At 70.3% G+C, this 56825-nt stretch carries 53 protein-coding genes and 2 pseudogenes (1 of these 55 running past the window's edge); 31 read left to right on the top strand and 24 right to left on the bottom strand.

Going from position 1 to position 56825, the window contains the following annotated elements; all coding sequences use genetic code 11:
• On the bottom strand, nt 1-1515 hold the 5' portion of the coding sequence (locus FH610_RS35540; protein ID WP_139579625.1) for a PP2C family protein-serine/threonine phosphatase. The gene continues 30 nt to the left of window position 1, outside the view; the window shows 1515 of its 1545 coding nt (coding positions 1-1515); its start codon is at nt 1513-1515; its stop codon lies off the left edge, out of view.
• Nucleotides 1516-1773: 258 nt separating this feature from the next.
• On the opposite strand from FH610_RS35540, the gene FH610_RS35535 reads away from it, so the two are divergent.
• From FH610_RS35535 to FH610_RS35525, 3 genes are all read left to right on the top strand, one after another.
• On the top strand, nt 1774-3537 hold the full coding sequence (locus FH610_RS35535) for an ABC transporter ATP-binding protein (protein WP_139579624.1): 1764 nt from the start codon (nt 1774-1776) through the stop codon (nt 3535-3537).
• Nucleotides 3538-3697: 160 nt separating this feature from the next.
• Nucleotides 3698-4507, top strand: a complete 810-nt coding sequence (locus tag FH610_RS35530; protein ID WP_139579623.1) for a glycerophosphodiester phosphodiesterase — start codon at nt 3698-3700, stop codon at nt 4505-4507.
• 76 nt (nt 4508-4583) lie between these two features.
• Nucleotides 4584-5843, top strand: coding sequence for an MFS transporter (locus tag FH610_RS35525; RefSeq protein ID WP_139579622.1), 1260 nt, complete (start codon nt 4584-4586; stop codon nt 5841-5843).
• A gap of 65 nt (nt 5844-5908) precedes the next feature.
• Here the strand turns inward: FH610_RS35525 and FH610_RS35520 are convergent, their stop codons facing one another.
• The gene (locus tag FH610_RS35520; RefSeq protein ID WP_205826308.1) at nt 5909-6577 is read right to left on the bottom strand and encodes a class I SAM-dependent methyltransferase; all 669 of its coding nucleotides are present in this window, start codon (nt 6575-6577) and stop codon (nt 5909-5911) included.
• A gap of 303 nt (nt 6578-6880) precedes the next feature.
• Between FH610_RS35520 and FH610_RS35510 the strand changes: the two genes are divergently transcribed.
• Entirely contained in the window at nt 6881-7459 is a 579-nt protein-coding gene (locus tag FH610_RS35510; RefSeq protein WP_240809393.1) for an RNA polymerase sigma factor, read from the top strand.
• A gap of 2 nt (nt 7460-7461) precedes the next feature.
• Nucleotides 7462-8517 (top strand): LCP family protein, encoded by a 1056-nt coding sequence (locus FH610_RS35505; RefSeq protein WP_139579620.1) that lies wholly within the window; start codon nt 7462-7464, stop codon nt 8515-8517.
• 1 nt (nt 8518) lies between these two features.
• On the opposite strand, the pseudogene thrS reads toward FH610_RS35505, so the two are convergent.
• A pseudogene (thrS, locus tag FH610_RS35500) lies at nt 8519-9769 on the bottom strand (threonine--tRNA ligase); the annotation flags it as partial.
• A 249-nt stretch (nt 9770-10018) separates the two neighbouring features.
• Here thrS and FH610_RS35495 point away from each other — a divergent pair.
• Genes FH610_RS35495 through FH610_RS35480 form a run of 4 tightly spaced genes read left to right on the top strand, consistent with a single transcriptional unit; the run spans nt 10019 to nt 13016 of the window.
• Complete coding sequence (locus tag FH610_RS35495) at nt 10019-10753, top strand: CPBP family intramembrane glutamic endopeptidase (protein ID WP_139579618.1); 735 nt, start codon at nt 10019-10021, stop codon at nt 10751-10753.
• Between the two features lie 31 nt (nt 10754-10784).
• Nucleotides 10785-11123, top strand: a complete 339-nt coding sequence (locus FH610_RS35490; RefSeq protein ID WP_139579680.1) for a PadR family transcriptional regulator — start codon at nt 10785-10787, stop codon at nt 11121-11123.
• Nucleotides 11120-11824: a DUF2812 domain-containing protein gene (locus tag FH610_RS35485; RefSeq protein ID WP_205826307.1), complete on the top strand. Its 705-nt coding sequence runs from the start codon at nt 11120-11122 to the stop codon at nt 11822-11824. The genes FH610_RS35490 and FH610_RS35485 overlap by 4 nt, the downstream gene beginning before the upstream one ends.
• 25 nt (nt 11825-11849) lie before the next feature.
• On the top strand, nt 11850-13016 hold the full coding sequence (locus FH610_RS35480) for a methyltransferase (RefSeq protein ID WP_205826306.1): 1167 nt from the start codon (nt 11850-11852) through the stop codon (nt 13014-13016).
• 1 nt (nt 13017) lies between these two features.
• Here FH610_RS35480 and FH610_RS35475 read toward each other — a convergent pair whose 3' ends face one another.
• Genes FH610_RS35475 through FH610_RS35450 form a run of 6 tightly spaced genes read right to left on the bottom strand, consistent with a single transcriptional unit; the run spans nt 13018 to nt 19521 of the window.
• The gene (locus FH610_RS35475) at nt 13018-13887 is read right to left on the bottom strand and encodes a DUF72 domain-containing protein (protein ID WP_139579617.1); all 870 of its coding nucleotides are present in this window, start codon (nt 13885-13887) and stop codon (nt 13018-13020) included.
• Nucleotides 13888-13923: 36 nt separating this feature from the next.
• Nucleotides 13924-14883, bottom strand: coding sequence for a DUF4380 domain-containing protein (locus tag FH610_RS35470; protein WP_139579616.1), 960 nt, complete (start codon nt 14881-14883; stop codon nt 13924-13926).
• Nucleotides 14880-15947, bottom strand: coding sequence for a zinc-dependent alcohol dehydrogenase family protein (locus FH610_RS35465; protein WP_205826305.1), 1068 nt, complete (start codon nt 15945-15947; stop codon nt 14880-14882). The genes FH610_RS35470 and FH610_RS35465 overlap by 4 nt, the downstream gene beginning before the upstream one ends.
• Nucleotides 15944-16957 (bottom strand): ABC transporter permease, encoded by a 1014-nt coding sequence (locus FH610_RS35460; RefSeq protein WP_139579615.1) that lies wholly within the window; start codon nt 16955-16957, stop codon nt 15944-15946. The genes FH610_RS35465 and FH610_RS35460 overlap by 4 nt, the downstream gene beginning before the upstream one ends.
• A gap of 8 nt (nt 16958-16965) precedes the next feature.
• Nucleotides 16966-18459 (bottom strand): sugar ABC transporter ATP-binding protein, encoded by a 1494-nt coding sequence (locus FH610_RS35455; RefSeq protein WP_139579614.1) that lies wholly within the window; start codon nt 18457-18459, stop codon nt 16966-16968.
• 48 nt (nt 18460-18507) lie between these two features.
• Complete coding sequence (locus tag FH610_RS35450; RefSeq protein WP_205826304.1) at nt 18508-19521, bottom strand: substrate-binding domain-containing protein; 1014 nt, start codon at nt 19519-19521, stop codon at nt 18508-18510.
• A gap of 139 nt (nt 19522-19660) precedes the next feature.
• Here FH610_RS35450 and FH610_RS35445 point away from each other — a divergent pair, with 139 nt between their 5' ends.
• Genes FH610_RS35445 through FH610_RS35425 form a run of 5 tightly spaced genes read left to right on the top strand, consistent with a single transcriptional unit; the run spans nt 19661 to nt 23869 of the window.
• A complete protein-coding gene (locus tag FH610_RS35445; protein WP_139579613.1) occupies nt 19661-20425 on the top strand; it encodes an SDR family NAD(P)-dependent oxidoreductase in 765 nt (254 codons plus the stop codon).
• Nucleotides 20426-20443: 18 nt separating this feature from the next.
• Complete coding sequence (locus FH610_RS35440; protein WP_139579612.1) at nt 20444-21148, top strand: FadR/GntR family transcriptional regulator; 705 nt, start codon at nt 20444-20446, stop codon at nt 21146-21148.
• Entirely contained in the window at nt 21145-22290 is a 1146-nt protein-coding gene (gene dgoD, locus FH610_RS35435; protein ID WP_139579611.1) for a galactonate dehydratase, read from the top strand. The genes FH610_RS35440 and dgoD overlap by 4 nt, the downstream gene beginning before the upstream one ends.
• 5 nt (nt 22291-22295) lie before the next feature.
• Nucleotides 22296-22928 (top strand): bifunctional 4-hydroxy-2-oxoglutarate aldolase/2-dehydro-3-deoxy-phosphogluconate aldolase, encoded by a 633-nt coding sequence (locus FH610_RS35430; protein ID WP_205826303.1) that lies wholly within the window; start codon nt 22296-22298, stop codon nt 22926-22928.
• On the top strand, nt 22925-23869 hold the full coding sequence (locus FH610_RS35425) for a sugar kinase (protein ID WP_139579609.1): 945 nt from the start codon (nt 22925-22927) through the stop codon (nt 23867-23869). Before FH610_RS35430 ends, FH610_RS35425 begins: the two co-directional genes overlap by 4 nt.
• A 40-nt stretch (nt 23870-23909) precedes the next feature.
• Here FH610_RS35425 and FH610_RS44855 read toward each other — a convergent pair whose 3' ends face one another.
• The 3 genes from FH610_RS44855 to FH610_RS35410 all read right to left on the bottom strand — a co-directional run bounded on the left by FH610_RS44855 (nt 23910) and on the right by FH610_RS35410 (nt 30917).
• Nucleotides 23910-25589: a glycoside hydrolase family 99 protein gene (locus FH610_RS44855; RefSeq protein ID WP_139579608.1), complete on the bottom strand. Its 1680-nt coding sequence runs from the start codon at nt 25587-25589 to the stop codon at nt 23910-23912.
• A gap of 272 nt (nt 25590-25861) precedes the next feature.
• Nucleotides 25862-26527, bottom strand: coding sequence for a hypothetical protein (locus FH610_RS35415; RefSeq protein WP_139579607.1), 666 nt, complete (start codon nt 26525-26527; stop codon nt 25862-25864).
• A 52-nt stretch (nt 26528-26579) separates the two neighbouring features.
• A complete protein-coding gene (locus tag FH610_RS35410; RefSeq protein WP_139579606.1) occupies nt 26580-30917 on the bottom strand; it encodes an nSTAND1 domain-containing NTPase in 4338 nt (1445 codons plus the stop codon).
• 229 nt (nt 30918-31146) lie between these two features.
• Between FH610_RS35410 and FH610_RS35405 the strand changes: the two genes are divergently transcribed.
• The 4 genes from FH610_RS35405 (at nt 31147) to FH610_RS35390 (ending at nt 33667) form a co-directional block, all read left to right on the top strand.
• The gene (locus FH610_RS35405) at nt 31147-31725 is read left to right on the top strand and encodes a peptidase inhibitor family I36 protein (protein WP_041952943.1); all 579 of its coding nucleotides are present in this window, start codon (nt 31147-31149) and stop codon (nt 31723-31725) included.
• A gap of 165 nt (nt 31726-31890) precedes the next feature.
• Entirely contained in the window at nt 31891-32463 is a 573-nt protein-coding gene (locus FH610_RS35400) for a dihydrofolate reductase family protein (RefSeq protein WP_139579605.1), read from the top strand.
• 11 nt (nt 32464-32474) lie between these two features.
• Nucleotides 32475-33014 carry an NUDIX domain-containing protein gene (locus tag FH610_RS35395; protein WP_240809392.1) on the top strand — a complete coding sequence of 180 codons (540 nt, stop codon included), beginning with the start codon at nt 32475-32477 and terminating at the stop codon, nt 33012-33014.
• 104 nt (nt 33015-33118) lie between these two features.
• A complete protein-coding gene (locus FH610_RS35390) occupies nt 33119-33667 on the top strand; it encodes a dihydrofolate reductase family protein (protein WP_041952945.1) in 549 nt (182 codons plus the stop codon).
• Between the two features lie 9 nt (nt 33668-33676).
• On the opposite strand, the gene FH610_RS35385 is transcribed toward FH610_RS35390, so the two are convergent.
• Together FH610_RS35385 and FH610_RS35380 are read right to left on the bottom strand one after the other, a co-directional pair.
• Nucleotides 33677-34102: a nucleoside deaminase gene (locus tag FH610_RS35385; protein WP_139579604.1), complete on the bottom strand. Its 426-nt coding sequence runs from the start codon at nt 34100-34102 to the stop codon at nt 33677-33679.
• A complete protein-coding gene (locus tag FH610_RS35380) occupies nt 34099-34947 on the bottom strand; it encodes a TIGR03619 family F420-dependent LLM class oxidoreductase (protein WP_139579603.1) in 849 nt (282 codons plus the stop codon). The genes FH610_RS35385 and FH610_RS35380 overlap by 4 nt, the downstream gene beginning before the upstream one ends.
• Nucleotides 34948-35040: 93 nt before the next feature.
• Here FH610_RS35380 and FH610_RS35375 point away from each other — a divergent pair, with 93 nt between their 5' ends.
• The gene (locus FH610_RS35375) at nt 35041-35502 is read left to right on the top strand and encodes an Lrp/AsnC family transcriptional regulator (RefSeq protein ID WP_139579602.1); all 462 of its coding nucleotides are present in this window, start codon (nt 35041-35043) and stop codon (nt 35500-35502) included.
• A gap of 29 nt (nt 35503-35531) precedes the next feature.
• On the opposite strand, the gene FH610_RS35370 is transcribed toward FH610_RS35375, so the two are convergent.
• Both FH610_RS35370 and FH610_RS35365 read right to left on the bottom strand, forming a co-directional pair.
• Entirely contained in the window at nt 35532-35711 is a 180-nt protein-coding gene (locus FH610_RS35370; RefSeq protein WP_139579601.1) for a hypothetical protein, read from the bottom strand.
• A 52-nt stretch (nt 35712-35763) separates the two neighbouring features.
• The gene (locus tag FH610_RS35365; RefSeq protein WP_205826302.1) at nt 35764-36288 is read right to left on the bottom strand and encodes a MarR family winged helix-turn-helix transcriptional regulator; all 525 of its coding nucleotides are present in this window, start codon (nt 36286-36288) and stop codon (nt 35764-35766) included.
• 90 nt (nt 36289-36378) lie between these two features.
• On the opposite strand from FH610_RS35365, the gene FH610_RS35360 reads away from it, so the two are divergent.
• Both FH610_RS35360 and FH610_RS35355 read left to right on the top strand, forming a co-directional pair.
• On the top strand, nt 36379-38649 hold the full coding sequence (locus FH610_RS35360) for an LLM class flavin-dependent oxidoreductase (protein ID WP_139579600.1): 2271 nt from the start codon (nt 36379-36381) through the stop codon (nt 38647-38649).
• Nucleotides 38650-38762: 113 nt separating this feature from the next.
• Complete coding sequence (locus FH610_RS35355) at nt 38763-39881, top strand: hypothetical protein (protein WP_205826301.1); 1119 nt, start codon at nt 38763-38765, stop codon at nt 39879-39881.
• A gap of 37 nt (nt 39882-39918) precedes the next feature.
• On the opposite strand, the gene FH610_RS35350 is transcribed toward FH610_RS35355, so the two are convergent.
• On the bottom strand, nt 39919-40872 hold the full coding sequence (locus FH610_RS35350) for a helix-turn-helix transcriptional regulator (RefSeq protein WP_139579598.1): 954 nt from the start codon (nt 40870-40872) through the stop codon (nt 39919-39921).
• A gap of 98 nt (nt 40873-40970) precedes the next feature.
• Here FH610_RS35350 and FH610_RS35345 point away from each other — a divergent pair, with 98 nt between their 5' ends.
• Together FH610_RS35345 and FH610_RS35340 are read left to right on the top strand one after the other, a co-directional pair.
• Nucleotides 40971-41528: a DinB family protein gene (locus tag FH610_RS35345; RefSeq protein WP_139579597.1), complete on the top strand. Its 558-nt coding sequence runs from the start codon at nt 40971-40973 to the stop codon at nt 41526-41528.
• 101 nt (nt 41529-41629) lie between these two features.
• Nucleotides 41630-42514 (top strand): helix-turn-helix domain-containing protein, encoded by an 885-nt coding sequence (locus tag FH610_RS35340; protein WP_240809391.1) that lies wholly within the window; start codon nt 41630-41632, stop codon nt 42512-42514.
• A gap of 93 nt (nt 42515-42607) precedes the next feature.
• On the opposite strand, the gene FH610_RS35335 is transcribed toward FH610_RS35340, so the two are convergent.
• The 3 genes from FH610_RS35335 to FH610_RS44010 form a co-directional block, all read right to left on the bottom strand.
• Nucleotides 42608-43411, bottom strand: a complete 804-nt coding sequence (locus FH610_RS35335) for an aminotransferase class IV family protein (RefSeq protein ID WP_139579595.1) — start codon at nt 43409-43411, stop codon at nt 42608-42610.
• Between the two features lie 144 nt (nt 43412-43555).
• The gene (locus FH610_RS35330) at nt 43556-44785 is read right to left on the bottom strand and encodes a cytochrome P450 family protein (RefSeq protein ID WP_139579594.1); all 1230 of its coding nucleotides are present in this window, start codon (nt 44783-44785) and stop codon (nt 43556-43558) included.
• Between the two features lie 59 nt (nt 44786-44844).
• The gene (locus FH610_RS44010; protein WP_205826300.1) at nt 44845-44994 is read right to left on the bottom strand and encodes a hypothetical protein; all 150 of its coding nucleotides are present in this window, start codon (nt 44992-44994) and stop codon (nt 44845-44847) included.
• A 404-nt stretch (nt 44995-45398) separates the two neighbouring features.
• Here FH610_RS44010 and FH610_RS45760 point away from each other — a divergent pair.
• From FH610_RS45760 to FH610_RS35310, 4 genes and pseudogenes are all read left to right on the top strand, one after another.
• Nucleotides 45399-45452 (top strand): annotated as a pseudogene (locus FH610_RS45760) (VOC family protein); the annotation flags it as partial.
• A gap of 282 nt (nt 45453-45734) precedes the next feature.
• The gene (locus FH610_RS35320) at nt 45735-46265 is read left to right on the top strand and encodes an RICIN domain-containing protein (protein ID WP_161628154.1); all 531 of its coding nucleotides are present in this window, start codon (nt 45735-45737) and stop codon (nt 46263-46265) included.
• A gap of 428 nt (nt 46266-46693) precedes the next feature.
• On the top strand, nt 46694-47701 hold the full coding sequence (locus tag FH610_RS35315) for a phosphotransferase (protein WP_205826299.1): 1008 nt from the start codon (nt 46694-46696) through the stop codon (nt 47699-47701).
• 215 nt (nt 47702-47916) lie between these two features.
• Nucleotides 47917-48348 (top strand): hypothetical protein, encoded by a 432-nt coding sequence (locus tag FH610_RS35310; RefSeq protein WP_139579592.1) that lies wholly within the window; start codon nt 47917-47919, stop codon nt 48346-48348.
• Nucleotides 48349-48570: 222 nt separating this feature from the next.
• Here the strand turns inward: FH610_RS35310 and FH610_RS35305 are convergent, their stop codons facing one another.
• The 3 genes from FH610_RS35305 to FH610_RS35295 form a co-directional block, all read right to left on the bottom strand.
• Entirely contained in the window at nt 48571-49413 is an 843-nt protein-coding gene (locus FH610_RS35305) for a carbohydrate ABC transporter permease (protein ID WP_139579591.1), read from the bottom strand.
• Between the two features lie 10 nt (nt 49414-49423).
• A complete protein-coding gene (locus tag FH610_RS35300; RefSeq protein ID WP_139579590.1) occupies nt 49424-50380 on the bottom strand; it encodes a carbohydrate ABC transporter permease in 957 nt (318 codons plus the stop codon).
• Between the two features lie 71 nt (nt 50381-50451).
• A complete protein-coding gene (locus FH610_RS35295) occupies nt 50452-51729 on the bottom strand; it encodes an ABC transporter substrate-binding protein (protein WP_139579589.1) in 1278 nt (425 codons plus the stop codon).
• A gap of 573 nt (nt 51730-52302) precedes the next feature.
• On the opposite strand from FH610_RS35295, the gene FH610_RS35290 reads away from it, so the two are divergent.
• Nucleotides 52303-52731 (top strand): hypothetical protein, encoded by a 429-nt coding sequence (locus FH610_RS35290; RefSeq protein ID WP_139579588.1) that lies wholly within the window; start codon nt 52303-52305, stop codon nt 52729-52731.
• A gap of 509 nt (nt 52732-53240) precedes the next feature.
• Here FH610_RS35290 and FH610_RS35285 read toward each other — a convergent pair.
• On the bottom strand, nt 53241-54497 hold the full coding sequence (locus FH610_RS35285; RefSeq protein ID WP_161628153.1) for an MFS transporter: 1257 nt from the start codon (nt 54495-54497) through the stop codon (nt 53241-53243).
• Nucleotides 54498-54539: 42 nt separating this feature from the next.
• Here FH610_RS35285 and FH610_RS35280 point away from each other — a divergent pair, with 42 nt between their 5' ends.
• From FH610_RS35280 to FH610_RS35265, 3 genes are all read left to right on the top strand, one after another.
• Nucleotides 54540-55220: a FadR/GntR family transcriptional regulator gene (locus tag FH610_RS35280; RefSeq protein WP_139579586.1), complete on the top strand. Its 681-nt coding sequence runs from the start codon at nt 54540-54542 to the stop codon at nt 55218-55220.
• Nucleotides 55221-55291: 71 nt separating this feature from the next.
• A complete protein-coding gene (locus FH610_RS35275) occupies nt 55292-55636 on the top strand; it encodes a tyrosine-type recombinase/integrase (protein ID WP_240809390.1) in 345 nt (114 codons plus the stop codon).
• Nucleotides 55637-56410: 774 nt separating this feature from the next.
• The gene (locus FH610_RS35265) at nt 56411-56743 is read left to right on the top strand and encodes a type II toxin-antitoxin system PemK/MazF family toxin (protein ID WP_139579583.1); all 333 of its coding nucleotides are present in this window, start codon (nt 56411-56413) and stop codon (nt 56741-56743) included.
• The last annotated feature ends 82 nt before the right edge of the window (nt 56744-56825 follow it).

Raw genomic sequence — 56825 nt, 5'->3', positions numbered from 1 at the left:
GCGCGCGACCAGAATGCAGGTGTCGTCGCCGGTGTTGCTCGGGGCCAGTGCCTCCATCACCGCCGCCACGCGGTCCTGCGGTGGCACCTTCGGCACTGTCTCGGCGATCGCGTCGCTGAGGATGTCAAGGCCCTCGAACAGATCCCGGCCCGGGCGTTCGATGAGACCGTCGGTGAACATGAGGAGCAGATCGTCCGGCTCAAGCCGGATCTCGGCGCAGCTGTAGGTCACGTCCTCGAAGACGCCGAGCAGCACGCCGGGGTGCAGCAGCCGGTGGACCTTGGTGCCGCGGACCAGCAGCATCGGCGGGTGGCCCGCGTGAGTCCACCGCAGCGTGCGGTCCTTGGTCCGGTAGCGTGCCACGACCGACGTCGCCAGCACGTCGGGCCGCATCCGCCGCAGCAGCCGGTTGAGCGCCACGAGGATCTGCGCCGGGTCGTGGTCGGCGAAGGCCAGCCCGGTGATCGCATGCCGCAGCTTCGCCATCGCGGAGGCGGCGGCCAGGCCGTGCCCCGCGACGTCGCCCACGGCCAGCAGCGTCTCCCCGTGGTCGAGGTGGATGGCCTGGTACCAGTCGCCGCCCAGCGGCGCCGTCTCGGCCGGGAAGTAGCGCACGCCGAGCTGCAGCCCGGGCACCGAGTCCTGCATCGGCAGGATGATGCTCTGCAGCCGCGCGGTGAGCTGCGACTCCTCCTCCAGCCGCTGGGTGACCTCGGCGAGCTCGTCCGCGGTCCTGCGCCAGTCGGTCACGTCCTGCACGACGCCGTGGATCTCGACGGGCCGCCCGTCCGCGTCCCGGCTGACCTCGGCCGTCACCCTGATGTGCCGGTATTCGTCACCGACGCGGATGCGGATGTCGAACTCGTGCGGCCCGCCGCTGCCGCTCAGCGTCGTGAGCGCCTGCTCGACGACCGGGACGTCGTCGGGATGGGCGATCTCGCGGTAGTACTCCAGCGCGAACGGTCCCTCTGCCGGGTCGCGCCCATGGATGACGTAGAGCTGGTCGGACCACTCGGCCTCGCCGGTGATCAGGCTCCAGTGTCCCCATCCGAGGTGGCCCAGGCGCTCGGTGTGGAGCAGCCGGGCCGACAGGCGCTCCTCCCTGTCGTGGCGCACCCAGGAGACGAGGAGGCCGCCCTGCAGCCGGGCGAGGCGGACACCGTAGGTCGCCAGCTGAGGCACGCCGCCCCCGTCTTCCCGGTGCACGTAGGGATCGACGTCCTCGGGTTCCCCGGTCTCCATGACGCGGAGGTAGGCGTCCCACAGAGGGGAGCCGGCGAGGCCCGAATACGCCTTGAGCGTGCGCAGGCCGACGAGCTCCTTGCCGGTCCTGTCATGGATGTCCCTGGCCTCGGGACTGGCCGCGCACACCTCGAAGTCGCGGATCGCACCGGCCTGGTCGCGGATGGGCACCAGCCAGACGCCCTGGATCGCGATCGCATCGAGCATGGCCTGCACCAGCCCGGCCGCCGCTTCGGGGGACGATTCGCCCGCGTCGAGAGAGGGGCCGCTCACAGGAGTAAGCCGCAGGATGCGATCACCTCCACTCATTGAATCCGCCGGCCACCTTCCGCAAGGCATCCACAAGAGCGGACTTTCGGGAGGATCGCTCTTGCCTTCCCGATGAGGTTACCCTCAGCCCTTCAAGATAGGCACGGGATGCTCTCGCTCTCCCCACGCCTTCCCTCTGTCCCTGGGCACGCTCCCATGTCAGCTCTTATGATCTTTTAAGAACTTTTTACCCTTCTCGGTCTCGGTAGGGGGATTGTCGGGATGGTGCTTCCGCACAACGCTCTGGACCACCGATACCGGGGCGAGCACCCGCTCCGCACGCTGGCCTACCTCTTCCGGGAGCACCGGCCCCGCCTCGTCCTCGCCGTCGTGGCCTTCACGGTCAAGCACAGCCCGACCTGGCTCCTCCCGCTGGTCACCGCGAACGTCATCGACGCGCTCGTCCGGCACGCGCCCGTCGCCGACCTGCTGACGTCGACGGCCGTGCTGCTCGTCCTGCTCCTGCTGAACCTCCCCGGCCACCTGCTGTACGTACGGTGCCTGCACGGCGCGATCCGCCAGGTGGGCACCGGGCTGCGGTCGGCGCTGTGCCGCAGGATGCAGCACCTGTCGATCGGCTACCACTCCCGCGTGAGCGCCGGGGTGCTGCAGACCAAGGTCGTCAGGGACGTCGAGAGCGTCGAGCAGATGGTGCAGCAGACGGCCGACAGCGGCCTGGCGGCGGTGACCATGCTCATGGGCGGTCTCGCGGTGATCGCCTTCCGGGTGCCGGCCGCGCTGCCGGTCTTCCTGCTCGTCGTCCCGGCCGCCGCGGTCCTGGTCATGCGGATGCGCAACCGGCTGCGGGCCGACAACGAGAGCTTCCGGCAGGAGGTCGAGCGGCTGTCGGCGCGCGTGACCGAGATGACGCACCTGATCCCCATCACCCGCGCCCACGGCCTGGAACAGGACGCGCTGCACCGCATGGACGGCACGCTCACCCGTGTCCTGCGCACCGGCCTGCGACTCGACCTGCTCAACGGCCGGTTCGGCGCGATGGCCTGGATCACGCTGAACGTGCTCGCCGCGGGCTTCCTGGCCGGCTCCGCGCTGATCTCCTACTACCAGGTGATGCCGATCACGGCCGGCGACGTGGTGATGCTCAGCACGTTCTTCACCACGCTCACCACCTCGGTCACCACGCTGATGAGCCTGACGCCCGTGATCAGCACGGGCCTGGAGTCCGTACGCTCGATCGGCGAGGTGCTCGAGGCGCCCGACCTGGAGAACAACGACGGCAAGGCCGAGGTGACGGCGGTCCGCGGCGAGTTCGAGTTCCAGTCGGTGTCGCTCGCCTACGATGCGGACCGGCCCGCGGTGGACGACTTCAGCCTCACCGTGTCCCCCGGAGAGACCATCGCCCTGGTCGGGGCCTCGGGAGCGGGCAAGTCGACCGTGCTCAACCTCGTGATCGGCTTCCTGCGCCCCACCTCGGGCCGCATCCTGCTGGACGGCAGGGACATGGAGGAGCTCGACCTGCGGACCTACCGGCGGTTCCTGTCCGTGGTGCCCCAGGAGTCGATCCTGTTCGAGGGGAGCATCCGCGACAACGTCACCTACGGCGTGCGGGACGTGCCGGAGGAGACCCTGCGGGCCGCCCTGCGCGACGCGAACGCCCTGGAGTTCATCGACCGGCTGCCGCACGGACTCGACACGATCGTGGGCGAGCGCGGCGCGCGGCTGTCCGGCGGCCAGAGGCAGCGGCTCGCCATCGCCCGCGCGCTCGTCCGCGACCCGCGGGTGCTGATCCTCGACGAGGCGACCTCGGCGCTCGACACCGCGTCGGAGGCGCTGATCCGGCAGGCGCTCGCCCGCCTGGTCGCGGGCCGCACGGTCTTCGTCGTCGCCCACCGCCTGTCCACCATCCGTACGGCCGACCGCATCGCCGTGATGCGGGACGGCCGGATCGCCGAGGTGGGCACCCACGACGAGCTGAGCCGCAGGCCGGGCGTCTACTCCGGGCTCCAGGCCGCCCAGCTCGCCTGAAACGATCCCCCTTGTCGTCAAGAAAGGGTCCGCCGGCGCGGCACAGGCCGCACGCTCCCCGGACGGCCGCGCACAATGCGCTGGTCGATCTGTGCCGGTCGATCTGTGCCGGTCGATCTGGGCTGGCCGATCTGTGCCGGCCGGTTGGGGAGGACGGGCGATGACCAGGGCATCGGCGGGAATCGCGCTGCCCCTCGTGGTCGCGCTGCTCGCCACGCCCGCACCCGCGCCCGCGGCGGAGCTGCCGCCGTGTCCGCTGGTGATCGGCCACGGCGGCTACCCGAAGAGCGCCGGGGCCAAGGCCAAGGACATGATCCGCCAGCCCAACGTGCTGCGGGCGGTCGACGACCAGGCTTCGTGGGGCGCCGACGGCGTCGAGGCCGACGTCCAGCTCACGCGGCAGGGCACGAAGGCCGTCATGTGGCACAACAGGACGACCAACGGGCTCACCGGTCCACGGCAGGAGATCCGCGAGATCGGGTGGGCGGACGGGCCCGGCGACGTGCGCGACCGCCGCGTCGCCCGCGGGCCGTACGCGGGTGAGCGCGTGCCGACGCTGCGGGAGTGGCTCGACCACGTCCGCGCCCGGGGGCTGATCGCGCTGCTGGAGATCAAGACTTCCGCCGAGCCCGTCCTGGCCGACCCGGAGTACGGCGCCGCCGCGTGGCGGGAAATCATCGATCCCATCGTCGAGCGGCAGGACGAGCAACCGATCCTCGTCTACTCCCACGACGAGTGGATCGAGGCGGGGCTCGCCGACCGGCTGCCGGAACATCTGCGAGGTTCGGCGGCGAAGTGGGCCGACGGCGTCAAATGGGACGAGCCACCGCCCCCTTGGCAGCTCAACGTGCCGCGGTGGCAGGCCGTGTTCGACCGGGCACCCACCAGCGTGATGACCAGCCACACCGCGGACTACCGCGCCTGGCTCGACGGCAGGTGCCACCGCTATTCCGCCGGCCCCGGTAAATGAGGTGACGGGCGCGGGTGAGGGCGGCACGATGGATGTCACCCCTTCCCCGTGTTCCGCGTTCTCCGGAGTCGTTCTCATGCCTGGCCTCCGCCGTGATCTCGGCCTGCTCAGGGATCGGCGGTTCGCCCTGCTGCTGGCGGCCCGGACGATCTCCGTACTCGGCACCGCCTTCGCGCCGGTGGCCCTCGCCTTCGGCGTGCTCGGCCTCCCGGGCGCGACCGCCACGACGCTGTCCGCCGTGCTCACCGCCGAGGCGCTGCCGATGGTGCTGTTCATGCTCGTGGGTGGAGTGATCGCCGACCGGCTGCCGCGTCACCGGGTCATGATGGCGGGGGAGTCGCTCAACGCGGCGGCGTACTTCTGCCTGGCCGCGATGATGCTCACCGGCTGGACACCGCTGCCCGCCCTCGTGACCGCGAGCGCGGTGAGCGGCGTCGCCGCCGCGGTCCTGTTCCCCGCCCTCACCGGAATCATCCCGGACGTGGTGCCCGCCGACCGGCTGCAGACCGCGAACGCGCTGCTGGGGCTGGGACAGAACATCTCCCGCGTCGCCGGCCTCGTGCTGAGCGGCGCGGCCGTGGTCCTGCTGGGAGGCGGGTGGGCCCTGACGGCCAGCGGGGCGATGTTCGCCGTGGCCGCCGTGCTGATCGCGCTGCTGCGCCTCACGCCCGGCGAGCGCGCGGCCGGCGGCGGGCACTCGGTGCTGGCCGAACTGCGGGACGGCTGGCGCGAGTTCGTCTCACGGCAGTGGCTGTGGGTGGTCGTCGCCCAGTTCTCGGTCCTGGTCATGGCGTTGCAGGCCGCCCACGGCGTGCTCGGACCGCTGGTCGCCAAGCAGTCGCTGGGCGGGGCGCCCGCCTGGTCGGCCGTCCTCGCGGGCGAGGCCGTCGGCATGATCGTGGGGGTCGTCGTCACGCTGCGCCTGCGCCCCCGGCGGCCCATCCTGGTCGCGACGCTCCTCACGCTGCCCACCGCCGCACCGTACGTGCTGCTCGGCCTGAGCGCGCCGCTGTGGACGGTCGTGGGCGGGGCGTTCGTGATGGGAGTGTGCTTCGACATCTTCGGCGTGCTGTGGCAGACCACCATGCAGCGGGAGATCCCGGCCGAGTCGCTGTCACGGGTGAGCTCCTACGACGCGCTCGGGTCCCTGATGTTCGGGCCGCTCGGCCTGCTGCTGGCCGGGCCGGTGGCCATCGCGGTGGGGCCGCGGCCCGCGCTGGTCGTCTGCGGGGCGATCATCATCCTGGTCACGCTGGCCGCGCTGCTGGCCCCCGGCGTACGCCGGCTGCGGGTCGTCGACGAGGAGCCCGCAGGCATGCCCGCCGCGTCGCTGTGACGGCCACGTGCGTCTGATCAGAGCCCGGGGTGGGCCGGAACGCCGCACCCCGGGCTCGCGGACACCTACCGGGCCGACTTGGTCAGCCGGACCTCGACGCTGATCCCCTCCGTGCGGATCTCGCAGGTCCCGAACGCGCTCTCGGCGGCGAGGCGGGCGAACAGGGCCCGGGAGTAGGCGCGGTGGCGCAGCGCCAGCAGCGGCATCTTGGTCAACAGGGAGTTCAGCGGCGTGAGCCCCATCCCCCTGACCTCCTCGTCGATGGCGACCCGGGACGCCTCCCGGCTCATGTCGTTGATCACCGCCGTGCCGCCGGTACGCAGCACCCGGTGCATCTCGTTCAGCACGCGGACGGGCCGCCCGAAGTTCTTGAACGCGGCCTGACAGACGATCAGGTCGAACGAGCCGTCGGGATAGGGGAGGCCGGCGGCGTCGCCCTGCCGCACGTCGACGCGCACCCCCGCCCGGGCGGCGTTCTCCGCGGTGATCTCCACGAACGTACGGCTGAGGTCGATCGCGGTCACCGCACAGCCGAGCCGGGCCATCTCGACGGCCAGGTAACCGGGCCCGGGGGCCACCTCCAGGACGGCCGCCCCGTCCGGCAGGCCCGCGGTGACCTGCGCCGCGTACCGCCGTACGGCGGCGATCTGGGGCGCCGAGGCGCGCTGTCGCGCGTACCACCGGGCCATCGCGCCCTCCATGCCGGGCGCCTGCCTCTGCGAGATCTTCTTCACGGTCTCCTCCGGTTCCGGATCATGCGTGTCCGGGCCGGCTCCTCCTTGCCGCGGTCGCGGATCAGCGCGGCCATCTCGCAGGGGTGCATCGGCCGCTCGATGACGGTCGCGAGCACGGCCTGGCCCAGAAGGTCGCCACCTTCCGCCGTCCGGCCATCGTGTTCACCCCATCCTGATACTCGTAAGCGACTATACGTGCGCGAGTATCGTCCGTCCATACCGTGAACCCGGAGCGCGACAAGTGGCGAGACATGGCTGTCAGATCCCCGAAGGTTAGGCCGGCTCGATGCCATGGTGTCGTTGATGATCCCCCTTGCCACCCCACGCCTCGACTCGGACCTGATCGCCGAGTCCAGGGCGCGGCCCGAGGCGTTCGCGGCGCTGTTCGACCGCTACGCGGCGATGCTCTACCGCTACGTGTCCCGCCGCCTCGGTCCCGAGGTCGCCGAGGACCTGGTGGGCGAGACGTTCCTGGTCGCCTTCCGCCGCCGGGACCGTTACGACCTGACCCGCCCCGACGCCCGTCCCTGGCTGTTCGGCATCGTCAGCAAGCTCGTCTCCCGGCACCATCGAGACGAGGCCGCCCGCTATCGGGCGCTCACCCGCAGCCCGTTGGACGACGTCGCGGAGTCCCCCGCCGAACGGGTCGAGGACGGCGTGCGCGCGACGGCCGTCCGCCCGCTGCTGGCCGCCGCGCTCGCGCGCCTGTCGAAGGGCGACCGCGACGTCCTGTTGCTCATCGCCTGGGCCGGCCTGCCGTACGACGAGGTGGCGCAGGCCCTCGGCATCCCCGTGGGCACCGTCCGCTCACGCCTGAACCGGGCCCGTCGCAAGGTGCGCGAGGCGCTCGGCCACACCAATCCACTGCGGGACGAGGAGTAGCCATGGACGACCTCACGATGCTCCGCGATCTCGGCCGCGGCCTCGAGCACGAGCCTCCGGCCGGTCTCGCCCGCCAGCGACGCCGCCTGCTCGACGAGGCGGCGGGCGGGCGCCGCCGGCGCCTGACGCCATGGGCCGGCGGCTGGCGGGCGGGCTGGATCGCCCTGGCGGCGGTCGCGGTGGTCACCGCCGCGCTGGTCGTGGTGCCGACCGTGCTGCTGCGCGGGACCACCGGCGCGCACACCGTGGCGCCGCCCACGGGGGACCGTCCGCCCAAGAAGGGCGGGGCCCTGACCGTGCTGCTCCTCGGCTCCGACCGGCGCCCGACGTCCGCGCACGTCGGCGACCTGGGCGAGCGCAGCGACCTCATGGTCCTCCTGCGGCTGTCCGCCGACCGCAAGCGGGCGACGGCCGTCAGCCTGCCCCGCGACTCCATGGTCCGGATCCCGCAGTGCCGGTCAGCCGACGGCCGCACCGTCGCCGCGCATCAGGACATGATCAACCAGGCGTACGCGATCGGCGGCCTGACCTGCGCCTGGAAGACGGTGGAGACCACCACGGGCGTGCGCGTCGACCACGCCGTCGCCATCCGCTACGACGGATTGGAGAAGCTGGTCGACGCGCTCGGCGGCGTCGAGGTCACCCTCCCCCACGCGGTGAACGACCCGAAGTCGAAACTGAAGCTGCCGGCAGGCCGCTCGGTGGTGGACGGGAGGACCGCGGTGGCGTACACGCGCCTGCGATACGTGGGCGACGGCTCCGACACCGCGCGCATCAAGCGGAACACGGCCCTGATGCAGGCGATGCTGAAGAAGGTCTCGCGTCTCGACGACCCCGCCGCTATGGCCTCCTTCGTCCGCGTGGCCGCGACGTCCGTCACCACCGACGCGGGGCTCGACCTCGACACCATGCTCGGTCTGGCACGGGACGTGCAGCGGGCCGGCACCCGGGTCACGGCCCTGACCGTGCCCTGGCGGCCCTCGGTCAAGGATCCGAACCGGATCGAATGGCAGCAGCCGGACGCCGCCCGCCTGTTCGAACGACTCGCCGCGATGTGAGTCACGACACGGGCTCCCACAGGGCGGCGGCGCGGGCCTCGACGAGACCGCCGATGCGGGCCAGCGCCTCGGCGGCGGGCATCGCGTCCAGGGCGCGGCCGTCGCGCAGGCGCAGCGCGACCTCGTCGCCCCCGGCCTCCTTCGCGCCGATAACCGCCTGGTAGGGCGCCAGCCGGGCGGCCCGGACGCGGGCGCCCAGGCTGCCGTGCTCGGGCCCGGAGACCTCCGCCCGCAGGCCCAGCTCGGCGCAGCGCCGTACGAGCGCATCGGCCGGGGGCAGCGCGGCCTCGGTCACCGGCAGGACCACCACCTGGGTGGGGGCGAGCCAGGCGGGAAAGGCGCCGCCGTACACCTCGATGAGGTGCGCCACGGCCCGCTCCACGCTGCCGATGATGCTGCGGTGGACCATGACCGGCCGGTGCCTGGCGCCGTCCGGGCCGACGTAGTGCAGGTCGAACTGTTCGGGCTGGTGGAAGTCGACCTGCACGGTGGACAGGGTGGCCTCACGCCCGGCGCCGTCGGCGATCTGCACGTCGATCTTCGGGCCGTAGAACGCCGCCTCGCCCTCGACGGCCTCGTACGCCAGGCCGGAGCGGTCGAGGACGTCGGTCAGCATGGCGGTCGCCCGCCGCCACATCTCGGGGGCGGCGACGTACTTCCCGCCGGCCCCCGGCAGGGACAGCCGGTAGCGGACCGGGCGGATGCCGAGCACGGCGTACGCACGCCGGATCATCTCCAGGGCCGCGGACGCCTCGGCGGCGACCTGGTCGAGGGTGCAGAAGATGTGCGCGTCGTTGAGCTGGATCGCCCGCACGCGGGTGAGCCCGCCGAGCACGCCCGACAGCTCGGAGCGGTACATGCCGCCCAGTTCGGCGACGCGCAGCGGCAGCTCACGATAGCTGTGCGAGCGCGAGCGGTAGATCAACGCGTGGTGGGGGCACAGGCTCGGCCGCAGCACGACCTGCTCTCCCCCGAGGTCCATCGGCGGGAACATGTCGTCGCTGTAGTGCGACCAGTGCCCCGAGATCTCGTAGAGCTCCCGTTTGCCCAGCACGGGGGAGTACACGTGCCGGTAGCCCGCCCGCCGTTCGGCGTCGCGGATGTACTCCTCAAGGGTGTGCCGGATGACGGCGCCGTCGGGCAGCCAGTAGGGCAGTCCAGAGCCGATCAGCGGGTCGGTGTCGAACAGGCCGAGCTCCCGGCCCAGCTTGCGGTGGTCATGCATCGCGGTCTCCTCGCGTTTCGTCTGCGGCGAGGCGAGCGACCGGACGACGAAGCCCCGGGGCCACTCGCCCCGGGGCTTCGATGAAGGTACGTGTCAGCGCGCCGGGACGGTCTCCGGCGTCGTCGTCAGGCAGGCGCGCATCATGCCGCGAACGCTAGCACAGCCGCTGATCGTCTTCGAGCCGGTTTCGTAGGCAGTGTTAGCTACTAGATTGCGATCCTAACTAGCTCGCTTTATCGTCTAAGTCGTCAACACAGGTAAGAAGGGCGGCAATCCATGAGCATCTCTGCGAGCTTCTCGACCCCGGGTCTGCTCCTGACGGTCGCGCTGACGGCCTATCTGGCCTTCGCCGCTCCCTGGCTGGGCAGGCGTCAGTACGACCGGCTGGCACGACGCCGCGCCCACGACCCCCGGGCGCTGGTGCACGCGTACCGGCTGTGGATGGCGGAGGAGTGGATCTGGCTCGCCGTGACGGCGCTGATCCTGGTGCTGTCGCCGGGGCTCGACCCGGCGGATCTGGGCTTCGCGATGCCGGGCCACCTCGGCCGGGTCGCCCCGGCGGTCGTCGGTATGACCAGCGCCATCGTGATCGGCACGTTGCTGCTCCGCCGCCTCTCCCGCTCGGGCCGTGCCGCACCGGGTCAGGCGGCCTACGCAGAACTGATGCCGCGCACCGCCGGCGAGCGGCGGCACGGCCTCGCCATGGCGATCACCGCGGGCGTCTGCGAGGAGATCGTCTACCGTGGCCTGCTCATCGCGTTCGGCGTCGGTGTCCTGGGCCTGAGCACCACCGCGGCCGCCGCCCTCGCCCTGGTGGTCTTCGTGGCGGGCCACTTCTACCAGGGTTGGAAGGGCATGGTCGTGGTGGCCCTCCTCGGCTTCTGGCTCACCAACGTGTACCTGTCCACCGGCAGCCTGCTGCTGCCGATCCTGGTGCACGTCCTGATCGACGTCCGGGGCCTCGTGTGCATGCCCGCGCCCGACCGCAAGGTGGTCGGTCAAGCGGGCTAGGTAGTACTCCTACCGTGCGAGGATGAAGCACATGGCGACCGACCGCCGCGCGAGCTGGCTCAAGGGCGTCCTCGACCTGCTGGTGCTGGCCAGCCTGACGGAGGGCGAGAACTACGGCTACGAGATCGCCAAGTTGCTCGCCGGCTCGGGGCTCGGCCAGATTCGGGGCGGCACGCTCTATCCCGTGCTCAACCGGCTGGAGGAGGCGGGTCTGGTGTCGGCCGAGTTCCGGGTGACCGAGCGGGGCCCCGGCCGGCGCTACTACCGGCTGACCGAGCAGGGCCGGCAGACGCTGGCCGAGCAGGGCCGCCTGTGGCTGGCGTTCGACGAGTCCGTACGCACGGTGCTGGCCTCGGGAGGATTGCAGTGAGCACCTACCTCGACGAGCTGGAGGCCCTGTTGCGCGCGGGCGGCGTGCCCGCGGCGCAGATCGAGGCCACCGTCGCCGACCTCGCCGCGTACGTCGCCGAGACCGGCGCCGACCCGGAGGAGGAGTTCGGTCCTGTCGGCGACTTCGCCGGGCAGCTGCTGGCGGCGCGGGCGCCCGAGGCCGACGCGGCGGACGCCACCGAGTGGCGGTGGACCGCCGACATCTTCACCGACCGCCGGATGCTGGCCCGGCTCGGCGACCAGGGCTGGGAGATCGACCGCGTCGACCACCTCGGCAGGTTCGTCAGCCACCGCGATCCGGAACGGCCGCAACGGTGGGAGTACCGCAGGGAACCGTCGATCGGCGGTACCGCGCTGGCCGCGCGGCTGGCGCCCGAGGGCTGGGAGCCCTGCGGCACCTGGATGTACTGGCGCTACTTCAAGCGGCCCAGGGCCGCCAGCGTGGGACCGGCCGCGCAGCTCGACTCCCCGCCCGCGGCCCCCGGCCGCAACGTCTTCTTCAGCCGGCGGTTCTACCTCGTGCTGGCCGTGACCCTGCTCGCCCTGGTCGTGCCCGGGATCCTGTGGGGGCCGTCGGACGGCGACGGGCCGGGCTTCCTCGCCGGCATGGCGGTCGGAGGCTGCGTCGCGATCGCCGCCCTGGCGGCGATGTGGCTGTGGACGGCCCGCCGCCGGCACTAATGCCGGGGCACTAGCCTGAGCGGCGATGGACCGTATGACGACGGCGCGGGGGGATTTCGACCTCGCCCGCTTCCCCGAGGACCCCCGCGACCCGCTCCGCGCGTGGGACGCGGCCGACGAATACCTGCTGCGGCACCTCGACGAGCGCGAGGGCGGGCCGGTGGACCTGTCGGGGAGCCTGGTCGTGCTGGGCGACCGGTGGGGCGCCCTCGTCACCGCGCTCGCCGCGCACCACCCGATCAACCGGCCGGTCCAGATCAGCGACTCCTTCCTCGGTCAGCAGGCCACCCGCGCCAACCTCGAGCGCAACGGCCTCGACGCGGACGCCGTACGGCTGCGCACGACCAGGGACGCGCCGCCGGACCGGATCGACGTGCTGCTGGTGCGGGTGCCCAAGAGCCTCGCCCTCCTGGAGGACCAGTTGCACCGCCTCGCCCCCCACGTGCACGAGGGCACGGTGGTCGTCGGTGCGGGGATGGTCACCGAGATCCACACCTCGACGCTGAAGCTGTTCGAGCGTGTCCTCGGGCCGACCCGGACCTCGCTGGCGGTCAGGAAGGCGCGGCTGATCTTCTGCTCGCCCGGCCCCGCGCCGGCGCGAGGAGCCGATCCCTGGCCGCGGAGCTACGCGTTGCCCGCCGGCGTCGGGGTGGTCTCCGGCCTGACCGTCGTCGACCACGCCGGCGTCTTCTCCGCCGAGCGCCTCGACGCCGGCACTCGCCTCCTGCTGCGCAGCCTGCCCGCGCGTACGGGGCCGGAGCACGTGGTCGACCTCGGCTGCGGCAACGGGGTGGTCGGGCTCGCCGCGGCGCTGTCCAACGGCGAGGCCGAGGTGACGTTCATCGACGAGTCCTACCAGGCGCTGGCCTCGGCGGAGGCCACCTTCCGGGCGAACACCGGGGCGGACGCCGCCGCCCGGTTCGTGGCGGCCGACGGCCTTTCCGGCTTCCCGCCGGGCACGGCCGACCTGGTGCTGAACAACCCGCCGTTCCACACCCACCGGGGCAGGACCGACGCGACCGCCTGGCGCATGTTCAACGGCTCGCGTGCCGCGCTGCGGCGGGGCGGCGAGTTGTGGGTGGTGGGCAACCGCCACCTCGGCTACCACGTGAAACTGCGCCGGCTCTTCGGCGACTGCGAGGTCGTCGCGAGCGACCCGAAGTTCGTCGTGCTGCGGGCCGTGAAGCGCTGACTCAGAACAGGGTCAGCGGCTCGTCCGGCATCGGCCCGTTCGATGACATGGGCTCGGGCAGCGGCTCCACGCCGGGCACCTCGGCGCGTACGTCGTCGTGGAACCGGCGGGCGAGTGTCAGCGCGTCGGCGTTGTCCGGGGTGTGGACGAACACCGTCGGCGAGCGGCCCTCACGCAGCCACCCGGCGACCGCGTCCACCCAGTGCCGCCAGCCCTCGGCCGTACGCTCCGGGTCGTCACGGCCGATGTAGCGGACGATCGGGCGGTCGGTGAGGGCGGCGGTGCGCAGCGGCACGCGCGGCTTCTTCGACCAGGCGTCCCGTTCGGCGTCGCTGGTCGGCGGGCTGCGGAACAGCACGGTCGTGTCGAACGGCACCCACTCGGCGCCGGCCCCGGTCAGCACCCGCTCCAGGAGCCGCGCGGCCCGGGGGTCGTCGAAGAACGCGCGGTGACGGACCTCGACGGCGTAGCGGTGGTCGCGGGGAAGACGTCCGAGGAAGGCCGCGAGCGCGCCGACGTCCGCCGGGCCGAACGAGCCCGGAAGCTGGATCCACAGCGCGTGGGCGCGCGGGCCGAGCGGCTCGATCGCGTCGAGGAAGGCCCGCAGGTCGTCGTCGGCCCCGGTCAGTCGGCGCTCGTGGGTGATCGGCTTGGGCAGCTTGACCACGAAGCGGAAGCCGGGGTCGGTCTGCACCGCCCAGGACTCGACCGTGCTCCGCGAGGGCGTCGCGTAGAACGTCGTGTTGCCCTCGACCGCGTTGCACCAGGTCGCGTAGGCCCGCAGCCGCTCCCCAGGCGGAAGCGGGTGCGGCAGGAGACGCCCCCGCCACGGCGCGTGCGTCCACATCGCGCATCCCACATGAAGCCGCATGGCCCCGACGTTATCCGGTTCGGATCACTCCCCCGCTCACTCCCCGGCGACGGGCGGCGGCACGTCCGTCACGGACCACGTGACACGGTGGCGCAGCACCTCGCCGGGCGCGAGCGAGGTCAGGGGCGACATGGTCTCGGCCTCGACCAGCCGGGCGGTGGGGCGCAGGCCCTCCAGCCCCTCCAACTCCTCCTCCTTGGGGTACTGCATCCAGATGGCGATCTCCGAGCCTTCGTCGGGATAGGGCGCGCCCAGCCGCACATCGAACCGCTGCGTCAGCGTCGCCCCGCCGGGGGCCACCACCGCCAGCCATCCGGCCGTGCCGCCGATGCCGATCTTGCCGACCACGTCGCGCACCGGCACCCGGCCCGCCGAGGGGGAGACCCACTCCAGGACCGGCGCGCCGTCGGGGGCGAACAACGTCACCGGTGCCCGGTGCCGCCCGGTCAGCCCGATCCACACCCCGCACCGGGGATCGTCATGGTCGCGGAACGACTCGGTCTCGAACTGGGTCACCGTCCAGGCCGCCCACCGCACCGGGTGGTCGGTGACGTTCTCCAGCTCGCTGTCGACCACGAGGACGGCCTCGCCGGCCGGCATCGTGACCGTTCGGGTGACGGCCAGCCCGGTGCGCGGGTCGTCGCCGCTGCGCATCCGTACGCGCAGGTCGTCGCGCTCCAGCACGGTGTAGGCGCCGGCGTCGAGCACGGGGTCGGGCGGCCCCGCCCACTCCTGCGCCGACGACCATCCCTGCGGGGCGGGCCAGGTCTTGTCTCCGCCCCAGTTGGCCCAGCTCGCGAAGCCGGTGGGGGCGGGCAGCCGCCGCGCGGTGGGGGTGAGCGCGAGCGACGCGTCGAGCAGTTCGGGATTGCGCCACAGCCACTCCCGGCCCGCGGCGCGCAGCGAGATGATCCGCCCGCCGCGTCGCGGCAGGACGACCGCCTCCCCCCAGGGCGCGGCGAGCCGGACCAGCGGCTCGTTCTCGTGGTTCGTCATCGGTCCAGAGAGGGGACCAGGCAGACCTTGCCGGTCCGCCCCGAGTCGGCCAGGCGGTACGCCTCGTCGGCCTTCTCCAGCGGCAGCACGTCGGTCACCAGCCGCTGCGGGCTCGCGCCCCACCGCACGAGGCGGAAGGCCAGCTCCTCCATCGCCTGCAGCGAGGTGACCCAGGAGGCGTACAGGGTGAGCTGGCGGTGCAGCAGCAGGTCGGAGACCTCGGTCTCCAGCCGGCCACCCTCGCCCACCAGGGAGACGCGGCCCCACTCGGCCGCGCCCCGGATCGCGACGCTCCGGCCCGCGGCCGCGCCCGAGCAGTCCATCGTCACCGAACAGCCGCGTCCCCCGGTGGCCTCGTCCACGGCCTCGGCGACCCCGTCGTCCGCGATCAGGACCTCGTCGAACAGGCCGAGGGATCGGGCGTGCGCGGCGCGCTCGGGCGAGCGCTCCACGCCGAGCACCCGGGTCGCGCCGAGACCGCGTGCGATCATGGCGGCGGCCAGCCCGACCGGCCCGAGGCCGACCACGAGCAGGTCGTCGCGCCCGCCGACCCCGGTGCGCAGCAGGCCCTCGTACGCCGTGCCGAACCCGCACGCGATCAGGGCGCCGTCCACGTAGGACAGCTCGTCCGGGAGCGGCACGGCCGTGCTCTCCTCGACCAGGATGTACTCGGCGTGCCCGCCGTCGCGCTGCCAGCCGTACGCCGACCTGCGCTCGGGATCGGAGCAGCTGATCATGTGGCCGCGGCGGCAGTTGGAGCAGCGCCCGCAGCCCGAGATGTGGTAGACGATCACGCGGTCGCCCACCCCGAAACGCCGGCAGCCCGGGCCGGTCTCCACCACCTGGCCGCTGGGCTCGTGCCCGGCCACGACCCCCTTGTACGCCGCGCCTTCCTGACCGACGTGGGTCTTGTGCCCCCGGTAGATGTAGGACAGGTCGCTGCCGCAGATGCCGGACGCGCCCACCCGTACGAGCAACTGGCCGGGGCCGGGCGTGGGCACCTCGACGTCGCGGAGCACGGCGGTGAAGTCGCCGGGCAGGAAGACGCCTTTCATGGCGGTCATGAGGCACGGGCTCCGTTCCGCTTGGAGAGCAACACGTTGATCAATACGGCGCCGACGATGATGACGCCGCGGACCACGTCCTGGAAGAAGGCGTTGACCCCGAGCAGCACGAGGCCGTTGCCGATGACGGTGATGAAGGCGACGCCCAGCAGGGTGCCGAGCAGGGATCCCTTGCCGCCGGCGAGGGAGGTGCCGCCGATCACGACCGCGGCGATCACGTCGAACTCGAGACCGACCGACGCGCCGCCGTTGCCGGACCCGAGGCGCGCGGCCAGCAGCAGGCCGCTGACCGCGGCGAGCAGGCCGGTGGTCGCGAACAGGATCACCCGGATCCGGGAGACATTGATCCCCGCGAGGCGGGCGGCCTCGGCGTTGCCGCCGACGGCGAACACCGAGCGCCCGTACGCCGTGCGGTTGGCGACGAAGAGGAACACGACGAACAGCACCGCCATGACGATGGCCGGGGTCGGGATGCCGAGGATGCTCCCGGCCAGGACGTCGAGGAGCCCGTTGGCCTCCAGCGGAACCGGCAGGCCGTCGGTCATGTACTGCGCCAGCCCGCGCAGGGCGCTCCACAGGCCCAGCGTGGCCACGAACGACGGGATGCCCCAGCGGGCGCGCAGGTAGCCGGCCCCGGCCCCGAGCAGCAGGCCCACCGCGAGGCAGACCAGCACGGCGAGGGCGAACGGGATGTGCCACTCCCCGGTGGCCTTGGCCAGCAGGACCGAGGAGAAAGCCACGGCCGGGCCGATGCTGATGTCGATCTCACCGGCAACGATGACGAGGGTCATCGCCCACGCCACGACGCCGATCGTCGCCGCGTCGCGCAGGATGGCCAGCTGGTTCGTCACGGACAGGAAGCCCGGCGCCGTCGCGGAGAGCACCACGAACAGCACCACGATGGCCCCGATGAGCCCGATCTCGTTCAGCCGTTGCGTGTTGCGTCCCAGCCGCCCGCCGCGGGCGTCCGCCTTGGCCACGGGCGGGCCCGTGGGCGTGGTCGTGCTCATGTTCTCCCTCACTCCTCGGCAATCGCCAGGGCCATGACCCGGTTGAGCTCGATCTCGTCGCCGCTCAGCTCGGCCACGGCACGCCCGCCGCGCAGGACGACGATCCGATCGCAGACGTCGGCCAGCTCCTCCACCTCGCTGGACACGAAGACCACCGCGCGCCCGTCGTCGGCCAGCAGGCGCATCTGGTCGTAGATCTGGCGTTTGGCCTCCACGTCCACGCCGCGGGTGGGCTCGTCGAGCAGCAGCACGTCGCTTCCCGCGTGCAGCCACCGGGCGAGCACGGCCTTCTGCTGGTTGCCGCCGCTGAGCGTGCCGATCGGCGTCCCCGGACGGGCCGTCTTGATGGCCAGGCGGTCGATGAGCGCCCGGGCGGCCTGCCGTATCGCCCGGCGGTCCAGCACGCCCGACCTGCTCACCCCGCGCAGGTCGCTGATGACGATGTTCTCGTCGACGCCCATCAGCGGCACGATCCCCTCGCGCCGCCGGTTCTCCGGCGTCATGCCGAGCCCCCTGCGGAGCATCGCGGCGAACGCGCCGGGCCGTACGGCCTCGCCGCGCAGGCGGATCTCGCCGGAGGCCGGGCGGTCGAGCCCCACCAGGGCGCGCAGCGTCTCGGTGCGGCCCGAGCCGAGCACCCCGGCGATGCCCAGGATCTCGCCGGGACGCACGTCGATGTCGAGGCCGTTCAGCCGGTCGCTGACCAGGCCGCGCGCCGACAGCACCGGCGGCTCCGCGCTCGGGCGGCGGGCCCGGGCCGCCACGGCCTCGGGCGCCGTGCCGAGCATCATCGCCACGATCTCGTGGGTCGAGGCCGTGCGCACCGGCAGCGTCTCCACGATCCTGCCGTCGCGGACGACCGTGGCGGTGTCGGCCACCTGCCGGATCTCGTCCATGCGGTGGCTGACGTAGATGACCGCCACGCCCTGCTCCGCGACGGTCCTCACGACGTCGATCACCTGCCGGACCTCGGCGGCGGCCAGTGAGCTGGTCGGCTCGTCGAGGATGAGCAGGGTGGGCCGCTGGCCGACCGCGCGGGCGATCTCCACGAGCTGCTGCCCGGCGGAGCCCAGCGCGCCGACCGGGCTGTCGACGTCGATGTCCACGCCGATGCGCGCCATCGCCTCCTTCGCGTCGGCGCGCATCCTGCGCAGGTCGAGCGCGCCGCGGGAGCGCGGCCAGGCGCCCAGGAACAGGTTCTCCGCGACCGTCATCTCCGGCACCAGGCTCAGCTCCTGGTAGACGGTCGCGACGCCCAGGGCGGCGACGTCCCGCGTGCCGAGGCCCGCCAGCGGCTTGCCGCGTACGAGCGCCTCACCGGAGTCGAGGTGCTCGGCGCCGGACAGGACCTTGATCAGGGTGGACTTGCCGGCGCCGTTCTTGCCCAGCAGCGCGCGGACCTCGCCGCGCCGCACCGCGAAGTCGACGTCGCTGAGAGCGGTGACGCCGGGGTAGCGCTTGGTGCCCGCACGCACCTCCGCGACGACGTCGGTGTTCGACATGGGAGCCTTCCTGGGAGCCTTCGGTGGGGGACGAGTCGCCTGGACGGTCTACGGGATGCCGTCGGCGTGCTCGGTCAGCCACTTCTCGTTGGTGGCCTTGTCGTCGGCGGTGTAGAGGATCGGCTCGACCGGGATGACGAACGAGTCGTTCTTGGCGCCGCTCGACGCCTTGCGGGCGGCCTCGTACGCGAGCTTGCCCACGGTCTGCGCGGGGACGTCGATCTCGGCCTTGAGGATGCTGCCGTCGACCAGGGCCTTGGCGATGTCGACGGTCATGTCGCTGCCGAAGACGACGGTCTTGCCCACGCGGGAGCGCGTGGTGACGGCCTTGATCCCGGCGAGGGTGCCGCCGCCCGCCACGGCGTAGAACGCGTCGAGCTCGGGGTTGGCGGTGATGATGTTCTCGGCGACCGGGGTGGCCTTGTCGACGACCGCGCCCTCCTGGTCGGCGACGTACTGGGCGCCCGGCACCGACTCGGCCAGGCCGTCCTTGAAGCCGCGCTTGCGCTCCTTGCAGACCTCCACGAAGTCGCAGTTCAGGATGGCGATCTTCGGCTTGTCGACCTTCTGGGAGGTGAAGTATTCACCGGCCTGCTCACCCAGCTTCTTGCCGAAGACGTACGGGTCGGACAGGACGTAGCCCCACACGTACTTCTTGGCGTCCGCGTCGTTGATGCAGGTGTTGTAGCAGACGACCGGGATGCCGGCCTTGCTCGCCGCCGCGATCGCCGGGGTGGACGCCGTGGCGGAGACGGCCGAGGTGATGATCGCGTCCACGTTGGAGGCGACCAGGGTCGACATGAACGAGGACTCCTTGGCCGCGTCGCCCTGCGCGTTGTTGCCCAGCAGCTTGAGCTGCGAGTCCTGGGCGGCGGCGGTCTCGATGCCCTTCTTCACGCCGGCGTAGAAGCCCTGCGAGTCCAGGTAGATCACCCCGACGCGCAGCTGCTCCTTCGCGCCCGAGGCGCCGCCGGACCCGGCGGACTGACCGCAGGCGGCGAGCACGGCGCCGACGGCCAGCAAGGCGATGCACCGCATCACCGTGAGTCGTACTGATGCCACGAATGGCCTCCCATGAGTCTGTCTTCGGTTGGCGACGCCACCGGGTAGGGCGCGCTGCGCCACGTTCCAGATGATGAGGCGGACGTAACGTGCCTGTCAATAAATTGTCATAAAAAAACACTTATCGTAGAGTGGCCGCGTGAACCTCCCCGGACCTTCCACGGAGGCCGGATGCTGCGCGGTCGTGACCGGCGCCGCCTCCGGCATCGGCGCGGCTACCGCCAGGCGTCTCGGCGCGACGGGCATGCCCGTCCTGCTGTGCGACATCTCCCCGGCCGGGGAGGACGTCGCCGCGGCTGTCGTCGAGGCGGGCGGCACGGCAAGATTCGTGCGCATGGACGTCAGCGACGAGAGCGCATGGGGGGAACTCCGCCGCGTCGCCCACCGGGAGTACGGCCCGGTGCGGCATCTCGTCAGCAACGCCTACGTCGTGGACGTGAGACCCGTCCACGACCTGGGCGCGGCATCGTGGAACCGGCAGCTGGAAGTGAACCTCACCGCCTCCTACCTGGCCTTTCGCACGCTACACGAGGATCTGAAGGCGACGTCGGGGGCGGTCGTCCTCGTCTCGTCGGTGCACGCCCTCGTCGGCCTGCCCGGCCACCCGGCGTACGCGGCGACGAAGGCGGCGCTGGTGGGTCTCGGCCGCCAGCTCGCCGTGGACTACGGCCCCGGGGTGCGCGTCAACACCGTGCTGCCCGGGCCGATCATGTCCCCCGCGTGGGACCGCGTGGCGGAGGAGGACCGGCGCCTGAGCGTGGAGGCCACGATCGCCAAGCGGTTCGGCGAGCCCGCCGAGGTCGCCGCGGCGATCGCCTTCCTGCTGTCGGACGAGGCGTCCTACATCACCGCCACCACCCTCGTCGTCGACGGCGGCTGGAGCGCGACGAAGAACTCCTCCTGAGAGGGATGACCGCAGAGCATGAGCACCTACAAAGGGCGTGGCATCCACGGCCAGGTCGTCGAGACCATCGGCCGCCGCCTCGTCACCGGGCAGTTCGCCGAGAACGGGCGCATCGACCTGGTCGAGCTGGAGGCCGAGCTGCAGGTGTCCCGCACCGTGGTGCGCGAAGCGCTGAAGGTGCTGGCCGGCAAGGGCCTGGTCGACTCGCGGCAGAAGCGGGGCACGGTCGTGCGCCCCCGCAGCGAGTGGAACCTGCTCGATCCCGACGTGATCAGCTGGGAGTTCGAGAACCGGGGCAGCGAGATGCTCGGGCAGCTCGCCGAGGTGCGGCAGATGTTCGAACCGGCCGCCGCCGCGCTGGCCGCCGACCGGCGCACCGACGCCGACCTCGCCGAACTCGAGGCGGCCCTGGAGGACATGACCGCGGCCAGGACCCCGGCCGAGGCGGCCTCCGCCGACCTGCGGTTCCACCGCGCCGTCCTGGCCGCGACGGGCAACGAGCTCCTGGTCCGCATGGAGGTCGTCATCGAGTCCGTGCTCGCGGAACGGGACCGCATCGTCCACGACGTCGTCACCGCCGACGACCCGGTGCCGAGCCACCGGGCCCTGCTCGACGCCATCAGGGCCGGGGACGGCGAGGCCGCCAGAACCTGCGCGCTCGCGCTCCTCGACAAGTCCATGGCCGACGTCGACCGCGCGGCCCGCCTTCAGGGAGACCGGTGAAGATCACGCGCATCGAAACGTTCCTGGTCCCACCCCGGTGGCTGTTCTGCCGGGTGGAGACCGACGAGGGACACGTCGGCTGGGGCGAGCCGGTCGTCGAGGGACGGGCCCACTCGGTCAGGGCGGCGGTCGGCGAGATCGCCGAGCTGCTCGTCGGCGCCGACCCGCTGCGCATCGAGGACCACTGGCAGGTCATGACCAAGGGCGGCTTCTACCGCGGCGGGCCCGTGCTCGCCAGCGCCGTCGCCGGCCTCGACCAGGCCCTGTGGGACATCGCCGGCAAGGCGCGCGGCGTCCCCGTCCACGAACTGCTCGGCGGTCCCGTACGCGACCACGTCCGCGCGTACGCCTGGATCGGCGGCGACGAACCCGGCGAGATCGAGGAGGAGGCCCGGCGTCAGGTGGAGGCGGGCTTCACCGCGGTGAAGATGAACGCCAGCGGCCGCATGTCCCCCATCGCGGGCCCGGGCGAGATCGACGAGGTCGTCGACCGCGTCGCCGCGGTCCGCGAGGTGCTCGGCCCGGGCCGGGACGTCGCGGTCGACTTCCACGGCCGGGTGTCCTACCCGAACGCCCGGCGACTGCTGCCGCTGCTCGAACCGCTCACGCCCCTGTTCGTCGAGGAACCGGTCGTGCCGGAGTCGATGCCCCAGGTGCGCAGCCTCGTGGAGGCGTCCAACATCCCCATCGCCCTGGGCGAGCGGCTCTACTCCCGATGGGACTTCCTGCCGGCGTTCCAGGCGGGCGTCGCCGTGGCGCAGCCGGACCTGTCCCACGCCGGCGGCATCTCGGAGGTCCGCCGCATCGCCGCCCAGGCCGAGGTGTTCGGCGCCCTGCTCGCCCCGCACTGCCCGCTGGGACCGATCTCCCTGGCCTCCAGCCTCCAGGTGGCGTTCGCGACCCCCAACTTCCTGATCCAGGAACAGAGCATCGGCATCCACTACAACGACGGCAACGAGCTGCTGGACTACCTGGTCGATCCGTCCGTCTTCGCCTTCAGCGACGGCCGGCTCTCCCGGCCGACCGAGCCGGGTCTGGGCATCGTGGTCGACGAGGCCGCGGTGCGTGAGGCCGACAAGCAGGGCCACACCTGGCGCTCTCCGATCTGGCGTTACCCCGACCGCTCCTTCGCAGAATGGTGACCGGCGTGCAACCATACGATCTGCTCGACCTGCTCAGAGCCCGGCGGCTCCTGGCCATCGTCCGCGGCGACGACCCGGCGGCGGCGCTGCGCAGCATCGACGTCCTCGCTGAGGAGGGCGTGACCCTGATGGAGGTCTCGCTCAGCGGCGCCGACGCGCTGTCGGTCATCCGGAAGGCGGCCTCCACCCTGGGTGCGGGCGTGCACCTCGGCGCGGGGACCGTGCTGACCGCGCGGGACGCCGTCGCGGCCAGGGACGCGGGCGCGACGTTCGTCGTCACGCCCGGCCTGGGCGAAGGGGTGGACGAGGCGCTGCGCCTCGGACTGCCCGTGCTCGCCGGAGCGATGACCCCCACCGAGGTCATCGCCGCGACCGCGCGGGGCGCCGCCGCCGTCAAGCTCTTCCCCGCCTCCGCGGGAGGGGTCCCCTATCTACGTGCGCTGCGCGACCCGTTCCCGGCCGTGCCGTTCGTTCCGGTCGGCGGCGTCGGCCTCGACAGCGTGCACGACTATCTGGAGGCCGGGGCCGTCGCGGTCGGCCTCGGCTCGCCGCTGCTCGGCGACGCCCCGCGCGGCGGCGACCTGGACGACCTGCGCCGCCGGGTCGCCGCGGCGCTCGACCTGGTGGGCGCTCCATGAGGGCGGACGTCCTGACGATCGGCGAGGCGATGGTCACGGTGCGCTGCGCAGGACCGCTGCGCCTCGGCGGCGACTCGCGGGTGTCCACCGCCGGTGCGGAGGCCAACGTCGCCATCGCCCTGTCCCGCCTCGGGCACACCGCCCGCTGGACCGGCGCCCTCGGGAACGACGAGCCCGGCGAGCTGGTCCTGCGCACGCTGCGGGCCGAGGGCGTCCTGACCGACCACGTCGTGCGGCGTGCGGACGCCCCGACCGGCCTGCTGCTCCGGGACGTGGCCGCCGGGGGCCGGGCCCGGGTGCACTACTACCGCAGGGACTCGGCCGCATCGACGCTGTCGTGGAACGAAGTGCGCCCCGCCGTCGAGGCGGGTCAGGCGGGCCTGCACCTCACCGGCATCACGCCGGCGCTGGGGCCCGCGCCGCTGGAGGCCGTCGTCGCCGCCGCCCGGCGGGCGCACCGCTCCGGCGCCTGGGTGAGCCTCGACGTCAACCACCGTTCCCTGCTGTGGTCCCGGGAGGAGGCCGCGCGGGCGCTGCGGCCGCTGCTGCCGTACGTCACGGTGCTGATCGCGTCCGACGACGAGCTGGACCTCGTGGCGGACGGCGACGGCGAACGCGACGGCGTGGCGGCTCTGCTGGACGCCGGTGTCGAGGAGGTCGTCGTCAAGCGCGGCGCGGCGGGCGCGAGCTACCACGACGCGCGGACCTCGTTCGACGTCCCAGCTCGACGGGTGCCCGTGGTGGACGTCGTCGGCGCGGGCGACGCGTTCACCGCCGGATATCTGTCCGGGCGGCTCGACGGGCTCGACGCGTACGGCCGGCTCGAACGGGCGACCCTGCTGGGCGCCGCCTCCGTGGCCTGCGCCGGGGACTGGGAAGGGCTGCCCACCCGGGCCGAGCTGCCCGCGCTGGCCCTGCCGGACGGGGAGACGCTGCGATGACAGCGCCGGAGATGCCGGTCGACGCCGGTCTCGAGACCCGCTACCCGGAGTAGACCTCCAGCTCGCCGATCTGGGCGGCGGGCCAGCCGGTGTTGCCGGTGACGGTGATCCGCACGTATCGCGCCGAGGAGGGCGGCACCGTGATCGTCACCGTGTTGCCCGATGCCGGGTCGAAGGTGTAGCCACCAGGCCCGGCGACCGTGGAGAACGACGACCCGTTCGTGCTCGACTGCACCGCCAACGTCTGCGTACGCCTCTCCCACGCCGTGGCGGGCGGAAGTTTCAGCACCACCCGCCCGACCGTCGCGGCGGCACCCAGGTCGACCTGGACCCACTGCGGGAACGCGTTGTTCGGGCTCTCCCAATAGGTGTTGGCGTCCCCGTCCACCGCGTTGCCGGAGGCGTAGTTCTGCGTGTGCCCGCTCTCCGACGTCGCCTTCCCCCGCGCCAGGTTGGGGTCGCCGCCGTTCACGACGGGCGGCGTCGGGCGTACGGAGGTGAGCGCGATCCGGCCCCTGAGCATCCGGCCGCCGTCCCGGGTGAGCCGCAGGTAGTAGTCCGACGAGCAGACCGTGCCGTCCTCGTCCAGCCCGAGGAGCCCGGAACCCACCGGGATCGTCGAGGTGTTCTCCGCGGTCTTGGCGATCTGGTTGCCCTCGTTGAACTCGTCGAACATCGAGATGTAGATGCCCTGTGCCCCGGCGCGGACCATGTTGTAGAACTGCCGCCACATGAAGTCGCCGTGCGCGCGCTGCCGCGACTTCACGTCCCCCGGCAGCACGCACGGCTGGTAGTCGATGCCGTGGGCGTCGCAGTACGCCTGGTCGGGGACGTTGAGATCGGCGTAGAACCGGTCGGAGTCGGCCGCGTTGCCGATCCGCCCGACCATCCACGGCGAGAGCATGTTCAGGGCGTTGAAGACGTCGATGAACCCCGGCCGGCAGTCCTCCACGCCCGTACGCCAGTAGGTGGGCACGCCGCCCATCACGTAACAGCCCTGGGCCTTGAACCACTCGACCACGTCGAGGCAGGCCGCCGGGTCGGACGGGTGCTTGTCCTCGTTGAACCCGAAGCCCCAGATGCCCACGACCGGCTTGCCGTTCTGGCGCGCGTACGCCGAGGAGGCCGTCAGGGCCGACATCTTGGTCGTCCAGTCGGTCTTGATCTCCGGGTGGAAGTTCGCCCAGCCGGACACGTCGTACATGACGTAGAACTTGCGGCCGTTCGCCTCGGCGGCGCTGCGCACCTTGGCGGCCATCGCGTCGCGTGTGGCGCCCTCGCCGCCGTTCGGGTTGAAGCGCTGCAGGGCGGCCGTGTCGATCTCGTTGTCCCGCATCCACCGGAAGTGGGTGTCCACGGTCTGCTGGTCGTAGGAGGAGAACAGCGTCGCGGGCTGCCCGTTGCCGAGGGTGCCGTACGCGGTCGGGTAGACGTGGGTGAACTCCCGCATGTCGGGCCAGGCCACGATGGCGGTGTTGCCGGGGGAGGGCGCCTGGGACCAGTTCTGGCTCCAGTGCCACCAGCCGTCGATGGGGGCTCCGTCGCCGGGGCAGGCGAACCAGCCCTGGTAGCCCACGGTGATCTTGCCCACCACGTCGCCCGGGCCGCTCGCCGCGCTCGCGGCGGAGGTCAGGGCGGACACCAGCTGACTGGACGACACCGCGGCGAGGGCGGATCCGGAGACGACGGACGTGATGAACGTACGGCGTGAGAACGGCACGTGCACTCCTCTGCTGGGAGGTCCACTGGACAGCGTTCGCTGACCGCACCGTCCTTCCGGAAAGCTCCGGGGACGCCAGGAGGCACGGAGCGGCCCGGGCCGTTTCCGTCCGGCGGACCGCTTGCCGTAATGGTTACCGCGTCTGACTTCTTCGTGCAATAGGCCAAAATCTTGCGGCGGTTTGCGCTGGAACTCGCGGGCATTTTGCGTGCGGTTGCGCTCGACCTCAGCCCCGGCCTGCGAAAAACCGCAGGGGGAAACGGGAACCTACGTCATGTGACGAGCCGGAACGTCGCGGCCAGTTCCGCGGCCAGTTCCGCGACGCTTCGGGAGCCGTCGACGGGCAGGACCGGCAGCCCGAGTTCGCGGGCCTGGCGTCGCACCTCCTCGTCCCACAGCCGGTCGCGGGCCAGTCGCTTGGCCAAGGCGGCGGCGTGGTCACCGTCTCCCCAGTTGGCGCGCGCTCGGGCGGGATCGGCGAACCGGGCGCCCAGCGCACGGGCCCGGAATTCGGGCGCCGGCAGGAGGAAGACGGCCTGTTCCGGCCGCGTGACCAGCGGCGCGACCTCCCTCGGCAGCGTACGGAAGTCGTCGACGAGGACCGGACGGTCGGCGGGCAGAGCGAGCAGGTCGTCGAGGACGAAGCCGAAAGTCTCGCCGTGCAGGCTGGGCATGGCGTGGAAGATCTCCTCGGCGGTGCGGCTCGCCCATCTGTCCTCACGTGACGTTCGCAGCAACGCCCACAGATAGGGCTGTCGCTGCGAATCACACCTGTGGACATAGCCGAGTTCGGCTCGGTCGCCGTCGTAGACGAGCACGTCGTGCCGTTCGGCCAGGGCCCGGGTGACGGTGCTCTTGCCGGCTCCGGCGCCGCCGGCTATCCAGCGGACATGCGCGAGCCTGCGGCGGAGATCGACGGTGGAAGGCCGGCTTGTCATGCCCGGCAGTCTCACAAACACGAGCGGAGCCGGTCCAGGACCGCGGCGGCCGTCAGCAGGTGGGCCGGTAGTCCACCGCGGGGAAGTGGGCGGCCCACTCCGCGCGGGTGAGGTCGCGGCCGATCTCCTCGCAGAGCTTCCCCGCGAGCGGGCCGGGCCGCAGCTCCCAGCGGATGATCCTGCCGTCCTCGCCGCCCGAGATCAGGTCTCCGCCCGCGGTGAAGGCCAGGCCCCTGATCGGAGCGGTGTGCCCGGTCAGCGTGGCCGCCGGCCGCCCGGTTCCGGGGACAGCGGTCGCCAGGTCCCAGACCATGATCGTGCGGTCGTCTCCCGCGGACGCGAGCGAACGGCCGTCCCGGCTGAAGGCGAGGGCCTGGACCGGGGAGGTGTGGCCGGTCAGCGTGGCGTACGACGCCCAGGTCCGCGTGTCCCAGAGCTTCACGGTGCGGTCGGCGCCCGCCGTGGCGATCGACCTGCCGTCCGGGCTGAAGGCGACGTCGAGCACGGAGCCCTGCCTGGTCCTGAGGGCGCGTACCTCCCTGTCGCGAGCGAGGTCCCAGACGACCAGATCGCCGGCGGGGCCGGTGGTGACGAGCAGCGGATCGCGGGGGCTGAACGCCAGCGCCGAGACGAGATATCCACCCGCGAACGGCACCTCGACCGGCTTGCCCGGATCGCGGACGTCCCAGCGGAACCGGCCGAGCGCGGTGGCGACGAGAAAGCGCCCGTGCGGATCGAAGCCGACGTCGGTGGACGCGCCGAGCCCCCGGTACGCCGCCGTGCCGAGCCTGCGTCCGCTGCCGACGTCCCAGAGGGTGAGCGTGTGGCTGCGGGTGACGGTCGCGAGCAGGCGGCCGTCCGGACTGAAGGCGACGGCCCGGACGTGATCGGGGTGGTCGCCGAACGTGGCGATCGGGTTCCCGGCCACGTCCCACAGCCGGACGGTCCTGTCGCTGCTCGCCGAGGCCACGAGCCGGCCGTCCGGGCTGATCTCGATGTCGTTCACGGCCTGGTTGTGTCCGCTGAACGGAGGAACGGCGCGCTCCCGGACCACGATGGTCCGGCCCAGCCCGGCCGAGGCGAGCATCGAGCCGTCGGCGCTCAGGGCGAGGGACAGCGTCTCGGTGCGGCTTCTGTCCTGGTAGGTCTCGACGGGCTGCCGTCGCGCCACGTCCCAGATCGTGATCAGGCCGTCCTCGTCGGCGACGGCGATCCGCCCGGCGACCGGAGCGGACATGTCCCAGGTGTACGGCGCCCGTTTGGGCAGCCCCGGCAGTCGAGTCACATGGTCGTGAGCGATCCGCCAGAACCTCACACCGTAGTGCGACGATCCCGTGGCGAGGATTCCGCCGGCGGGGTCGAAGCCCAGCCTGTGGACGTTCACGGCGTCGAGCGCTGCGACCTTCGCCCCCGAGGCGGCGTCCCACACGAGGGGGTTCTCGGTTCCGCCCGTGGTCGACACCAGGAACGCCTGGTCGGGGCTGAAGGCGAGAGCCACGACCTCCTCCCGGTGTCCCTTCAGGGTGCGCATGCTCCCGTCGCGCAGGTCCCACAGCTCGACCGCGCCCTTGCCCACTCCGATGGCGATCCTCGTCCCGTCCGGGCTCAGCGCCATCGCGTCGGTGATCCGCTCCCGCTGCCGCTCGAACACGGGCCGGCGGGAGGCCAGGTCCCACACGACGACCACGCCCCTGCTCGATCCGAGCGCGGCGTCCCTGACCACGGAGGCGAGCAGCCTGCCGTCATGGCTGAACGCCGCCGCTCTGGCGTGGATCTCCCCCGGTCCCGTCCGGGTCAGCGGCCCGGGGAAGACGGCGACACGGGTGCGGGTGCGCAGGTCCCAGAGGCCGACGGCTCCGTCGGTGCCGGCCGCGGCCAGGCGCGACCCGTCCGGGCTGAACGCCAGCCCGAAGACCGCGGGCCCTTCCACGTTGAGCTCGATGCGGCGGCGCGCCGCGGCCGACACGCTCAGCAGGGCGCCCCGCGTCTCCGGCTCCGGGTCGAGCCGGTACGCCGCGATCGCCAGCAGGCCCGCGAGATCGGGATCGGTGGCGAGAAGCGATCGGGCCTGCAGGGACTGCTGCCGTGACAGGGCCACCAGCTGCTGGTGGCCGGCCTCCCTGCCCTGCCGTACGGCGACGCCGCCGCCGAGCAGGGCGAGCAGGAAGAGCGCGGCCATCCCGGCCAGCAGGCGTTGCAGCAGCCGGGTGCGCCGCCGCGCCGCGGTGCGCTCACTGTCCTCCAGCGCGCGGCTGGCCCGCAGGAAGGCGCTTTCGACGTCGTTGAGCTCCTGCGGATGGTCCTCCGCCCAGGTCCCGGCCACCAGAAGCTGGGCGCCCCGATACAGGGCGCCCGGGTCGCGGCCCAGCTCCCGCCACGTCTGCGCGGCGTCGGTGAGCCGCCGGTGGACGAGCAGGTCCTCGCGGTCGTCGGTGAGCCAGCGGTGGAGCCGCGGCCAGGCCCTGATCAGCGCCTCGTGCGCCACGTCGACCGTCTCCTCCGCGAGGACGACCAGCCGCGCGGCGGCGAGCCGGTCGAGCACACGGGCGGTGACGTCGGGGTCGGCCACGCCGACGAGTTCCGTACGGGAGATGGGCCGCCTGGTGTCCTCCGTGCCGTCTCCCAGCGCGGTCAGCCGCAGGAAGATCCTGCGGGCGGCCTGCCGCTCCGCCGGGGCGAACTCGCCGAAGACCCGCTCCGCGCTCTGCGCGATGGCCCCGCGTACGCCGCCGGCCGCCTGGTAGGCCGGCAGCGTGAGCCTCGCGCCGGTCGCGTTCCGCCAGGTCTCCAGCAGCGCGTGCGAGACCAGCGGCAGGCTGCCCGGCTCCTCGGCGGCGTCGGCCAGCACCGTGGCCAGCAGGTCGGGGTCCACGGTGAGCCCCGCCCGGACGGCGGGCCGTACGACGATCTCTTGGAGGTCCGGCGACGACACCGGCCCGACGAGCATCTGGGCCTCGCCGCCGAGCGCCTCGACCAGGGCGGGGTGCTGGGTCAGGTGGGCGAGGAAGTCGGCGCGGACGCCGAGCACGAGGACGACGCGCCGACCGGCGTCGGATGCGGTGCCGAGCGCCACGCCGAGCAGGGCCTCGACGAACCGGCGGCGCTCCGCGTCGTCGGCGCACAGCGTGAAGATCTCCTCGAACTGGTCCACCACCAGCAGCAGGCGGGTCTCCGGCACGCCGCCGAGCGCGGCGGCCAGTGCGGCGGCCAGTGCGGCGGCGGGTGCATTCGCATCGCGAACCAGGTCGTCGCGCAGCGCCACCGGGTCGCCGCCCGACGCCTTCGCCACCACGTCGGCCAGCGCGTCCAGCGGGTGTTCCCCCGGCGTCATGAGCAGGCCCCGCCACGGCACCGCCGCACCGTTCCCACCTGAGACACCGTCCCCGCCTGGGGCCGCACCCTTCTCGCCGAAGACGTCGTCCTCGCCGGGGACGGATCCCAGCAGGCCGGCGCGCAGCAGGGACGACTTGCCGCTCCCCGACGCGCCGAACACGCCGACCACGGGAAGCCGGTCGACGAGGTCGCGCAGCCGGTCGACCAGGTGGGAACGGCCGAAGAACCAGTCCGCGTCCTCCGGCTGGAACGCCATCAGACCCCGATAGGGGCAGTCGTCCGTCTTCCGCCGCTCCGCCTCCGGGGGCGGGGCCAGGGCCGGGAGGAGGTCCTCGTCGCCCCGGAGCATGGCCTCGTGCAGGCGCTGGAGCACGGGGCCCGGCTCGATGCCGAGCTGGACGTTCAGGACATCGCGGGTTTTGCGGAAGACCTCCAGTGCCTCGACCTGACGCCCGGACCGATACAGCGCGAGCATGAGCTGCCCGTGCAGGCTCTCCCGGTACGGATGCTCCCTGATGAGGTCGGCGAGTTCGGCGGCCACCTCGACGTGCCGGCCCAGAGCGAGCTCGGCCTCCGCCAACCGCTCGTGCGCCATGAGCCGCGACTTCTCCAGCCGCCGGGCCTCGTCGGCGACGAGCGCGCAGTCGGCGAACTCCGCGAACGCCGGCCCCCGCCAGAGGTTCAGCGCCGCGCGGAGCCGGTCACGGGCGGATTCGAGGTCTCCCTGGTCCAGAGCCGCGCTTCCCTGGGCGGCGAGGCCGCGGAACCGCGTCGCGTCGAGCGCGTCGGGGATGATCGCGTAGCCGCCCGGCCGTCCGGGCAGGACGTGGGCGCCGTACGCCCGCCGCAACTGGTGGACGTAGAGGTGGATGTTGCGCCGCGCGGACGCGGGCGGCCGGTCGCCCCAGACAGCGGCGATCAGCCAGTCGACGGACACCGGCTGGCCCGCCTTCGACAGCAGCGCGGCCAGGGTGAGCCGGAGTTTCGGCGCTCCCCCGACAGGGATCAGGTGACCATCGTGGGAAACGCTGAGCGGCCCCAGGACGTGAAATTCCACTCAGATTCCGCCTCTGTCCGGACACCGGAGTGAAGAATCCAGGATCTTCGCCCTATTTGTCAATGATCCAGTCAGGGCGGTGAACCCCTGGCGGGGCCAGGACGATTCGCGGACGGCAAATCGGCCTCTATCAGGGCCTATACGCGCCGTATACCGGCCCGTCCGATGCTCGACCCGATCCCGCCCCCTGTGTGGGGCGAACTCTCCTGGTCCGTTTCGTGGAGGCACCATGCGCAGATCGAGGATCGTCGCCGTCCTGCTCGCCGGCTTCGCGGCCGCGGCGGTCACCCTGACGGGGACCTCCGTGCACGCGGCGAGCGTGGCGGACGACCCGTCCCTGCTCCACCGGCAGGCCCGCTCGGACGCGGAGCTGCGTCAGCAGGTGGAGCTTCAGCTGAAGGTCGCCCCGGGAGGCGTCCAGACGAGCCGCAACGAGATCTCCTACGACAACGGCAGGTTCGTGGTGACCTACGCCCTCCCCGGTCAGGCCGCCGTTGCGGCCGGGGTCGCCGACTGCCCGTCCAGCTGGTACTGCTTCTACGACGGGAAGAACTTCGGATACCCCCGGGGAAAGCTTCACGACTGCGGCTGGCAGGACCTCGCCACCTGGGGGTGGAACGACCGCACGACCTCGGTGCACAACAACACCGACTGGCAGGTGGCCTTCTACGAGCACGATGACCTGGGCAACCCGGCGTACGGCCATCAGTTCGACTACGCGCTCTGGAGCTCAAGCCCGCACGCGGGCTGGAGCTACGTGGGGGACGTGAACAACAACCGGGCGGACCACGTGGAACTGTTCTGCTGACGACGCCCTCCGACCCGGGCGGGCGCCTTCGGCCCCGCCCGGACGCGTGTCCTCCAGTCCGGGGCCTGGAGGACACGGCCGCATCCGACAATAAAAATTGTCTTGACAGCTGAACTCGTCGGCTGCGAGTCTGGGTCACGCAAGCGCGAGACAGAGGAGATCCGGATGCGCAAGATCGTCGCCAGCTTCTTCATGTCCCTCGACGGCGTCGTCGAGTCGCCCGACCAGTGGCACTTCCCCTACTTCAGCGAGGAGATGGGCGCGGCCGTCGGCGCGCTGATGTCCGAGTCCGACGCCATGATGATGGGCCGGGTCATGTACGAGAGCTGGGCGGCCTACTGGCCGAGCAAGGCCGGCACGGACGACCCCTTCGCCGACTTCATCAACACCACCCGCAAGTACGTCGTCTCCTCGACCCTCGACACGGTCGACTGGCAGAACTCCACCCTCGTCACCGGCGACTTCGTCGAGGAGATCACCAAGCTCAAGCGGCAGCCGGGCAAGACGATCGGCATCAGCGGCAGCACGAACCTCGTCCGCTCGCTGATGCGGCACAACCTGCTCGACGAGCTCCGGCTGCTGGTCCACCCCATCGTGGTGGGCAAGGGCCAGCGCCTGTTCGAGGAGGGCCTGGAGATCCCGATGACGCTCACGTCCTCGGAGACCTTCCCGACCGGCGTGCTGTCCCTCGCCTACCAGCCCGTCGCGCAGGCGGACGTACGGCCGGAGCATGGGTAGTATCCGGCCACGTGACCGAAGCGCAGCACGTGATCCGGCAGGTCTCCTCCCGAATCGTCTACAGCAACCCGTGGATGACGGTCCTAGAGGACGCGATCGAGCACCCTGACGGCTCTCCCGGCCTGTACGGATACGTGGCCAGGCCCGACTTCGTGCTGATCGTGCCGGAAGAGGACGACGGCTTCCACCTCGTGGAGGAGTACCGATACCCGATCGGCCGCCGCTCGTGGAGTTTCCCCCAGGGGTCGGCCGAGGCGGACACGCGTGAGGACGAGGCCCGGCGCGAGCTGGTGGAGGAGACCGGGCTCCAGGCCGGCCTGCTGCGCTATCTCGGGCGCATGGACAACGCGCACGGCATGACCGACCAGGGGCTGCACGTCTACGTGGCCACCGGCCTCACCAGGGGCGAACCCCACCGCGAGCACACCGAGCAGGACATGCGCCAGCGGTGGGTGCACCGCACCGAGTTCGAGCAGATGATCCTCGACGGCGTCGTCAGCGACTCGTCGTCCGTCGCCGCCTACCTGCTCTGGCGGCTCCGCCGAGCGTGACCGCGGAGCCGTACGGCCGTGTCGTTTCCGTACAAGACCCGCGTGAGCGTCCCGCCTAATCTTCCATTCGCAGCCACCGTCATACGACACAAGGAGCGGAGCACATGGCCAGGATCGTCGCGAACTTCTTCATCTCGCTCGACGGCGTCGTCGAGTCGCCCGACCAGTGGCACTTCCCCTACTGGAACGACGAGATGGGGGCCGTGGTCCAGGCGGGCATGCAGAACTCGGCCGGGATGCTGATGGGCCGCACGCTGTACGAGGAGTGGTCCGCCTACTGGACGACGACGGACCAGGACCCGGAGATCGCCGAGGCCTTCAACAACGCCCCCAAGTACGTCGTGTCGACCACGATGGAGAAGGCGGACTGGAACAACACCACCGTCGTCAACGGCGACGTCGCGGCCAGGCTGCGCGAGCTCAAGGAGCGGATCGAGGGCGGCGACCTCCAGATGTCCGGCAGCGCAACGACCGTGCGGTGGCTTCTCGCCAACGGGCTGCTCGACGAGCTGAACCTGCTCGTCCACCCGATCGTCGTCGGCCGCGGGCAGCGGCTGTTCGAGGACACCCCGACGCACAAGCTGAAGCTGGTGAAGTCCGAGACGTTCAAGACCGGCGTGCTCCACCTGAGCTATGTCCCGGACGCCGGCTGACGGCGCGCTTCAGACGTAGTAGCCCTCGACGGGCACGCGCGCCTCGTCGAAGAGCGCCGGCCCCTCCTGGCGGAAGGACGACGGGCCGGCCAGCGGCTTGAGCCCGCCGAGCTGATCTGTGGAGAGCGCGAAGACGACGCGGCCGAGTCCGGAGCGCTCGATGGCACCCGCGCACATGCCGCACGGCTGGCAGCTCGTGTACATGGTGGCGCCGGCCGCGGCTGCCGGGCCGAGCTCGCGGGCGGCCCAGCGCGCGAGCTTCAGCTCGGGATGCGCGGTGATGTCGGCCTCCGTGAGCGAGGTGTTGCGCTCCTCGGCGAGCACGTCGCCGTCCGGGCCCACCAGCAGCGAGCCGAACGGCGGGTTGCCGCCCGCTCGGGCCTCGGCGGCCAGCTCGATCGCCCTGCGGAGGAACTTCTCGTCGTCGAGGGTCATGAATGCTCCTTCGTGTACGCGGCGGCCACCGTCTCGAGCGTGTGCCACGCCGTCTCCGGATGGTTCGTCTCATCGGGGTCCCCCCGGAAGGGGTCGAGCAGGACGGTCTCCGCGCCCAGGACGCGCAGCCGTTCCAGGTCGTCCATGACCTGGTCGAGGGTGCCCTCTCCGGCCCGGCGTCCCTCGCCCGTCACCGGGGTGCCGGTGAGCCGCAGCAGGATGCGCGGGGCGAGCACGGGTGCGGGACGCCCCAGGCTCTCCGCGACGGCGGCCAGCCGGTCCATCCGCTCGCCCAGCCACGGCAGGGTGAAGCGCAGGGGATGCCAGGCGTCGCCGAGGAGCACCGCCCTGCGGAGAGCGGCGTCGCTGCCGCCGCCGACCCAGATCGGAATGTGCCCGGCCCGGTAGTCCTCCTCGTCCTGCCAGGCCAGGCGCATCGCCCGCAGGTGCTCGTCGGTCAGCGCCCCGCGCCGCTCGTACGGCACGCCCAGCGACTCGAACTCCTGCCGGGCCCAGCCCACGCCCACGCCGAGGACCAGCCGTCCCCCGCTCAACTCCTGGAGGTTGGCCGCCATGCGGGCGGTCAGCAGCGGGTGCCGGTAGGGCAGGATCAGCACGGTGGTGCCCAGCCTGATCCTGGTGGTGATCCCGGCGAGCCAGGACAGCGTGGTGAATGGCTCGTAGAACGGGGCGGGATACTGCTCGGCCACGTCGGGGGTCACCACGACGTGATCGGAGATCATGAGCAGGTCGAACCCGAGCCCCTCCACCGTCTCGGCCCAGCCGCGCAGCACGCCGGGGCGAGTGCCGGGCCCGAAGTTCGGGACGTTGACGCCTAGTTTCACGGGACCAGAGTATTCAGGCGATCAGGCCATCCGGAAGAAAGAACTCCCTGCATACAGGCCGTTCGGCCGTGGATTCGCCGGTATATTCGGCCGATGGCCGAGAGTCTTGATACGACGGACTGGTCCATCCTGGCCGAGCTGCAGCGCGACGGCCGCCTGCCGCTCACCGAGCTGGCCCGGCGGGTGAGCCTCAGCGCCTCCGCGACCACCGAACGGGTACGGCGCCTGGAGGCGGCCGGCGTCATCAGCGGCTACCGCGCCGTCGTCGACCTGGGAAAGGTCGGATACGCCGTGCTCGCCGTGGTGCGGCTGAAGTATCCGGGCAGCCGGCACGAGCCGCTGCACCGGCTGCTCGGCGAACGTACGGAGATCCTGGAGTGCCTGCGCACCACCGGCGACGACTGCTACACGCTCAAGGTCACCGCGACCTCCATGGCCCACCTGGAGAAGGTGGTGGACGAGCTCGCGCGGTTCGGCAGCACCACCACCAACATCGTCTACAGCGAGACGCTCCCCTACCGGGGGCCGCATGCCCCCGTGCCATCGAGCGGGTAGGCGAGGTCGCGGGCCACGACCGACGGCGCTCAGGACGAGACCGCGCCGAACTCGTCGCCAGTCCCGGCGGCCTCGACGAGGCCCTGGCTCCGGCCCGTCAGAAGATCGGCGCCATCGTCCAGGGCTACTCGCCCGAGCAGCAGGCCGTCCTCTTCGACTACTTCGCCCGTGCCGCCGACGCGTACGTGGAGGCCACGGCGGAGCTCCACGGCAAGCGAACCGATTGACGGACCTCGACCAGCCGCGACGTGCCGGGCCGGGTCACGCCTCCCGCGTCAGTCCGGCCGATCCCGCGACGGCGGCGCAGCGGTCCTCGCCGGGAGCCGCCCCGGCGGCGGCGTGCTCCAGCAGTGCCAGGAGGACAGGCCGGTCCTCGGGCGGGAGGGTGGAGAGCAGCTCGTCCTCGGCCTGCGCGACCCGCGCGTCCACTTCGGCGAGGACCCGCCGGCCGTGGTCGGTCGGCACGATGCGCCGCGCCCGGCGGTCGGCCGGGTCCTGCCTGCGCTCCAGGAGACCGCACCCCTCGAACTTGTCGAGCAGATAGGTCATGACCGTGCGGTCGATGCCGAGGCGGGCGGCGAGCGCGGCCTGCGTGGGCGGGGCGTCGTGCACGACCGCGGAGAGCACCTGGTAGCCGCGCACGCCGTGCGGCAGGTCGCGTGAAGCGTCCTCGACGCGTGCGCTCCACTCCCGCAGCAGCACGGTGAGGGACCACCCGAGCACGGAGCCCTGCGACGAACCCTGCGATGACGGCGTCGGGGATTCGGCTGCTTCGCGGGCGGTCACATCATCCACTCTAGCCCGGAATACGATGACTTCTCGATAAGTTGTGTCGCATATCGTCTGCTTGACAGATTACTTCGTGAGAGGCCCGGCATGACGGACTACGGCCACGAACTGGCCTTCGGCACGTTCCTCACCCCGCAGAACCAGGACCCGCAGGGGCCGGTCCGGCTCGCCCAGGTCTCCGAGGCCGCCGGGCTGGATCTCGTGACGTTCCAGGACCACCCCTACCAGCCGGGGTTCCTGGACACCTGGACGTTGCTGTCCTGGGTGGCCGCGCGCACCGAGCGGATCACGGTCTCAGGCAACGTGCTGAACCTGCCGCTGCGCCCGCCGGCCGTGCTGGCCAGGGCGGCGGCGTCGCTCGACCTGCTCTCCGGCGGCCGGTTCGCGCTCGGCATCGGCGCGGGCGGCTTCTGGGACGCGATCGAGTCGATGGGCGGCACCCGCCTGACGCCGGCCGAGTCCGTGACCGCGCTGGAGGAGGCCATCGAGATCATCCGCGGCATCTGGAACGCAGGTGAGCGCCGCATCCTGCGCGTCGACGGCGAACACCACCGCGTCGCGGGCGCCAAGCGCGGCCCCGCCCCCGCACACGACATCCCGATCTGGCTCGGCGCCTACAAGCCGCGGATGCTGCGCCTGGTGGCGCGCGAGGCCGACGGCTGGCTGCCCTCGCTCGCCTACCTCAAGGACGGCGACCTGCGGCGCGGCAACACGATCATCGACGAGGCCGCCGAGGAGGCCGGGCGCGACCCGGCGCAGGTGCGCCGCCTGCTGAACATCAGTGGCGCGGTCGCCGAGACCCGTGAGGGCTTCCTGCAGGGACCGGTCGAGCAGTGGGTGGAGGAGCTGACCGCTCTGGCGCTGGAGGACGGCATCGGCACGTTCATCCTGGGTTCGGACGACCCGCGGCTCATCCAGGTGTACGGAGAGGAGATCGCCCCCGCCGTACGGGAAGCGGTGGCGCGCGAGCGGGCGGCCACCGGCACCGTCCCCGCGGCCGCCCGTCGCGGAGCCGCCGCGATCGCGCTGCGCCGCGACGGCATCGACTACGACGAGGTCCCGGCGAGCCTCGCGGCCGACGCCGTCGAGCCCGGCGACCGCGCCTACGAGTCCGTGCGGCACAACTACCTGCGCGCCGGGTCCCCCGGCCTGGTGCTGCGCCCCCGGACGGTCGATCAGGTCGTCGAGGGGCTCGCGTACGCCCGGTCCCAGGACGTCCCGCTCGGCGTACGCTCCGGCGGGCACGGAATCAGCGGCCGTTCCACGAACGACGGCGGCATCGTGCTCGACCTCGGCGCGCTCAACGCCGTCCAGGTCGTGGATCCGGCCACGCGCAGGGTACGGCTGGGCGCGGGCGCGACCTGGGGCGAGGTCGCCGAGGCCCTGGTGCCGTACGGATGGGCGATCAGCTCGGGCGACTTCGGCGGCGTAGGCGTGGGCGGCCTCGCGACGACGGGCGGCGTCGGCCTGCTCGGGCGCACGTTCGGCCTGACGATCGACCACGTCGTCGCCGCGGAGGTCGTGACCGCCGACGGCCGGGTGCTGGACGCCTCGCGGGAGGAGAACCCCGACCTGTTCTGGGGCCTGCGCGGCGCCGGAGGCAACCTCGGCGTGGTCACCTGGGTCGAGATCGAGGCGATGGAGCTCGGCGACGTCGTCTTCTCCCAGATGACCCTGGACGCCCGTGACACGGCCGGGCTCCTCGAGCGCTGGGGCGCCGCGGTCGAGAAGGCCCCGCGTGAGCTGACGAGTTTCCTCATCCTCTCTCCGGCGCGCCGCGGTCAGGACGCGGTCGCCCAGCTCATGACCGTGTACGCCGGCGCGGACACCGAGGCCGCGGTGAGCGAGCTCGAACGGCTCGCCGAGGCCGGCCCGCTGCTGGGGCACCAGGGATATGTACTGCCCTATTCGGGCGTGGTGCAGCCGGCCGAAAAGCATCACACCGGCGGCGGGAGCCCCGCCGTACGCTCCGGCCTGGTCACCCATCTCGACGGGGACGTGAGCCGCGCCTTCGAGCGGATGGCGCACTCCGGGCTGTCCTACTTCCTGCAGATACGCGCCACCGGTGGGGCCGCGCACGACCTGGCTCCCGACGCGACCGCGTATCCGCACCGGCACCAGAACTTCGTGCTCACGGCCATGGGCGCGGCGCAGCCGGCCCTGGATGCCGCGTGGGACGCCGAGGTCGCGCCGTACACCGACGGCCTCTACCTGTCCTTCGACACCGACACCCGGCCGGAACGGCTGCTCGACGCGTTCGGCGAGGCCAACCTCGCCCGGCTGCGGCGGGTCAAGCGCGCCTACGACCCGGACAACGTGTTCCGCGCGAACTTCCCCATCCAACCGGCGGACGACTGAGCGTCGTGTGCGCGGATCACCCGCGTGCGGGTGATCCGCTTGCCGACTACCCTTCAGGCATGGCTGGCCGGAAGCGGAGCTCACCCCCGCGGCCGATCGCACCGGGAGACGTCGTGGCTGCGTTCTCTGACGCCCTCGACGAGTGGACGGTCGCACAGATCACCGATCTCAACCCGGACGGGGAAACGGCGGGAGTGCTCGAGCTGAACTGGTCGGGCCCGGAGCCCGCCTCGGTGGCGGACCTCGGCGAGGTGTCGGCCCTCGTGCTGACCCATCACTATTGGAATGGGTGCCTTTCCCATTGCAACTACGAGTGGGTCCTTCCGCGCAGTTACACAATCATCGGCTCGTTGCCGCTGTTGTGTACCAAGCCCTCACAGAGCTACTCCACGGGATGGCGGCTCGGCGAGCAACTCGCCTGTCAAAGGCGCTGGGACAGCGGCGAGCGTGACCCTTGGTCGGATCCGCGCGAGATGAGCATCACAGGCGCGGACGTCGACCAGATGACGAACGAACCGGCCGACCCTCGCCGGGACATCCGCCACCTGCACGTCACGGAGGTCGAGTCACTCGACTGCGACCGGCTCGCCGGGCGCTTTCCCGATCTGACGACGCTTTCTCTGTCCGGCGACCTCGGCCTGCTTCTCCACGCGTCGGGTCTCAACCGTCTGGCGTCGCTTCGGCGTCTGTGGATCACCGACCTGTTCGGCATGAGCGCATCCGATGCTCTGCTGCCTGAGTGCGTTCCGGCGCTGGAGACTTTGTGCCTGCACAGCATTCCGCGCGAATACGCCGGAGCGATGCGGTCGAAATGGCGCCCGCAGATCCCGTACGGCACTTTCGTCGACATCACCGCTGCTCGCGCACCTGAGTGGGTCGCGGAAAACCGGGGTAACCCGTTGCGCGGCTGGGATGGTCGCGCGCACATCAGCGGAACCTGCTTCACGAAGGCCGTCGCGCAGTACAAGAAGACGCGCGCGGAACTCATTACAGCGCTGTCGGACTGCTCTCAGGAAAACCAGCCGACCCGGCTGTACGAGATCGGCCGCGAGTACGGCAGGGGCTTCAACCTTCTCAATCGCCGGACACTGTTCATCGAGACCGTGGAACGTGAGGAACTCTTCGCTGCCCTCGACGTCATGGTGAGCGACGCCGAGGCGGCTCTTGGCGTACGACTCGGATCGGCCAGAGACACCCTTGCCGCAGGCGTGGAGGCGGTTCGTGAGTGGTAGACGGCGCGTCCCGCCTGGTCACGCCGACGACCGGACGTCAGGCCCGTTGGAACCGAGCTCCCCAGTCGTGGATCCGGTCGAGCAGTTCGGGCGGCTCGATGACGCGGAATTCGGCGCCGAGCACGCCCAGTGACATGATCGGCCAATCCAGGGAGTGCGTGGTCATCCGGACCCGGCAATGCCCGGCGTCGACCTCCTCGACCGTGCAATAGCGGCCGATCCGCTCGCGCGCAATGGTGGCCGGAGCGTCGACGAGCACCTCCACCCGGTACGGACGAGGCAGGTTGTCGAGGCCGGCACGGACGAACTCGGCGGCGTCGGCGGCGGGCAGGTCCCGGGGGCGGAACCGATAGCCGGTGGCCTCCGGCGCGGTCAGCCGGTCGGCCCGGAAGCTTCGCCAGTCGTGCCGGGTGAGGTCGTACGCGACCAAATACCAGCGGCGGCTGAGACAGACCAGCCGATGCGGTTCGACGTGCCGGTCGGTCTGCCTGCCGTCGGCCGCCTGATAGGTGAAGCGGAGCTGTTCACGGTCGCGGCAGGCCAACGCGACCGTGGTGAGCACATCCGGATCGACGCCCACCCCGGCCGGGCCGCCCCACTCGGCGGGTACGGTCATCGTGCGCAGGGCCTCGACCCGGTGCCGCAGCCGGGCCGGCATCACCTGCACCACCTTGGCCAGCACCCGCACCGAGGACTCGGCGATGCCCTCCACCGCCCCCTGAGCGGCGGTCCGCAGTCCCACGGCCAGGGCGACCGCCTCCTCGTCGTCGATCACCAGCGGCGGCAGTGCGGCGCCCGCGGCGAGCTGGTAGCCGCCGTCGACGCCGCGCTGCGCCTCGACCGGATAACCCAGCTCACGCAGCCGGTCGATGTCCCGGCGCAGGGTGCGTACGGAGACTCCCAACCGCTCGGCCAGTTCGGTGCCCTGCCAGTAACGATGGGTTTGGAGCAAGGAGAGCAGCCGCAACGTCCGCGTGCTGGTGTTCGCCATGTCGCCGATTCTCTCGTCGATTCAGGCCAGAAAGTGACCGCTATGGCTCCTAGCGTGGTCCCTGACCGACGAGCGGAACAACAGAAGGCGGAGAAACTGTGACCACCAACGAGTCGATCACCAGCGACATCGCCGACGCGCCGGCCATCAGCGGCGAGCGCGCCGACCTGCTGGCGGCGCTGGCCACGAACCGGCACTTCCTGCGCTTCACGACCCGCGACCTCACCGACGAACAGGCCGGGCGGCGGACCACGGCCAGCGAGTTGTGCCTGGGCGGCCTGATCAAACACGTCACCCTGGTCGAGCGGAACTGGGTGGACTTCATCCTGAACGGCCCGTCGGCCATGGGTGACGCCACGACCATGACCGAAGCCGACCGGGCCTGGTGGGCCGACCAGTTCCGGATGCTGCCCGGCGACACGCTCGCCGGCGTGCTGGCCGCCTACGCCGAGGTGGCCCGCCGTACGGACGAACTGGTGGCCACCCTGCCCGACCTCGACGTGACCCAGCCGCTGCCGAAGGCCCCGTGGTTCGAGGCGGGCGCGCGATGGTCGGCCCGCCGGGTGCTGATGCGCATCATCGCCGAGACCGCCCAGCACGCCGGCCACGCCGACATCATCCGCGAGTCCCTGGACGGCGCCAAAAGCATGGGCTGAGTCGCGAGGACGGGCAATGCAGAAGACGACCGCCGGCTTGAGTCTCGAGTAGCTCGAAGGTGCAGGCTCGTCGTGTGACTGACGGAACAGAGCTATACACCGTGGGCCGAATCGCTCGACGTACCGGTCTTTCGGTTCACACCATCCGCTTCTGGTCCGACAGCGGTCTGATAGCACCCACCGACCGCTCGGCCGGTGGCTACCGGCTCTACGACGCCGCCGCCGTGGCCCGATTCGACCTGGTCCGGGCCCTGCGCGAACTCGGTATCGGGCTGGAGGCCGTCCGGAGGATCCTGGCGCGGCAAGCCACGGTGGCCGAGGTGGCCGAGGTGCACGCCCAGGCGCTGGACGCGGAGATCAAGGCTCTGAGACTTCGCCGCGCCGTGCTCCGCACGATCGCCAAGCGCGGCGGCACAACCGAGGAGACGACGATGACGCACAAACTCGCTCACCTGTCCGCCGCCCAGCGGCAGCAGGTCATCGACGGGTTCATCGAGAACACGTTCTCGGGGATCGCACTGGATGACGACGCCGAGGTGGTCGCGACGTGGATGCGGGAGCTGCCCGATGAGCTGCCGGACGACCCGACCCCAGGCCAGGTGGACGCCTGGATCGAGCTGACCGATCTGGTCGGCGGCGAGGACTTCCGGCAACGGCTCCGGCGGATCGCCCTGGCCGGTGCCTCATCGATGTCGTCGCGCTACGGCTATGCGCTCCGGTCACCGACCCTGGAGCACGCCAACCGGGCGATGGCCGAATCGATCACACCGGAGTCGGCCGAAGGCCGGTCGATTCTGAACCTGATCATCGAGCCCGGCATGCCGGCCGATGAACGCGCCGAACTGCGTCGGTGGCTTGAGACCGTCGCCGACGCCCGAGTGGAGCGCTACTGGCAACTGCTGGCCGTGCTCAACGGCCGTGAGCCCGCGCCGTCGGCCATGCCGGCTTTCACCTGGCTGATCGCCGCCATCCGCGCCCACGGCTGAGCCGCCCGCCCCTCGTCATCGCCGATTCGGGGTGTCATTGGGGCGGGCCGGCCGTTGCGAAGGGTGTGGTCCGGGACGATGCCGGGCCGGCCCCTACAGCGGAGTGAGCGGTTCGGCCTGGTAGGCCCGGTGCAGCATCTGCACGAAGGATGACGCTTCGGGCAAGGACACAGCGCCGATCCGGCGCACCGGCACTCCCGGGGTCCATGAGTTCATCACCACGGCCCCCGCCAAAGCCGGCAGGTCCGCGAGCGTGACCTCCTGGACGCGTTGGGGCACACCGAGGCGATCCAGTTGCCGCCGGACGATACCCATCGTGGTGCCGCTCAGCATCTCGGCCTCGGGCCACACCACGGCCGCGCCGTCCCAGAAGGCCAGATTCCAGATCGACCCCTCGCTGAGCCGGCCCCGACGGTCGACGAAGGCGGCGTCGTCGAAGCCCTGTCGAACGGCCTGACGGGGAAAATACGTCTTGGCTATCTCGCCGACATGCTTCACGGCCGGGAGGACCCGTTCGTACTCGACCACTGCCAGCGTGAGCGGGCCCGGCGGGCCGGACGCGGCCGGTCCGGTACGCACCAGCAACTCGGGCTCCGAAGAAGCCCCTGTCACCGTGAACCCGCCTATTGGGGGGTAAACGGTGGCTGTCAGCGAAAGGTCGGCCGGACCGGCCTGTAGCGCCGCCCGCAGACAGGCCCGCACTCGATCGTCGGGCAATGCCCGGCCGAACAGTTCCATGGAGGCGGATCGCAGCCGCTCCAGATGGAGGTCGAGGCCCCGGACCCGGCCTCCACGTACCTGCATGGCAGTGAAGTGGGCATAGCCCCCGAAGGCGAGCGGCGCCAGCTCTTCGGCGCTCGCCGCGTGGCCATTACGTTGAGCAACATAAGAGGACATACATCGCTCCAGCAGTGCGATATGGATTGGACTGCGGACAACCGCCATGGGCGACGTTAATGCCTCACATCAACCGAAGCCCCGGCAGGGAGAAGGGTCCCTGCCTGGGCTCCTGAGTGGGTGGGTGGAGCCTGGCCGGCCGTGCTACTCGACGGCACGCAGGTGCACGAGGAGCTCCCGGTGACCGTTGCTGATGAGGGTGGGGATCGGCTGCAACGCAGCGGCCGGCACCGCGAGTGACATGGTGGGGAAACGCTCGAAGAGCTGACGGAGGGCTTCTGCGACTTCGAGGCGGGCCAGAGGAGCGCCGAGGCAGAAGTGCACGCCATAGCCGAACGCCAGATGATCCTTGACCCTACGGGTGACGTCGAAGGTGTCGGCGTCCGGCCCGTGCCATTCCGGATGACGGTTGGCGGCCGCGTATGCGGCGAGGATGGGATCCCCCGCCGAGATGATCTGCCCGTCGGGCAGCTTGACGTCGGTGACGGCGAAACGCAGTGGCAGGTACTTGACGGCGGGCTCGTGGCGAAGGGTCTCCTCCACCACGTCGTCCCAGGTGGCCTGGCCGGTTTGGACGAGGTGAAGCTGGTCGGAGGACGTCAGCATCGCGAAGACGGCCTGGTCGATGACGTTGACGGTCGTCTCATACCCGGCGTTGATCATCAAAGACAGCGTGTCGCGCAGTTCCTGATCGGTGAAGCCCGCGCCGGCCGAATCCTCGTCCCGTGCCGCGATGAGGAAGGAGGTCATGTCGTCGCCGGGGTTGCTGCGCTTGGTGGCGATCAACTGGTCGATGCGCTCGTAGAGGCGTGCGCTGTTGGCCTGGGCCTGCTCAGGCGTGAGCGTGCTGTCGAAGACGCGGTCGACCAGCTTCCGGAAACCTTCCCGCTGGTCTTCCGGCACGCCCATCAGGTGGCCGATCACGGCGATGGGCAGCGGGAACGCGAGTCGCTCGCGCAGGTCCACCACCTCGCCGCCGGGCACCGCGGCGAGGTCGTCGATCAACTCGGTGACCATGGACCGAATGGTCGGTTTCAGCTCGGCGATGCGGCGTGCGCTGAAGGCGGGAGCGACCATCCGCCGTAACCTGCGGTGGTCTGCGCCGTACGCGGTGAACATGTTCTGCACCGCGATCCACAGCGCGAGCGGCCAGGTGCTGGTCGTCTGCTGAAAGGCCGGGTAGTGCGCACGGCCGTCCTTGGAGACATCGGGGCTGGTGAGAAGAGTCTTGAGGACGGCGGGGTCGCTGACCGCCCAGGCGCGCAGGCCGAGGACGTCCACGGGGGTGGCCGGGCCACGAGCCCTCAGTGCCCGATATTCGGCGTGCCGGTCGGCACCGGTGGGATCGATGACGAACGGGAGGGGCTGGGACATCTGTCTTCTCCTTCAAGTCGCGATGGTGGAGCGGCGGGAAGGGGGCCTCACGGGCAGGCTCATCCGGTCGGGCTCGCCACGGTGGCCGGATGCGGAATCCCGGAGTCTGTCTCGGGCCATGTCTGGGCGATCTGCTCCTCGCCGAACCGGCCAGGCCGGTAGTGCCCAGCAGGCTGGTCGATGGCGTTGATGACGACGATGAGGGACATCAGAGCAACGCGCTGCCGGTCCTCGTCAAACGATTGTCTGCTTGCGCGAGGAAGTTGCCGAAATAGGTGAGACGCGATTCCACGTGGCCTCCCTGCCGTTTTGCGGACACACGATTGACCGGGTAGTCCGGGCTATATATGACAGGAAGCCACATGTGCCGTACGTCTTACCAGAGCCGCAGCGAAAACGGTGCAGCTCGGGTCAGACGGTGCGCCATGCCAGCCGCGCCAAGGACGCCATGATTGAGCACAGGCAGCATGGCCCCCGAAGACATCGAATTGGTTCTCGACGACCACCGCGATATCGACAGTCACTCTGAGAGCGTGCTTGAGAAGTTCTTACGGGGCTCAGCGGCGGCTCTTCCGAAAGGACGCCTCGCCGCGCCCCCACAAGGTGACATCGGCCCGATCACGTGGTGATGGCCGACCCGGAGGGAAACGAGTTCTGCCTGGTCTGACACGACCGGCCCGAACTCCGGCGGCCGGGAGCCGCCCCCAGGGCACATGCCGGCCGCCGCCCTGACAGCCTCACGCGAGGACGACTCTTGATCGCTTGGCGATGAGATCATTCCGAGCGCATTCCGGATCTTGCCGAAGCTGTGAACCTTCCCTGTCGGCGCCGCCGTCTCCGACAGGCCCGGGTTCCGCCGCACAGCGAGCGCATGCGAGTCGTAATTGATCAGTGACGGTGAGTGATGACATTGTGCTTACGTCTCGATCAACTCTCTCGGGAGGCAACCATGCTTGCTCGCCGTCTGCTAGCCGTCGCCGTCATCTCCGCCGCGGTCGGTGCGGTTACCACCGTGCCCGCCGTGGCCTCTGCTCGCCGGCACGCCGGCCGCACGCCCCTGGTCGGCCCCCCGGCGTGCGTCGACGTCAGCAACAATCGTGGCAACGGCACCCAGATGTACCTGTGGGAATGCCAGAACAACAACTCCAACCAGAAGTTCGTCTTCGACAACGGCCTCATCAAGGTGGAAGACACCATCGGTAAGGGCCGGGAGATGTGTCTGGACGCCTCCAACAACCGCGCCAACGGCACCCGCGTATACCAGTGGCAGTGCCTGGGAAACGCCAACCAGCTCTGGGTCCTCCAAAGGGGCCTGATCATCCTCAAGTCCACCCTCAACTCAGGCAACCGCATTTGTCTGGACGTCACCAACAGCCGTGCCAACCTCGCGCCGGTATATCTGTGGCAGTGTGTGCCCAACAACAACCAGAAATTCGTGATCGACGACGGCCAGATCGTGGTCAAGGACACCCTTTCCTGATCTCCGGCCGCACCCGGCACCTTCCCGACGCACCGCAGGGCATGAGCGGCAGGCGGGACGGCAACCCGCCTTCGGTGGGCCGGGGCCCAGGAATGAAGTCCCGGCCCGTCGACCGCCCCCAACCCGTGTGATGGCCGGCCGCAGCAGGGCGATCGTCGTGCTGCATCAGTGTGGCGGCGGCGCGCCTGTGGTCGGCGGGTGCGGCTTGGTCCGGCGGGCGCTGTGTACCGGCGGGCGCTGTGTACCGGCGGGCGGCCCGCAGCCACGTTCTCCCGGCGAGCCAGGGTAGGGACCGAACCCTGGCTCGTCGATCGCCCCCAAGCACATCTGGTGACCGGCCACGCCGTGGCGATCGCTAGGGCTGCATCTGCGCGGAGGCGTGGCAAGTGATCTGCGGTCCTGCGGTGAGTGGGACAGAATATCGGCGTATGCGGGATAAACCGGCAGGTCTGGCGGAAGCCAAACTGATGGTGGCAATGACCGAGGGATGGGGCATAGAGCCCCACTCGGTCGAGTACCTCCCGGTGGGCGCAGGCAGCTACCACTGGTCGGTGGTGGACCAACGTGGGACGGCGTGGTTCGTCAAGGTGGACGACCTCGGCGTCGAGGACGCTGGACGTGACGACGCGTTCGACCGGCTCGGCCGATCCTTCGGTGCCGCCCTGGCACTGCACCGGGACGCGGGGCTCGATTTCGTCCTTGCGCCGATCCCGACCACGACCGACGCCGCGATCTGGCGGCTGAACTCGCGGTACGCCCTGTCGGTGTTTCCAATGGTGTCAGGTGCCGCCGGGCACTTCGGCGCGTACCGACCCGAGGACCGTGTCGAGGTGATCGACCTGCTGGCCGAGTTGCACGAGGCAACCCCGATCGTGGCGGACACCGCACCACGGGCTGACCTGGTGCTGCCCGGTCGGGACAAGCTGGAGGAGGCGCTGCAGGACCTCGACCGAGAGTGGACCGGCGGGCCTCATGCCGAGCCGGCCCGCAAGCTGCTGTCCGTCTATGCCGGGCAAGTCCAACGATTGCTCGCCGACTTCGATCGGCGGGTCGACCAGGTACGAAACACTGCGGCGGTGTGGGTGGTCACGCACGGCGAACCGCACCCCGGAAACGTCATGCGTACCCCGGCTGGGCTGCGGCTCATCGACTGGGGCACCGTGCAGATCGCGCCGCCAGAGCGGGACCTGTGGATGCTCACCCCCGCCCTCGCCCGCATGCTCGGCAAGAACCCGGTTGGCGACGATGACGTACTCGTCCGTTACATCCGAGCCACCGGCCGGACCGTCTCATCCGCCGGCCTCGCTCTCTATGCGCTTTGGTGGCGGCTCGCCGACATCGCCATCTTCGTCGACGAGTTGCGCCGGCCGCACGGCACCGGTGAGGACATCGCCGCATCGTTGACCTATCTCACCGGCTATCTCGAATCCAGCTGAGACTGGTGGAGCAGGAGAGGGATGCGCCACCCTCGCGAACCGCGCTCTCACCGAGAACAAGTGGGCCAGGTTCATCGATGAAGGGCCGAACGTGACCCGCTTGACTCGAAAGTGCACGAATTCTTGCCAGACTTGTCCAGATATGGCAACTAAGTCAGAATCAGTTCAGCCTTCAACTACTTGGTTGTAGGGTCACTGCACGGATGAGGAGAGGCATGAAGCGCACCATCTCCGTTCTCGCCGTCACCACCGGCGTCCTCGGCGCCACGCTCACCGGTATCGGTCCCGCGTCCGCAGCCACCCCCGCGGTCGACTGCTCCACGGGCGGATACACACGGGTTCTGACCAGCTACGTCCCCACCAATGTCCAGCGGCCGGCGGTGGACGGTCACAGCTACAACATCGGCGGTCCGTTGGCGTACACATATGAGGTCTGCCTCGACATCCCGGACACCTCGACATTCACCATCGAGGTAAGGATCTGGAACAACGGGACACAGACCGTGTTCGTGGACGACCGGCCCGGAGACAAGGTCTTCCGCTACTCGCTCGACCCCAACAGCTTCTGGCAGGTCTACGGCACGATGACCGGGCCCGACAGCACCTACATCTACTACACGTGGAACGAGAAGCAGATCCCGGCCTGACTCGGAACGGGCCGGCCGCCTCGCTCGGCGACCACATGCTTCCGACCTTTCAAGCGGCTCGGTGAGCAACTGGATTCGTAGCCGTTGTTGTATTTCGCTGCTGTACGGAATCGCAAAGGCCATCTCCTGATCACGGGAGGTGGCCTTTGACGTGGGGTGGAGCCCCTCGTTGCTGCAGGACCGGACTCCGCCGCCGCCGAGGCCCCGTGAGCGGCGGCGGCCTCAGCCCTTGAAGGCGCCGTTCATGATCCCGGCCACCATGCGCCGCCCGACGAAGACGAACAGGACGAGCAGTGGGAGGGTGGCGAGGAAGGAGCCGGACATGGCGAGCCCGAGGTCGATGTTGAAGCTGTTCTGCAACGCCTTGATCGCGATCTGGACGGTGTACATCTCCGGCGACTTCAGCACCACGAACGGCCACAGGAAGTCGTTCCACGCGGTGACGAAGCCCAGCAGACCGAGCACGAAGGCGGCGGGACGCACCAGCGGGAACGCGACGCGCCAGAAGATCTGCCAGGTCGAAGCCCCGTCGATGCGGGCTGCCTGAAGGATCTCGTCACTGATCGCGGACGCTATGTGCTGGCGCATCCAGAAGATGCCGAAGGCGTTGGCCAACCCGGGGACGATCAGCGCCTGGAGCGTGTCCACCCAGCCCAGCGATGAAATGATCATGTACTGAGGGACGATGGCGAGCTGGGTCGGCACGGTCATCGTCAGGACGACGAACAGGAACAGCGCGTCGCGGCCGCGGAAGCGCATCTTGGCGAACGCGAAGCCTGCCAGCGCGCACAGCACCGCCTGGCCCACGCCGATCGCCCCGGCCACGATCAGGCTGTTGACGATCGACCGGACGAACGGCACGGTCGAGAACACCAGGCCGGCCAGGTGGAAGAAGTTGCCGCCCGGCACGATCTCGGGCGGCAGCTTGATCGCCGTCGCGGTGTCGGTGGTGGCGACGACGAACATCCAGTACAGGGGGAACAGGCAGGCGAAGGCGGCGAGCGCGAGCAGCGCGTAGGCCCACCATCGGACACGATCGCCGGAGCGTGGTCTCTTGGTGCTCATGATCGCCCCCTCAGCCCTTGACCGGGCGGATCCGGGTGGACAGGAAGTAGTTGAGGCCGGCGAGCGCGACGACCATCACGAACAGCGCCACGCCGATCGCCGCTGCGTAGCCGAACTTGAACTGGGTGAACCCCTGCTCGAACAGGAAGAGAGTGAGCGTCTGGCACTGGCGGATCGGCCCGCAGGTGCTGGCTGCGCCGCGGTTCACGAGCAGGGCCTCGGTGAAGATCTGCAGTCCGCCGATCGTCGAGGTCACGATCGTGAACACGATGACCGGCCGCAACGAGGGGAGGGAGATGTGCAGGAACTGCCGCGCACCTCCGGCTCCGTCGACGGCGGCCGCCTCGTAGATCGCCCGGGGAACGGCCTGCAGGGAAGCCAGATAGAGGAGCGTCGTGTAGCCGAACCACCGCCATGCCACCATGACGGCGATCAGCACGTGGCTGCCCATCACCGACTGGGTGAAGTCGATGTGCTCGAAGCCCACCAGACCGAGCAGCCAGTTCAGCAACCCGTAGTCGCGGTCGAACATCTGGCTGAACACGATGGCGGTGGCCGCCACCGAGGTGATGTACGGCACGAGCATCGTCATGCGGAAGAACACCGCGAGGCGCAGCCGTACGTGGTTGAGCATGTGCGCGAGCACCAGCGCGACCAGCAACTGCGGCACGGTGGACAGCAGCCAGATGCTCACGGTGTTGCGCGCCGCGTTCCAGAACCGCACGTCCCCGAGCAGCCGGCTGAAGTTGTCCAGGCCGACGAACACGTGCTCGCCGATCGGGTTCCAGTCGAACAGCGCCACGTAGAAGGTGAACAGCAGCGGGATGAGGCCGAACACCGCGAAGAGCACGAAGAACGGGGCGATGTAGGCGTAGGGAGCAACGATCTCGGTGAAACCGCGCCGCGCCGCCTCCACCGGCGGGGCGGGGGGCAGGCCCGCCTTGGTGGGGGTGATGCTCGTCGTCACGGTCTGCTCGCTTCCCCGCCGCCGGCGCGCGCCGTGGGGACGGCCCGCGCCGGCGGCGCTCGTGAAGGGTCCTAGCCGCCGATGGCGGTCTTGATGTTGGTCACCGCCGCGTCCCACGCCTTTGCGGGATCACCCTTGCCCTGCTCGACGTTGGTGATGGCGTTCGTGAACTCCGTGCCGATCGTGGTGCTGTCCGGCCCGATGAGGAACGGCTTGAGGCCGAGCAGCGAGTTGGTGTAGATCGTGCCGATCGGCGCTCCGGAGAAGAACTCGTCCTTGGCAGAGGTGAGCTTGGGGTCCTTGTAGACCGACGGGGTTGAGGGCAGTGACCTGGCCTGGGCGAAGTGGTCGAGCTGGCCCTGCGGCGACTGCGTGGCGGCGATGTAGTCCCAGGCGGCCTTCGGGTTCTTGGCGCCCTTGGGGATGGCGAGGAAGCTGCCACCCCAGTTGCCCGAGCCGCCGGGGATCGTGGCAATGTCCCACTCGCCCTTGGTGTCGGGGGCGTTGTCGCGGATGGAGCCGAGCAACCAGACCGGTGCGGCGATGGCGGCGAAGTCCCCCCTCTTCATCGCGGCGCTCCAGCCTTCGGTGAACGTGCTCTGCTTGGCGGTGATCCCGGCGGCCACGGCCTTGAGCGCCTGGTCGAAGGCGGTCTTGACCTGGGGGCTCCGTTCGTACACCAGATTGCCCGCGGGGTCGTAGTACTTCTCCTGCCCCTGGTTGACAACCTGCGAGTAGATGCTCCCGCCGGCGTTGTCGATGAACGCCTTGCCGGTGGCCGCCGTGTACTTCTTGCCGGTTTCGATGAAGGCGTCCCAGGTGGGCCAGAGCTTGCCCACCTCCTCGCGGTCCGTCGGCAGCCCGGCCTTCTTGAACAGGTCGGTCCGGTAGGCGATGGCCATGCCGCCGACGTCGGTCGGGATGCCGATGATCGCGCCGTCCTTGGTCGTGGACTGGCTGATCACCCAGTCGAGGTAGTCGCCCTTGATCTTGTCGGCGCCCATCGTGCGCAGGTCGACGAAGTTCTGCGGTTGCTGGACGAACTTGGGCAAGTCGTCGCCCTGGATCAGCACCAGGTCGGGCACTTTGCCGCCGGCGAGCGCGGTGGTGAGCGCCTGCGCCGTCTCCTGTGCGTTCCCCACCTCGGTCAGCTTGATCTGCACGTCCGGCTTTATCTTCTTGTACTCCTCGGCGGACCCCTTCGCGTTGATCCCGGTGAACGACCAGAACTCGAACGACTTGCCGTCGGATCCGCCGGAGGAAGTCTCGGACGACGAGCCTGAGCACGCTGCCATGCTGAGGGCCGCGGTAGCGGCGAGCACGACCGCTGAGACGTTGCGGAACTTCACGGCGACCTCTTTTCGGTTGCTGTGGTCAGGGATGTGATGCGCGGCCCGGCATTGAGAGTGCGCTGCGCTCGCCGGACACCTCCTACGTTCAGGACCCCCGTGCTTGCCTGGAGCGTAGGACGGCGAGGGCGCCGTGCTACTTCAGACTCCGGACCGCGAACACCGGACAGGTTCGGCACCGCCATGCTGACCTGGTATTTCACCTGCGGAGTCTGCTGACTCCACGCTCTGGAGCCTGAAACTTTCGGCGGCATCACGTCGATCATTGCTCCAGGACATTAGGCCGCTGTCAACCTGAGCGTCAATAATCTAGCGGCCGGCTGCCTGAAACAATCGGCCCACTGGTTTTATGTTTTCGGAGACGTGCCGCCCCTCACCAGGACAACGGAGGCGGCCTTCACCGCAGGTCACCGGGAACGAGGAAGAGATCCGACGCCCACGGGCCAGAGGCGTCACCTTGACTCGAACGCGCAAACACCTTTGCCCAGGCTTGTCCAAGTATCGCTGCCGGGTCAGAATCAGTTCAGCCTTCAACTACTTGGTCGAAGGGTCACTGCACGGATGAGGAGAGGCATGAAACGCACGATCTCCGCTCTCGCCGTCACCACCTGCGTCCTCGGCGCCACGCTCACCGGCATCAGCCCCGCGTCCGCCTCGGCAGTCGACTGCTCCACAGGCGGCTACACCTGGGTCCGGAACAGCTACGTCCCCACCAACGACCAGCGGCCTGCGGTGGATGGTCGTAGCTACAATCTCTCCGGTTCGACGGCATACACGTACGAGGTCTGCCTCGACATCCCTGACACTGAGACGTTCACGATCGAGGTGCGGATCTATCACCCGGGCGGGCCCACGGACGTGTTCGTGGACGACCGGCCCGGGGACAAGATCTTCCGCTACTCGCCCGGCGCCAACACTTTCTGGCAGGTCTACGGCACCATGACCGGGCCCGGCAGCACCTACCTCTACTACACCTGGTACGAGAAGCAGATCCCGGCCTGACCTGAAACGGGCCGGCCGCCTCGCCCGCCGAAGTGGCCGGCCCCGACGTGCCTCGGGGTTCCGTGGAGCCGGCTCCAGGGTGGAGTCTCCTCGCTGAAGAACAGCTCGCGGTGCCACGGCTCCGCTCCTCGGCAAGAAGATCGTGGACGACGAGTGGCGCGCCGGGGATCGGCGGCAGCTCGAAAGCCGGGGGAATCTCACGTCGACGCGTAGCCTCCGCGGCGCCGCGCGCCTGCTTGGTCCACCGGATCACGACCCGCTGCACGATCACTATGCCGTCCCCCTTTAGTCTGTTTCAGCGAACAACAACACTCCACTTCCTGGTCAAGGGAGGTGGCCTGTGACGTGGGGTGGAACTGACGGTGACTGGCCCCTGGTGGCCGTGCTGAATGGCCCAGGAAGTTCACGCCGTCTCGCGGAGCCGGTAGAAATGGACGTTCGTGGAAGCAGCGGCGTATCGATGGCGTGCGGCCGCTGACACGAATTCGGATCTGTTCGACGCGTGACTCTTATCGTCGCGGCTGCTGGTCGGCGTCGTGCTTCGTCGGCTGTGGCGCAGAGTCCTCCACGAAGCGAGGACGGCAGGCGAACCAGCCGGCGATCACCCCTGGGATGGCGGTCGCAGCGAGCGCCAGGAGCGGGATCGACCATGATCCGGTCGCCTCGCGCAGAAGGCCCAAACCGATCGGGCCGAAGCATGCCAGCCCATAGCCGATGCCCTGAACGAAGCCTGACACGGCGGAGGCTGTCTGCGGGCTCTTGGTTCGACGGTTGATGAGGGTCATGCAGAGCGGGAAGGTGCTCACCCCGATTCCCAGCGCGCATGCCCACATCAGCGTGCCGTCGAGCGGGGACAGGAGCATGCCCAGGTATCCCGCTACCAGGAAGATCGCGCACCCGACGACCACGATGAACGGGTTCGTCATGCGCGTGGCCAGGTGTGGAACCACCAAGGCCGCGAGCATGCCCCATGCCGAGTAGAGCGCGACCATGGAGCCGCCCAGGGCCGCGCTGCCTCCTGCATCGGTGAGCACTGCCGGGACCCAGGTGATGATCCCGTAGTTGGACAGCGAAATCATCGCGAAGAGGATCACCAGGCCCCAGACGGTTGACGACCGGCTGATCCTTGGTCCCGCATCGGCCGCCGTCACGGCCGCGGGCGCGTGGTGATCAGCGGGCAGCCTGACTGCCAGGATGAGCCAGACCACGCCGGCCACAGCAGCTGGTCCCGCCCAGATACCCACCGAGAACCGCCACGTCGCCGCCTCTGCCACCGGGACCGCGAGGAGCGGGGCGATGAACTGGCCCGCCTGCATGAGGATCAGGTAAAGCGAAGTCCCCAGGGCCAGCCGATCGGCGAACCATGCCTTCACCAACGGAACGACCACGACGTTCGCGGCTCCGATTCCGGCCAGTGCCAGCACGGTGGAAAGCACCAGCAACAAGGGCGTTGGAGAGAAGGCGCGCATCAGGAGCGACAGAGCCGTCAGGCCCAGCGCCACAGTGGCCGTGCGCTCGAGTCCGAACTTCCTCGTCACCGCTGGGGCGAGAAACCCGAAGATGCCAAAGGACACCGCTGGCACAGTGCCGAGCAGGCCGGACAGCGTCACCCCGAAGCCGAGATCGGATCCGATGATCTCCAGAAGCGGGGTGAACCCGGTCACGGCCGTTCGCAGGTTGACCGCTGTCAGGGCGATGGCGAGCCAGGCCCACAAGGTCAGACGCCCACGATGCAACGGAACGAGCGACGAGGAGAGCGTTGCCACGTTATACTCCATTGTAAGGTTAGCAGATGATGGGGTTATGGGATGACTTTCGAAGAGTCTGGCACGCGACAGCCGATGCGTCGAGTGGGACTCATCGACCAGGCCGCCGAGCGCTTCCGCGAGGAGGTGGTCTCTGGACGCTGGCCGGTCGGTGAGCGGATACCGACCGAGGCCGCACTGGTGTCGGAGTTCGGGATCGGTCGGAACACGGTGCGCGAGGCGGTGCAGTCGCTGGTGCACGCAGGTCTGCTGCGCCGTGAGCAGGGCCGCGGCACCTTCGTCATCTCCAGCTCCGAGCTGACAGGCACTCTTGAACGTCAGCTCGCCGGTGGCACCCGTCGCCACTACCTGGAACTACGCCTTGCCCTTGACAGCGCTGCAGCGTCACTGGCCGCATTGAACCGCTCAGATGCCGACGTCGAACTGCTGCGCGAGCTGCGCGACCGTCGAGAAGCGAGCTGGGCGACCGATGATCCCGACCTGCGAGCGAGCGCTGACCTCGCCCTGCACCGCGCGATCGTGGCAGCGACGCACAACCCTCTCTACGTCAAGCTGTACTCCAGCATGCTCGACATCTTCGCTGCCCATATGCGCGACGAGAAGAGCGAGGATGAGGACGCGGCACACCGCTACCACCACGAGCTGGTCGAGGCGATCGCGGACGGGGACGCCGACCGTGCTGCCACGAAGGTGGTTTCCATCTTCAAACCCTTCATGCGCTGACCACGCACTTGCCTCCCCGCTCGGGCGAGGCGTCTCCGACGATGCCCCGCAACGCGAAGCACTGCAGGCCGGTGATCGTGCTGACATACCTAGACAGCAGCGTGATGGGGCGGCGGACGGTGCGGCCTTCGGCCGTATCAGCCTCAACACCGGAGGCGGACTTTCTCGGCAAGCGCGGTGCGTTCCTCCGCGGTGGCAACTTCCGGCGTGAGGCCAAGCGGGCGGAAGCGCTCAAGGAGATGGGCGTCAAGGGCCTGCACTTCCACGACCTGCGGCACACGGGCAACACGCTCGCCGCACAGTCGGGCGCAATCCTGGCCGACCTCAAGGCGCGGATGGGCCACGACAGCGCCCGGGCCGCGCTGATCTACCAGCACGCCACGCGAGACGCCGACCGGAAGATCGCCGATGGCTGAGCGCGCGAGTCGAGGCAGAGCGCGATGCCGGCAAGAGCTAATGGCACGCTGATGACACGAACGCCGCTTCTATGATCGGAGAAGCAGCGTTTTGGGCTGGTGGAGCCTAGGGGATTCGAACCCCTGACTTCCTGCTTGCAAATCGGCCTGATCCCCAGGGAAAACGACCGCGACCTGAGCGAGGGACAGTCCGCGAGCGACCGTGAGTACCCCACTGCTGACCGTCCTTAATGGCCCGCTAATGGCACGGCGATCACGGTCTTGAGCTGTGGCTCCGATGACATGCACTGGGAAAGGGAGAGACTATGAGCAGCCTTCTTCGCTCACTCGCGGACGAGGTGAGACCCGAGTAGGGACTCTTCGCCGTCGCCAACGTTATCGATGGCCGATTAGTGGGTGCGTCGGTCGATGGGAAGACGGAACCACGGACGAGGATCACGGCAGGGCACGACGGGCTCATCATCGAGACAGCGTATGTGCATACGATCCACAACCGGTTCGAGCGGTGGGACGCCGAAGGCGTGGTTCGACCCGCGCGTACCTCGCCGCTATCCGGCCCATCAGACCCTCGAACGCCTCCTGCCACCGGGCAGGGTCTACGTTGTGAGCTGCGGCCACCGCATGATCTTCGTTTGTCCACACAGCTTACGATGATCATCGGTGGCCGCAGCCGTCTTCTCACAGGACCTGACCAGCCAACATTACGATCTGTGCCTGGAGTAGGCGGCGGTCGAAGGGGCGACGCAGGCGCGCCGTCCCGTATCAGGAGGACATATGCGACGTGGCGAAGTCTGGTGGGCGGATTTCAAGGAGCAGCGGGCAGTCGTACTGCTGTCGGGAGAAGAGGCGTCCGGTTTCTTGGCGATGCAGATCGTCGCTCCCACGGGCACCGATCTCAGCGGCGTGGCCGTTGAGGTGGCAGTAGGTGCCCCCGAAGGACTGCCTCTCGAAGGCGTCCTGAGAGTCGCACTTCCACGTCCCGACCTCATCCCTTGCACTTGGCTGGTCACCCTGGCCATGGAAGACCTGATCGGGCAGGCGGGCGTCCTGCCGTCCGCGAAGCTCAGCGAGATCGAGGATGCCCTTCGTCTCGGTGGACTCAAGTAGGCAGAGCGGGATGGACGCCGCCGATGGCGCGGCCGGTCTCGTCGAGATGGTCAATGGTGGCCGCGCCATATCAGCGGCGCCC

The sequence above is a fragment of the Microbispora catharanthi genome, assembly GCF_006334915.2.
Lineage (GTDB): Bacteria > Actinomycetota > Actinomycetes > Streptosporangiales > Streptosporangiaceae > Microbispora > Microbispora catharanthi.
This window is presented reverse-complemented; position numbering and strand designations above follow the sequence as displayed.

Coding starts and splice junctions, on each gene's coding strand:
- FH610_RS35505 (WP_139579620.1), top strand. CDS start 7,462: ATGGACGACCTCACGATGCTCCGCGATCTCGGCCGCGGCCTCGAGCAC.
- FH610_RS35280 (WP_139579586.1), top strand. CDS start 54,540: ATGACTTTCGAAGAGTCTGGCACGCGACAGCCGATGCGTCGAGTGGGA.
- FH610_RS44010 (WP_205826300.1), bottom strand. CDS start 44,994: ATGTCCCTCATCGTCGTCATCAACGCCATCGACCAGCCTGCTGGGCAC.
- FH610_RS35480 (WP_205826306.1), top strand. CDS start 11,850: ATGGACCGTATGACGACGGCGCGGGGGGATTTCGACCTCGCCCGCTTC.
- FH610_RS35320 (WP_161628154.1), top strand. CDS start 45,735: ATGCTTGCTCGCCGTCTGCTAGCCGTCGCCGTCATCTCCGCCGCGGTC.
- FH610_RS35290 (WP_139579588.1), top strand. CDS start 52,303: ATGAAACGCACGATCTCCGCTCTCGCCGTCACCACCTGCGTCCTCGGC.
- FH610_RS35360 (WP_139579600.1), top strand. CDS start 36,379: ATGACGGACTACGGCCACGAACTGGCCTTCGGCACGTTCCTCACCCCG.
- FH610_RS35415 (WP_139579607.1), bottom strand. CDS start 26,527: ATGACAAGCCGGCCTTCCACCGTCGATCTCCGCCGCAGGCTCGCGCAT.
- FH610_RS35495 (WP_139579618.1), top strand. CDS start 10,019: ATGAGCATCTCTGCGAGCTTCTCGACCCCGGGTCTGCTCCTGACGGTC.
- FH610_RS35330 (WP_139579594.1), bottom strand. CDS start 44,785: ATGTCCCAGCCCCTCCCGTTCGTCATCGATCCCACCGGTGCCGACCGG.
- FH610_RS35385 (WP_139579604.1), bottom strand. CDS start 34,102: ATGACCCTCGACGACGAGAAGTTCCTCCGCAGGGCGATCGAGCTGGCC.
- FH610_RS35425 (WP_139579609.1), top strand. CDS start 22,925: ATGAGGGCGGACGTCCTGACGATCGGCGAGGCGATGGTCACGGTGCGC.
- FH610_RS35535 (WP_139579624.1), top strand. CDS start 1,774: ATGGTGCTTCCGCACAACGCTCTGGACCACCGATACCGGGGCGAGCAC.
- FH610_RS35475 (WP_139579617.1), bottom strand. CDS start 13,887: ATGCGGCTTCATGTGGGATGCGCGATGTGGACGCACGCGCCGTGGCGG.
- FH610_RS35265 (WP_139579583.1), top strand. CDS start 56,411: ATGCGACGTGGCGAAGTCTGGTGGGCGGATTTCAAGGAGCAGCGGGCA.
- FH610_RS35310 (WP_139579592.1), top strand. CDS start 47,917: ATGAAGCGCACCATCTCCGTTCTCGCCGTCACCACCGGCGTCCTCGGC.
- FH610_RS35305 (WP_139579591.1), bottom strand. CDS start 49,413: ATGAGCACCAAGAGACCACGCTCCGGCGATCGTGTCCGATGGTGGGCC.
- FH610_RS35315 (WP_205826299.1), top strand. CDS start 46,694: ATGCGGGATAAACCGGCAGGTCTGGCGGAAGCCAAACTGATGGTGGCA.
- FH610_RS35490 (WP_139579680.1), top strand. CDS start 10,785: ATGGCGACCGACCGCCGCGCGAGCTGGCTCAAGGGCGTCCTCGACCTG.
- FH610_RS35455 (WP_139579614.1), bottom strand. CDS start 18,459: ATGTCGAACACCGACGTCGTCGCGGAGGTGCGTGCGGGCACCAAGCGC.
- FH610_RS35405 (WP_041952943.1), top strand. CDS start 31,147: ATGCGCAGATCGAGGATCGTCGCCGTCCTGCTCGCCGGCTTCGCGGCC.
- FH610_RS35470 (WP_139579616.1), bottom strand. CDS start 14,883: ATGACGAACCACGAGAACGAGCCGCTGGTCCGGCTCGCCGCGCCCTGG.
- FH610_RS35530 (WP_139579623.1), top strand. CDS start 3,698: ATGACCAGGGCATCGGCGGGAATCGCGCTGCCCCTCGTGGTCGCGCTG.
- FH610_RS35440 (WP_139579612.1), top strand. CDS start 20,444: ATGAGCACCTACAAAGGGCGTGGCATCCACGGCCAGGTCGTCGAGACC.
- FH610_RS35375 (WP_139579602.1), top strand. CDS start 35,041: ATGGCCGAGAGTCTTGATACGACGGACTGGTCCATCCTGGCCGAGCTG.
- FH610_RS35460 (WP_139579615.1), bottom strand. CDS start 16,957: ATGAGCACGACCACGCCCACGGGCCCGCCCGTGGCCAAGGCGGACGCC.
- FH610_RS35510 (WP_240809393.1), top strand. CDS start 6,881: ATGATCCCCCTTGCCACCCCACGCCTCGACTCGGACCTGATCGCCGAG.
- FH610_RS35465 (WP_205826305.1), bottom strand. CDS start 15,947: ATGACCGCCATGAAAGGCGTCTTCCTGCCCGGCGACTTCACCGCCGTG.
- FH610_RS35335 (WP_139579595.1), bottom strand. CDS start 43,411: ATGTCCTCTTATGTTGCTCAACGTAATGGCCACGCGGCGAGCGCCGAA.
- FH610_RS35400 (WP_139579605.1), top strand. CDS start 31,891: ATGCGCAAGATCGTCGCCAGCTTCTTCATGTCCCTCGACGGCGTCGTC.
- FH610_RS35350 (WP_139579598.1), bottom strand. CDS start 40,872: ATGGCGAACACCAGCACGCGGACGTTGCGGCTGCTCTCCTTGCTCCAA.
- FH610_RS35390 (WP_041952945.1), top strand. CDS start 33,119: ATGGCCAGGATCGTCGCGAACTTCTTCATCTCGCTCGACGGCGTCGTC.
- FH610_RS35525 (WP_139579622.1), top strand. CDS start 4,584: ATGCCTGGCCTCCGCCGTGATCTCGGCCTGCTCAGGGATCGGCGGTTC.